This window comes from Wenjunlia tyrosinilytica (genome assembly GCF_014646055.1).
Classification (GTDB): domain Bacteria; phylum Actinomycetota; class Actinomycetes; order Streptomycetales; family Streptomycetaceae; genus Wenjunlia; species Wenjunlia tyrosinilytica.
In genome coordinates this window covers 1-57,671 of the sequence record NZ_BMMS01000028.1, presented here as the reverse complement: position 1 = coordinate 57,671, position 57,671 = coordinate 1, and the positions used below count along the sequence as shown (strand labels likewise).

The 57,671-nt window shown below is 71.6% G+C and carries 43 protein-coding genes and 1 pseudogene (1 of these 44 running past the window's edge); 31 read left to right on the top strand and 13 right to left on the bottom strand.

Translation table 11 applies throughout. The features are described 5' to 3' along the window. From IEY86_RS27260 to IEY86_RS27240, 5 genes are all read right to left on the bottom strand, one after another. A protein-coding gene (locus tag IEY86_RS27260) for a hypothetical protein (protein WP_189134520.1) crosses the window boundary here: on the bottom strand, positions 1 to 711 show its start. It extends 822 nt beyond the left edge of the window; the window shows 711 of its 1,533 coding nt (coding positions 1–711); it begins with the start codon at positions 709 to 711; its stop codon lies beyond the left edge, outside the window. Between the two features lie 22 nt (positions 712 to 733). Next, positions 734 to 1,825, bottom strand: a complete 1,092-nt coding sequence (locus tag IEY86_RS27255) for a GNAT family N-acetyltransferase (RefSeq protein WP_189134519.1) — start codon at positions 1,823 to 1,825, stop codon at positions 734 to 736. Further along, positions 1,822 to 3,045: a glycosyltransferase gene (locus tag IEY86_RS27250; protein WP_229698802.1), complete on the bottom strand. Its 1,224-nt coding sequence runs from the start codon at positions 3,043 to 3,045 to the stop codon at positions 1,822 to 1,824. The genes IEY86_RS27255 and IEY86_RS27250 overlap by 4 nt, the downstream gene beginning before the upstream one ends. Positions 3,046 to 3,056: 11 nt before the next feature. Continuing rightward, positions 3,057 to 4,799, bottom strand: coding sequence for a P-loop NTPase (locus IEY86_RS27245; protein WP_189134518.1), 1,743 nt, complete (start codon positions 4,797 to 4,799; stop codon positions 3,057 to 3,059). A 186-nt stretch (positions 4,800 to 4,985) separates the two neighbouring features. Then, entirely contained in the window at positions 4,986 to 6,137 is a 1,152-nt protein-coding gene (locus tag IEY86_RS27240) for a glycosyltransferase family 4 protein (RefSeq protein ID WP_189134517.1), read from the bottom strand. Positions 6,138 to 6,311: 174 nt separating this feature from the next. Here IEY86_RS27240 and IEY86_RS27235 point away from each other — a divergent pair, with 174 nt between their 5' ends. The 11 genes from IEY86_RS27235 to IEY86_RS27185 all read left to right on the top strand — a co-directional run bounded on the left by IEY86_RS27235 (position 6,312) and on the right by IEY86_RS27185 (position 19,787). Then, a complete protein-coding gene (locus IEY86_RS27235) occupies positions 6,312 to 7,823 on the top strand; it encodes a TerD family protein (protein WP_189134570.1) in 1,512 nt (503 codons plus the stop codon). Then, positions 7,790 to 8,890 (top strand): glycosyltransferase, encoded by a 1,101-nt coding sequence (locus tag IEY86_RS27230; RefSeq protein ID WP_373287104.1) that lies wholly within the window; start codon positions 7,790 to 7,792, stop codon positions 8,888 to 8,890. The genes IEY86_RS27235 and IEY86_RS27230 overlap by 34 nt, the downstream gene beginning before the upstream one ends. A gap of 244 nt (positions 8,891 to 9,134) precedes the next feature. Further along, positions 9,135 to 10,013, top strand: coding sequence for an ABC transporter permease (locus IEY86_RS27225; RefSeq protein ID WP_189134515.1), 879 nt, complete (start codon positions 9,135 to 9,137; stop codon positions 10,011 to 10,013). Continuing rightward, a complete protein-coding gene (locus tag IEY86_RS27220) occupies positions 10,003 to 11,184 on the top strand; it encodes an ABC transporter ATP-binding protein (RefSeq protein ID WP_189134514.1) in 1,182 nt (393 codons plus the stop codon). Before IEY86_RS27225 ends, IEY86_RS27220 begins: the two co-directional genes overlap by 11 nt. Before the next feature lie 11 nt (positions 11,185 to 11,195). Continuing rightward, entirely contained in the window at positions 11,196 to 12,185 is a 990-nt protein-coding gene (locus tag IEY86_RS27215) for a glycosyltransferase (RefSeq protein WP_189134513.1), read from the top strand. Position 12,186: 1 nt separating this feature from the next. Continuing rightward, positions 12,187 to 13,341 carry a glycosyltransferase family 4 protein gene (locus IEY86_RS27210; RefSeq protein ID WP_189134512.1) on the top strand — a complete coding sequence of 385 codons (1,155 nt, stop codon included), beginning with the start codon at positions 12,187 to 12,189 and terminating at the stop codon, positions 13,339 to 13,341. A 203-nt stretch (positions 13,342 to 13,544) separates the two neighbouring features. Continuing rightward, positions 13,545 to 14,858: an ABC transporter substrate-binding protein gene (locus tag IEY86_RS27205; protein ID WP_189134511.1), complete on the top strand. Its 1,314-nt coding sequence runs from the start codon at positions 13,545 to 13,547 to the stop codon at positions 14,856 to 14,858. 96 nt (positions 14,859 to 14,954) lie between these two features. Beyond that, positions 14,955 to 15,896 (top strand): carbohydrate ABC transporter permease, encoded by a 942-nt coding sequence (locus IEY86_RS27200; protein WP_189134510.1) that lies wholly within the window; start codon positions 14,955 to 14,957, stop codon positions 15,894 to 15,896. Then, entirely contained in the window at positions 15,893 to 16,822 is a 930-nt protein-coding gene (locus tag IEY86_RS27195; RefSeq protein WP_229698801.1) for a carbohydrate ABC transporter permease, read from the top strand. Before IEY86_RS27200 ends, IEY86_RS27195 begins: the two co-directional genes overlap by 4 nt. 38 nt (positions 16,823 to 16,860) lie before the next feature. Continuing rightward, positions 16,861 to 18,948: an alpha-galactosidase gene (locus IEY86_RS27190; RefSeq protein ID WP_189134509.1), complete on the top strand. Its 2,088-nt coding sequence runs from the start codon at positions 16,861 to 16,863 to the stop codon at positions 18,946 to 18,948. A 113-nt stretch (positions 18,949 to 19,061) separates the two neighbouring features. Further along, entirely contained in the window at positions 19,062 to 19,787 is a 726-nt protein-coding gene (locus IEY86_RS27185) for a pentapeptide repeat-containing protein (RefSeq protein ID WP_189134508.1), read from the top strand. On the opposite strand, the gene IEY86_RS27180 is transcribed toward IEY86_RS27185, so the two are convergent. Continuing rightward, the gene (locus IEY86_RS27180; RefSeq protein WP_373287101.1) at positions 19,772 to 20,947 is read right to left on the bottom strand and encodes a glycosyltransferase; all 1,176 of its coding nucleotides are present in this window, start codon (positions 20,945 to 20,947) and stop codon (positions 19,772 to 19,774) included. The genes IEY86_RS27185 and IEY86_RS27180 overlap by 16 nt on opposite strands. Before the next feature lie 112 nt (positions 20,948 to 21,059). Between IEY86_RS27180 and IEY86_RS27175 the strand changes: the two genes are divergently transcribed. Beyond that, positions 21,060 to 21,956, top strand: coding sequence for a glutamate racemase (locus IEY86_RS27175; RefSeq protein ID WP_189134506.1), 897 nt, complete (start codon positions 21,060 to 21,062; stop codon positions 21,954 to 21,956). Here IEY86_RS27175 and IEY86_RS27170 read toward each other — a convergent pair. The 3 genes from IEY86_RS27170 to IEY86_RS27160 are packed head-to-tail and all read right to left on the bottom strand — an operon-like array spanning position 21,888 to position 24,955. Continuing rightward, positions 21,888 to 22,931, bottom strand: a complete 1,044-nt coding sequence (locus tag IEY86_RS27170) for a glycosyltransferase family 2 protein (RefSeq protein WP_189134505.1) — start codon at positions 22,929 to 22,931, stop codon at positions 21,888 to 21,890. The genes IEY86_RS27175 and IEY86_RS27170 overlap by 69 nt on opposite strands. After that, positions 22,928 to 24,013: a GNAT family N-acetyltransferase gene (locus IEY86_RS27165; RefSeq protein WP_189134504.1), complete on the bottom strand. Its 1,086-nt coding sequence runs from the start codon at positions 24,011 to 24,013 to the stop codon at positions 22,928 to 22,930. The genes IEY86_RS27170 and IEY86_RS27165 overlap by 4 nt, the downstream gene beginning before the upstream one ends. A 3-nt stretch (positions 24,014 to 24,016) precedes the next feature. Then, a complete protein-coding gene (locus IEY86_RS27160) occupies positions 24,017 to 24,955 on the bottom strand; it encodes a polysaccharide deacetylase family protein (protein WP_189134503.1) in 939 nt (312 codons plus the stop codon). A gap of 164 nt (positions 24,956 to 25,119) precedes the next feature. Between IEY86_RS27160 and IEY86_RS27155 the strand changes: the two genes are divergently transcribed. From IEY86_RS27155 to IEY86_RS27140, 4 genes are all read left to right on the top strand, one after another. Beyond that, positions 25,120 to 25,746 (top strand): hypothetical protein, encoded by a 627-nt coding sequence (locus IEY86_RS27155; RefSeq protein WP_229698800.1) that lies wholly within the window; start codon positions 25,120 to 25,122, stop codon positions 25,744 to 25,746. Between the two features lie 319 nt (positions 25,747 to 26,065). Further along, complete coding sequence (locus tag IEY86_RS27150) at positions 26,066 to 26,842, top strand: polysaccharide deacetylase family protein (protein ID WP_229698799.1); 777 nt, start codon at positions 26,066 to 26,068, stop codon at positions 26,840 to 26,842. After that, the gene (locus IEY86_RS27145) at positions 26,835 to 28,016 is read left to right on the top strand and encodes a glycosyltransferase (RefSeq protein ID WP_229698798.1); all 1,182 of its coding nucleotides are present in this window, start codon (positions 26,835 to 26,837) and stop codon (positions 28,014 to 28,016) included. The genes IEY86_RS27150 and IEY86_RS27145 overlap by 8 nt, the downstream gene beginning before the upstream one ends. Before the next feature lie 34 nt (positions 28,017 to 28,050). Next, complete coding sequence (locus tag IEY86_RS27140) at positions 28,051 to 28,713, top strand: sugar transferase (protein WP_189134501.1); 663 nt, start codon at positions 28,051 to 28,053, stop codon at positions 28,711 to 28,713. A 304-nt stretch (positions 28,714 to 29,017) separates the two neighbouring features. On the opposite strand, the gene IEY86_RS27135 is transcribed toward IEY86_RS27140, so the two are convergent. Continuing rightward, positions 29,018 to 30,085 (bottom strand): O-antigen ligase family protein, encoded by a 1,068-nt coding sequence (locus IEY86_RS27135; RefSeq protein WP_189134566.1) that lies wholly within the window; start codon positions 30,083 to 30,085, stop codon positions 29,018 to 29,020. A 139-nt stretch (positions 30,086 to 30,224) separates the two neighbouring features. Here IEY86_RS27135 and IEY86_RS27130 point away from each other — a divergent pair, with 139 nt between their 5' ends. From IEY86_RS27130 to IEY86_RS27085, 10 genes are all read left to right on the top strand, one after another. Next, positions 30,225 to 30,887, top strand: a complete 663-nt coding sequence (locus IEY86_RS27130; protein ID WP_189134500.1) for an acetyltransferase — start codon at positions 30,225 to 30,227, stop codon at positions 30,885 to 30,887. Between the two features lie 172 nt (positions 30,888 to 31,059). Then, a complete protein-coding gene (locus IEY86_RS27125) occupies positions 31,060 to 31,860 on the top strand; it encodes a TIGR03084 family metal-binding protein (protein ID WP_229698796.1) in 801 nt (266 codons plus the stop codon). Further along, positions 31,857 to 33,548 carry an acyclic terpene utilization AtuA family protein gene (locus tag IEY86_RS27120; RefSeq protein ID WP_189134499.1) on the top strand — a complete coding sequence of 564 codons (1,692 nt, stop codon included), beginning with the start codon at positions 31,857 to 31,859 and terminating at the stop codon, positions 33,546 to 33,548. Before IEY86_RS27125 ends, IEY86_RS27120 begins: the two co-directional genes overlap by 4 nt. Continuing rightward, a complete protein-coding gene (locus tag IEY86_RS27115; RefSeq protein WP_189134498.1) occupies positions 33,545 to 35,146 on the top strand; it encodes an acyl-CoA carboxylase subunit beta in 1,602 nt (533 codons plus the stop codon). The genes IEY86_RS27120 and IEY86_RS27115 overlap by 4 nt, the downstream gene beginning before the upstream one ends. 105 nt (positions 35,147 to 35,251) lie before the next feature. After that, a complete protein-coding gene (locus IEY86_RS27110) occupies positions 35,252 to 37,318 on the top strand; it encodes an acetyl/propionyl/methylcrotonyl-CoA carboxylase subunit alpha (RefSeq protein ID WP_189134564.1) in 2,067 nt (688 codons plus the stop codon). Then, positions 37,315 to 38,493, top strand: coding sequence for an acyl-CoA dehydrogenase family protein (locus IEY86_RS27105; protein WP_189134497.1), 1,179 nt, complete (start codon positions 37,315 to 37,317; stop codon positions 38,491 to 38,493). The genes IEY86_RS27110 and IEY86_RS27105 overlap by 4 nt, the downstream gene beginning before the upstream one ends. Positions 38,494 to 38,564: 71 nt before the next feature. Then, positions 38,565 to 40,184, top strand: coding sequence for a 4-coumarate--CoA ligase family protein (locus IEY86_RS27100; protein ID WP_189134496.1), 1,620 nt, complete (start codon positions 38,565 to 38,567; stop codon positions 40,182 to 40,184). Between the two features lie 106 nt (positions 40,185 to 40,290). Beyond that, on the top strand, positions 40,291 to 41,064 hold the full coding sequence (locus IEY86_RS27095; RefSeq protein WP_189134563.1) for an enoyl-CoA hydratase family protein: 774 nt from the start codon (positions 40,291 to 40,293) through the stop codon (positions 41,062 to 41,064). A gap of 34 nt (positions 41,065 to 41,098) precedes the next feature. Next, positions 41,099 to 41,755, top strand: a complete 657-nt coding sequence (locus tag IEY86_RS27090) for a TetR/AcrR family transcriptional regulator (protein WP_189134495.1) — start codon at positions 41,099 to 41,101, stop codon at positions 41,753 to 41,755. A 99-nt stretch (positions 41,756 to 41,854) separates the two neighbouring features. Next, complete coding sequence (locus tag IEY86_RS27085; RefSeq protein ID WP_189134494.1) at positions 41,855 to 42,343, top strand: NUDIX hydrolase; 489 nt, start codon at positions 41,855 to 41,857, stop codon at positions 42,341 to 42,343. On the opposite strand, the gene IEY86_RS27080 is transcribed toward IEY86_RS27085, so the two are convergent. Next, entirely contained in the window at positions 42,334 to 43,272 is a 939-nt protein-coding gene (locus IEY86_RS27080) for an NAD-dependent epimerase/dehydratase family protein (protein WP_189134493.1), read from the bottom strand. The genes IEY86_RS27085 and IEY86_RS27080 overlap by 10 nt on opposite strands. 202 nt (positions 43,273 to 43,474) lie before the next feature. Between IEY86_RS27080 and IEY86_RS27075 the strand changes: the two genes are divergently transcribed. From IEY86_RS27075 to IEY86_RS27065, 3 genes are all read left to right on the top strand, one after another. Then, entirely contained in the window at positions 43,475 to 44,263 is a 789-nt protein-coding gene (locus IEY86_RS27075) for a 3-hydroxybutyrate dehydrogenase (protein WP_189134492.1), read from the top strand. Between the two features lie 53 nt (positions 44,264 to 44,316). Beyond that, positions 44,317 to 46,398 carry a helix-turn-helix domain-containing protein gene (locus IEY86_RS27070; protein WP_189134491.1) on the top strand — a complete coding sequence of 694 codons (2,082 nt, stop codon included), beginning with the start codon at positions 44,317 to 44,319 and terminating at the stop codon, positions 46,396 to 46,398. 187 nt (positions 46,399 to 46,585) lie between these two features. Continuing rightward, positions 46,586 to 47,242: a hypothetical protein gene (locus tag IEY86_RS27065; RefSeq protein ID WP_189134490.1), complete on the top strand. Its 657-nt coding sequence runs from the start codon at positions 46,586 to 46,588 to the stop codon at positions 47,240 to 47,242. Positions 47,243 to 47,366: 124 nt separating this feature from the next. Here IEY86_RS27065 and IEY86_RS27060 read toward each other — a convergent pair whose 3' ends face one another. Continuing rightward, positions 47,367 to 48,749 carry an MFS transporter gene (locus tag IEY86_RS27060; protein ID WP_189134489.1) on the bottom strand — a complete coding sequence of 461 codons (1,383 nt, stop codon included), beginning with the start codon at positions 48,747 to 48,749 and terminating at the stop codon, positions 47,367 to 47,369. A gap of 897 nt (positions 48,750 to 49,646) precedes the next feature. Between IEY86_RS27060 and IEY86_RS27055 the strand changes: the two genes are divergently transcribed. Both IEY86_RS27055 and IEY86_RS27050 read left to right on the top strand, forming a co-directional pair. Further along, complete coding sequence (locus IEY86_RS27055) at positions 49,647 to 55,934, top strand: hypothetical protein (RefSeq protein ID WP_189134488.1); 6,288 nt, start codon at positions 49,647 to 49,649, stop codon at positions 55,932 to 55,934. Beyond that, entirely contained in the window at positions 55,906 to 56,619 is a 714-nt protein-coding gene (locus tag IEY86_RS27050) for a hypothetical protein (RefSeq protein ID WP_189134487.1), read from the top strand. Before IEY86_RS27055 ends, IEY86_RS27050 begins: the two co-directional genes overlap by 29 nt. 337 nt (positions 56,620 to 56,956) lie before the next feature. Here IEY86_RS27050 and IEY86_RS27045 read toward each other — a convergent pair. Beyond that, positions 56,957 to 57,671, bottom strand: a pseudogene (locus IEY86_RS27045) (IS630 family transposase); the annotation flags it as partial.

The following is a 57,671-nucleotide window of genomic DNA, read 5'->3' as shown; positions in this document are numbered from 1 at the left end:
CGCGAATCCGCCGTGCATCCGGCGCAGCACCCGGGCCGCCCCGTAGGCCATGACGCCCAGCGTCAGCATCATCCACGAGTCCTTGCCGATGCTCGACGGCCAGAACAGCAGCGACGGCAGGAAGAAGACGAACAGCGCGTAGCGGCGGCTGTCGGCGGCGGGGAAGCCGATCTGCACGGCCCGCCAGAACATCACCAGGCCCCAGAACCCCAGCCAGGAGAAGAACAGGAACCCTCCGCTGATGGACGGCCCGACCAGGGTGTAGGCGATCCCGGTGAGGATGATGACGAACCCGGTGCCCTCCACCGGCCGCCCGATGTCCGCCTGGAAGACGCCGTGCCGGAAGAGCGCCGCGAGCACGCGGCCCTTGTCGTCGTACATCGCCGCGTCCGACTGACCGTCGTAGAGCACGAAGGCCATGAGGAAGCGCGGGAAGGCCGCCACGAGCTTGAAGGCCAGGGCGAGCATCAGCAGCCGGTAGGTGCGCGGATCGGGGTCGCGTGCCGCGATCCGGCCGATGAACGGGGCGCTGACGGCCATGAGGAGCGGCAGGATCAGCAGCGCCCCCCACGTGTCGTAGGAGGTGTGCTCCATGCCCCAGACGAAGACGGCGACATAGGCGGTGACCAGGGAGCCCGCCATGAGCGAGGGCCAGGGGATCTCCGGCAGCCGGGGTCTTCGTCCCGTCCGCGCCAGGAACTGCCGCACCATCACAGGACCGCCGTCACAGCCATCAGAAGACCTCGAGGTCGCCGAGGGTGAACCGCCAGCCGTGGACCCGTGGCGGCTCCTGCCCGGCCGGCCGCACGGCGAGCACCATCCCGGCGCGCGGCACCGGCAGATACCCGTGGCGCAGCCCCACCGACGCCGCCTCGCCGCCCTCGGCGAGGTGGGTGGCGACGTGGTCGCAGCCGCCACCGCGGGCCACCGAGGCCAGCAGGCGGGCCGCGGCCTCCCGGTCGCCCGGGCGCACCACCACGTCGGACAGGGTGAGTTCGGTGAGTCCGCCTCGTGCGCGGGGCCGGCAGAAGGCGATCCCGGCGAGCTCTCCCGCGCGCTCCACCGTCACCGCGCGGTAGTCCAGACCGGGGGCCTCGGCGTAGCGCCAGCGCAGGAAGTCCGGGGTCCGCTCGGTGCCCAGGCGGGCGGGCCGGGCGCGCTCGTCCCCCTCGGCCCGCTCGCGCAGCAGTTCCTTGAGCCCGGACGCGGCAGCGACGACCTCCGCGGCGCCCGGCAGGGCGCAACGGGCCCCGGGTGCCGTCGCGCGGGCCGAGGCCGCCCCCGGGCGGGGCGGGCCGCCGCGCAGCCGGGAGAGCTGGCCTCCCAGGCCCGCGGCGAAGGCACCCGGTCTGACGGGGCGGACGGCGATCGGCACGGTGCCCGCCCGCCGCCAGCCCATCCGCAGATAGCCGGGCAGGCTGTTCGCGTTGGGGGTGTTGAAGACCACATCGGTGCCGGAGGCGACCTGTTCGAGCAGATCCAGCGTGAGCGCGCGGAAGATGCCGCGGCCCCGGAAGTCCGGATGGGTGGCGGTGTCCACCGGGCGCACCGCCCGGACCGTCCTGCCGGACAGGGTGAACTCCCAGCGCAGGAAGAGCCGCAGGCCGACCACCCTGCCGTCGGCCACCGCCACCAGACCGGGGCTCGGCCCGAAGACCCCTCGCCGGTGCTTCCAGGAGAAGAACGCCGAGGTGCGCTCCCCGGTGGGGCCGCCCGCCAGCGACGTGCTGAGCAGACCGAGCACCTCGGGCTCGTCGGCGGCCGCCAACTCCCGTATCTCTAACCCCTCGGGCGTCCCCCCGGAGTCCGCCGCGCCCCGGTTCACGCGGTGACCCCCGTGCTCCGCCGCCCCGCCAGAACCTGCTCGTAGACGGCCTCGATGCGGCGCTGCGCGCCCTCGGCGTCGAAGCGCCGCGCGCGCTCCCGGGCGGCCGCCGACATCCGGGCTCGCAGCGCCGGACCGCCGACGAGCCGGCCCAGCGCGACGGACAGCGCCTCGGCGTCTCCCGGCTGCACCAGCAGCCCTTCCACCCCCTGGTCCACGATCTCCGGCATACCGCCGACGCGGGTGACGACCGAGGGCAGTCCGGAGGCCATCGCCTCCATGAGCGCCACCGGCAGCCCCTCCTGGCGCGAGCTGAGGGTGAACACGTCCAGCGCGGGCAGCAACGCGGGGACGTCCGGCCGGGATCCCGCGAAGACCGCGGTGCCGTCGAGCCCCAGCGACGAGGCGTGCCGGCGCAGCCGCTCCTCCAACGGGCCGGAGCCGATGAGCACCAGCGCCGCCTCCGGGTGGTTGCGGCGCATGAGGGCGAAGGCGTCGAGCAGGGTGCGCTGGTCCTTCTTGGCGGTGAGGTTGCCCACCGTGCCGACGACGACGCCCTCGCGGGGCAGCCCAAGGGCCTCACGGGCCTCGGCGCGGGCCTGCGCGCCCCCGGCCGCCCCGCCGAGGTCGGGGCCGTGGTGCACCACGTTCAGCCACTGCCCGGGGTCGACCCGCCGGGGCGGCCGCACGCTCGCGGCCACTGCCCGCGAGACCGCGACCACGGCCGCGTTGCGCCCGTACGTCCAAGAGTTGGCGATCCGGGTCGGCAGGCGGTAGCGCTGCCACATGTTGTGCTCGGTGTGCACCAGCGGCACCGACAGGGGCCCGCGCAGCAGCATCCGGGCCGCGACGGCGGGCACGGGCATGTGCGTGTGCACCAGCCCGTAGCGGCGCTGGGCCATGAGCGAGCGCAGCCGCAGCGGCCACAAAGGGTCCCGGCCGCGCCGGCCGGGAGCGCCGGTCAGCAGGTGCACCGGTATCCCCGCCTTCTCCAGATCCGGCGCCAGGGCGTCCTTCCACGGCAGGACGTAGGCGACCTCCACCTCGAAGCGCTCCCGGTCGACATGGCGCGCGCAGTTGAGCAGCAGGCGCTCCGCGCCCCCGAGGCCGAGCCCCTTGGCGAGCCAGAGCACCCGCACCGGCCTCCCGCCGTCGGTCAGGGGCCTGTCGGTCACAGCCGCTTCGATCCCGGCCGCGTCGGTCACGGGTCCGTCGGTCACAGGTCGGTCGGTCACAGGTCGTCGCCCTCCGCCTTCGGCGCGGTGCCGTCCCGGCCCAGGGCCCAGCTCGGCCCGCCCCGGTCCGGCGGGTCCGCCTCCGCCGTCTGGCGGGGCGGTTGGGCGCGGGAGCGGTCCTGATCGCGCACCAGGCCCGGGCCCATCGCCGGGAAAGGGGTGACGGCGCCCGTGGTGACCGTCTCGGACGGGCGCCGGGTGATCCACGGGGAGCTTCCCGGCGACCCGGGAGAGGCGGTCAGCGCGATACCGGCCACCGGCACACTGGTACGGGCCAGCAACTCGCCGACGCGCCCCGCCTGTTCGGGAGTCACATGGCTGCTGCGCGCGGTCAGCAGGACGGTGTCCGCGTGCCCGACCAGGTCGTAGGAGTCATTGGCGTACAGCAGGGGCGAGCTGTCGACGAGGACCACGTCGGCGTGCTTGCGCGCCTCGTCGAGCACCTCGTCCGCCCGCACCACGAGCGCGGCCGGATAGCCGGAGTGCCTGCCCGCCGTCACCAGGCCCACCCGCTCCACCCGGGTCGGCCTGATCGCCTCCTTCAGGCCCTCCGCGCCGTCCCCGCCGAGGAGTTCGGCCATCCCGGGCCCCGGCTCCACACCCAGGAGCTCATGGGCCCGCGAGCCCCGGAAGTCGCAGTCGAGGACGAGCACCGAGCGGCCCGTCTCCGCGAGCGCGGCCGCCAGTTCCGCGACCGTCGTCGTCCTGCCGTCGCCCGGCCGCGCGGAGACCACCAGCACCACAGGCGCGGTCTGCGGCAGCCTCGGCAGCGAGGAGCGGTCGTCCCGCCGCCCGCCGATGGGAAAGGCCAGCGACGACGGAGCGGTCAGCAGCAGCGCCGCCCGCAGCGCCCGGTACGCCTCCGCCGCCGGAGCCCCCGGACTCGAGGCCACCGCCGGTACGCGCGAGCGGCGGAGCCTGCGCGACATCACGGGTATCTCCCCGATCACCGGGAAGCCGAACGCCTCCTCGGCCTGCGAGCGGCTGCGCAGCCGGGTGTCGAGCCGGTCCAGCATCAGCACCGCGACCAGCCCGAGCGCCAGTCCCAGCGCGGCCGCCAGGGCCAGGCGCGCCGAACGGCTGCTCGGGGCGCTGAGCACACTGCCGCTGCTCGCCGTGCTGTTGATGCCGCCGAACTGCTCGAGCACCGGCGCCCTCGCGGTCTGCCGCAGCTTGGCGATCGTGGAGTACAGGTCGCTGTACTGCCCGTTGAGCGAGTCCAACTGCGCCTTGATCTGCGTACGGCGTGAGCCCAGGGACGCGTTGAGGTCGTCCTGCATCGACGTGATGTCGTCCCCGAGCGACTTGAGCTGCTTGCTGCGCTCGTCGGCGGAGGTCATGGCGCTGTCACGCAGGCTCTTGCGGTAGCCCTGCACCATGGCCTTGGCGAACGCGCCCGCGACCGCCTCGGAGTCGTGCTGGGTCGCCCCCGTCGCCGTTATCGTGATCATGCCCGCCTCGGCGTCGGCCGAGATGTCCACCCTGGGCTTGAGGACCGCCGGGTCCTTGAGCCCCAGCCGCTTGGCGGCGTCCGCCGTGACCTGCTCGCTGGTGGCGAAGGTGCGCACCACGTCCAGCTTGACCGAGTCCTCCGACCCCGGCGCGGGCACCACCGTGAGCGTGGACTGCCACGCGCTCTCGTCCCGCCCCTGGCTCGCGGGCGTCAGCCACCAGCCGACGACCAGCGCGGCCAGCACACAGCCCGCCAGCAGTCGCCAGCGCCGACGAAGGACGCTCAAGTGCTGTGCAGGTTCCACCGGTGGCCCCCCGGGTCTTCCTCGTCGAGCGCCGCGCCGCTCACCGCGTCGCACCGCCCAGCCCGCCCCCACGGACTCGAGTGGTCCGTCCCTTTGCGATGCTTGCCCCGAATGGCGCCGCCGCGCAAGCACTTTGGCGATAACGAGACGTGTTCAGGCGTTCACACGTCACAGGCGGCGTTCCGGTCCGCGGGCCAGCACCCCGCGGTAGAAGGCGATCATCTCCGCGGTGACCTGCTCGAGGGTGTAGTGGCGCAGGAAGTGCTCCCGGGCCGCCGCGGCCCGCTTGTGCGCGGCCTCGCGGTGCGTGAGCGTGTCCAGGAGGGCGTCGTGCAACTCCTCGGGGCGCTCGGAGGGGACGAGCAGCGCGTGCCCCTCCGATCCGACGGTCTCGCGCAGCGCGGGGACGTCCGACGCCACCAGCGGCACCCCCACACCCATGGCCTCCATCGCCGCGCTGCCGAGTCCCTCCCAGCGCGAGGGCACCGCGAACGCGTCGGAGGCGGCCATGAGGTCGTAGACGTCGGAACGCTGGCCGAGGAAGACCACCGAGGGGTCCCCCGCCGCCAGGGAACGCAGCTTAGGCGTCTGGGCGCCCTCGCAGCCGGCGAGCAGAAGGACCGCGTCGTCCACCCGTTCGCGAAGCATCGGCCAGCAGCCCACCAGCACGTCGAGGCCCTTCTGGTACTGCTGCCTGGCCGCCGCCAGCACCACCGGGGTCTGCGCGTCCAGCCCCAGCGCCGCCCGTACGGCCGCCCGGCGCTGCGGGGTCGCCGTCCCCAGCAGCTCGGGGTCCCGGCCGCGCGGGATCACATCGATCCTGTGTGAGGGGACCGCCAGCCGTTTCGCCATCACCGAGGCGACATGGCGGCTGAGCGCGTGGAAGCGGCGCACCCCCACCGCGGTCGCGGCGTCCGCCGCCTGGGCGGCGCGCACCTTCCAGGGCTGAAGTCCCGGGGACGAGAGGTGCTCGGGACCGTACGAGGAGTTGACCAGGCTGGAGACGACGGGCACCCGCGCCGCGTTGGCGGCCGCCCGGCCCAGCAGATCCGCCTCGAACAGCGTGGTGTGAACGATGTCCGGCCGCCGTCGCCTGATCAGCGAGCGCAGCGCCGCCGCCGTGCGCAGCCGGTCCGGCCGGTGGACGCAGAACAGCGCGGCCCCGGCCGCGGCCAGCTGTTCCTGGAGCCCCTCCCTGGGCAGCAGATACGCGATGTCCAGCCGCACCCCGGAGCGCACGAGCAGCGGCGCTGTGGCGGCCAGTGCCTGCTCGGCGCCCCCGGTGCGGCTCACACTGTCGATGACATGCAGAACGTGCATGCTCAAGACCCCCCTCGACACACGCGGAACCGCCCCAGCATTCCAGGTGCCGCCCGCACCCGCTGCCCGAATCGCATCGGCGGCCGGATCCGCTTCGGCGGGGGTCTCCGCTAGTGTTCTGAGTCGGGCGCTGGTACGTGCGCACGAGGCGGTGAACAGGGGACGAGGATGTCGATGCAAAAGGGAACCAACGTTCCGGTTCCGGCTCCGGCGGTGCGGGTGGAGCTGGGCTGGCAGAGCGGGCCGGGAGTCCCGGACGCGGATGCCTCCGCGCTCCTGCTCTCCTCGGGGAAGGTGCGCTCCGACGCCGACTTCGTCTTCTACAACCAGGCCCAGCACTCCTCCGGGGCGGTGCGGCACGAGGGCAAGCGCCCCTCCGGCGCCTCGGTGACCGACTCCCTGCACGTGAACCTGGCGGCGGTGGAGCCGGCCATCGACACGGTGGTGCTCGCCGCCTCGGCCGACGGAGGCACCTTCGGCCAGGTTCCGGGCCTCTACATCCGGGTGCTGGACGCTGCCAACGGGGCCGAGATCGCCCGCTTCGACAGTGCCGACGCGACCGTGGAGACCGCGTTCGTGCTCGGTGAGCTCTACCGCCGCCAGGGCGCGTGGAAGTTCCGCGCCGTCGGCCAGGGGTACAGCACCGGCCTCGCGGGCCTGGCCACGGACTTCGGCATCAGCGTGGACGACGAGCCCGCGAGCGCGCCGGAGCCGCCGCCCGCCCCCTCGTACAACACTGCGCCCCCCTCCCACAACACACCGCCTCCCGCGCCGCAGTACACGCCGCCGCCCGCGCCTTCTTACAACACGCCGCCGCCGGCGCCGCAGTACAACGCACCCCCGGCCCCGGCCCCTTCCCACACCCCGCCGCCGCAGTACACGCCGCCGCCCGCGCCGTCCTACAACGCCCCGCCGCCTCCGCCGCCCGCCCCCTCCTACGGCGGTGCGGCGGGCGCCCCGGTGCACCAGGCGCCCACCCAGGCGATGCCGCCCGTCCAGCCGGGACAGGGACATGTGCCCCCGCCCGCCCCCGCCCCCGGGCAGCCGGTGCAGCTCACCAAGGTCACGCTGACCAAGAACGCCCCCACCGTCTCCCTGACCAAGCAGGGCGCCACCTCGGGCTTCATGAAGGTCAACCTCAACTGGCAGGTCCACAAGCAGTTCAAGGGCTGGATCCGCAAGGGCGGCCGCGCCGCCGCCGCGCACTCCGACCTCGACCTCGACCTGTGCGCGATGTTCGAGCTGGTCAACGGCGAGAAGGGCATCGTCCAGGCGCTGGGCAACTCCTTCGGCTCGCTGCACCAGCCCCCGTTCATCCACCTCGACGGGGACGACCGCACCGGCGCCGTCGACACCGGTGAGAACCTCACCATCAACCTCGACCACAAGGACCTGCTGCGCCGCGTCCTGATCTTCGTCTACATCTACGAGGGCGCCCGAAGCTTCGCCGACCTCCACGCGACCGTCACCCTCTTCCCGCAGCAGGGCGCGCCGATCGACTTCTCCCTCGACGAGTGCACCGTGCCCTCCAACGTCTGCGCCCTGGCCACGATCACCAATGTCAACGGTGAGCTGATCGTCCAGCGCGAGTCCCGCTTCCTGGTGCCCGACCGGGGCATCAGCCCCCAGCGCACCATCGACTACGCCTACGGCTGGGGGATGAACTGGACGCCGGGCCGCAAGTAGGCCGACTCCCAGCGGTCCTGCACCTGGTCACCGACCCGCGGCGCCGCGGCGCGCAGCTGCTCGCCCACGACCTGCACCGCGAGATGTCCGCACGCGCCGGGGCGTCGGCCATCGCCGCCCTCGCGCCGCACCCGGACGGCGCGCTGGACATCCCGGTGCTCGGCCCGAAGCGGTACGCCCGGGCGACCCTGCGCGCGTTGCGCCGGGCCGCCCGGCGCGCGGACGTCGTCGTGGCACACGGCTCCAGCACCCTGCCGGCCTGCGCCGCTGCGCTCCTGGGCGCCCGTACACCGTTCGTCTACGTCAATATCGGCGATCCCCGGCACTGGGCGGGCAGCGGCACCCGAAGGCTGCGGGTGGGCGCCGCGCTGCACCGCGCGGCCGCGGTCGCCGCGATCTCGCCCGGTGCCGTGGGGGTGCTGCGCGAGTGCTTCCGGCTGCCCGAGCGCCGGCTGACGGTCATTCCCAACGCCCGCCGGGCCGACCGCTTCCCGCCCGCGGATCCGGCCGGGCGCCGGGCGGCCCGTGAGGCCCTGGGGCTGCCGCCCGACGGTGCGGTGGCGGCGGTCGTGGGGGCACTGGCGCCGGAGAAGCGGGTGGACCTCGCCGTCGAGGCGGTGGCGCGCAGCGAGGGTGTGCATCTGGCCGTGGCGGGCGCCGGTCCGCTGCGCGAGCGGCTGGAGGCCCTGGCGGCGGAGTCGGCTCCCGGCCGGGTGACCTTCCTGGGGAACGTGGACGAGCCCGGCACGGTCTACCGCGCGGCCGACGTCCTGCTGCTGAGCAGCGACAGCGAAGGTGTGCCGGGTGTGCTGGTGGAGGCGGCACTGGCCGCGGTCCCCGCGGCGGCGACCGACGTCGGCTGGGTCGGCGACGTGGTCGTGGACGGGCGCACCGGGGCGCTGGCCGAGCCCGGGGACGCCGACGCGCTGGCCGCCGCGCTCGAGCGGGTGCTCGCCGACCGGGAGGCACTCGGCGCGGCGGCGCGCGAGCACGCCCTGGAGCGGTTCGAGCTCTCGGTCGTGGCGGACGCCTGGCAGGAGTTGCTGGCCCGGGTCGCCCACCGCTGAGGGCACCGCGGGACCGGGTCCCGGGGGCCGGACGTGCCTCCGGATCGCCCGCCGCTCGGCGCCGCAGCGCCGGAAATGGCACCCTTCACCCGATCGTGGGGTTAGTCGCTCGATCGTGCCACGAGGGCTTGTGCCGTGTGCCACAGTGGTCGCGGGGATCGTTCAAGCCATCGCCCGCAGGACGCGTGGGGACGCGGAATGCGGGAGCGCCCGCAGGGGCGTGTAGGGGGGAGGGGCGGGGAGCATGGCGTTGCCCGCGCAGTCACCGACCGTGTCCGTGGTGCCGGACATCGAGTACGGACCGCCGCCGGAGCTGAGGTTCCGCAGAAGGCTGCGGCTCAGGCGGACCGCCGCGGAGTTATGGGCCGCCCGTGAGCTGGTGCGCGCGCTGGCCGAGCGAGATCTGAGAGCGCGCTACAAACAGGCGGTCCTGGGCTTCGCCTGGGCGGTGATGACACCGCTGCTGTTGATGGTCGTCTTCACGCTGGTCTTCAACAAGGCCGTGAAGATCGACACCAGCCCGACGCCCTACGCGCTGTTCACCTATGTCGGGCTCATCACCTGGCAGTTCTTCAGCAACACCATGAACCAGGGCGCGCTGAGCCTGTCGGCCAATCTCAGCCTGCTCAACAAGGTGTACTGCCCCCGCGAGGTCTTCCCGCTGGCCACGATGCTCGTGGCCGCGGTCGACATGCTCATCGCGCTCGGGGTGATGGGGGTGCTCTTCGCGGTCTTCTGGTTCCCCCCGGCGGGCACCTTCTATCTGGCGCTGCCGCTGCTGCTGATACAGATCGCCTTCACCTACGGAGTGGCGCTCGTCCTTTCGGTGTCGGTGGTGTACCTGAGGGACATCCGCCATCTCCTGCCGATCATCACGCAGATGGGCGTCTTCGCGACCCCGGTCGCCTACCCGCTCGACAAGATCCCGCACCGGCTCCAGGAGGTGTATGTCGGGTTCAACCCCCTGGCCGCCGTCATCGAGGGCTACCGCAAGGCAGTGCTCTACGGGGAGTACCCGGACATGAGGCTGAGCCTGATCGCCGCCGGCGGAGCGCTGGTCGTCCTGGTGGGCGGCTATGTGTTCTTCAAGAAGCTCGAGACGGGAATCGCCGATGTCGCCTGACGGGACGATCCGCACCGAGCACCTGTGGAAGAGGTTCCGCGCGGACCGGCAGCGGATGCTCCTGCGCGACCGCGTGGAGCAGATGGGCCGCAGGCTGCGCGGAGGCGGCCCGGAGGACTGGAGCTGGGCCCTTCGCGACATCGATCTGCACATCGAGCCGGGGGACGCGGTCGGGCTCATCGGCTCCAACGGGTCGGGCAAGTCCACGCTGCTGAAGCTGCTGACCCGCGTGATGTACCCGTACGCGGGCACCGTCGACGTACGGGGCCGCATCGGAGCGCTCATCGAGATCCGCGCCGGAATCCACCCCGATCTGACCGGGCGGGAGAACATCTACCTCTTCGGCGCGCTGCTGGGCCTCAAGCGCCGGGAGGTCGCCGCCCGGTTCGACGCCATCGTGGAGTTCGCCCAGTTGAACACCGCGATCGACCGGCAGGTGAAGTTCTACTCCTCCGGGATGCAGATGAGGCTGGGGTTCGCCGTGGCGGCCTATCTCGAGCCGGAGGTCCTGCTGGTCGACGAGGTGCTCGCCGTGGGCGATGCCGTCTTCCAGCAGAAGTGCCTGGACCGTATGCGCGAGGTGCTGGAGCAGGGCACCACGCTGGTGTTCGTCTCCCACGACCTGGCGGCCGTCGAGTCGGTGTGCAGCAGGGGCATCTGGCTGGAGCAGGGCACCGTCCGTGTCGACGCCGGGATCCGCGAGGCCCTGGGGGCGTACCGGGAGAGCATCGAGGCCAAGACCGAGGCGTCGGCCCGGGTCGGCGAGCCGGTGCAACTGCTCAAGTGCGAGGTGCGCGGCACCGAGCGGGACAGCCCCGCCACCGGCGAGGGCCTGGTGGTGGATCTCGTGCTCGGCGGGGACCACCGCAATCCCGCCATGCTCCACCTCGGGGTGAGCGAGGGCACCGCGAGCCCGGTCTTCTCGCTGCGGCACGAGATCACCACCAAGGACGGCGAGGCGCGCGTTCGCTGCGTCATACCCCGCCTCCCGCTGCCGCGCGGGCGCTACACCCTGTGGGTCGGGGCCTATGGAATGTGGCACATCGAGGGACAGTCCCTCATGGCCTGGCATCCGGCCGGACAATTCGAGGTGTACGGACCGGAGTTGGACCCGCCTCCCCGCGCGGTGGTGCTGGCCGCCCCGGTCTACGTCGAGCACGAGTGGTCCTGAGGGGGCGTGAGATGCCGCACAGCGTGTGCGCCGTGCTGGTCACCCACAACCGCGAGGCGATCCTGCGCAGCACCCTGGAGGCCATCGCCGCCCTCGACCGCCCGGTGGACGAGGTCGTGGTGGTGGACAACGCCTCCGGCGACGGCACCCCCGCCATGCTGGCCGCCCACTTCCCGAAGGTGCGGCATCTGAGGCTGCCGGTCAACACCGGTCCCGCGGGGGGCTACGCGGCCGGGATGCGCGCGGCGGCCGAGGGCGGGCACGCGTGGCTGTGGCTGTTCAACGACGACGACCGGCCCGACCCGGACGCCTTGGACGTGCTCCTGGAGGCGGCGGCCGAGGAGGAGCGGAACAGCGGCGGACGGCCCGCGATGCTGGGCAGTTGGCAGCGAGAGCCCGGCGGGGGAGTGCAGCGGCCGGGCCTGCTCTGGAAGCACCGCCACCGCACCCCGCCGCCCGTCGTGGAGGGCGGTCCGGCCTACCCCGTGGATCTGATGGTCTTCGCGGGAGCGCTGATGGACGCCTCCCTCGTGGCGCAGATCGGTGTGCCGCGCGAGGAGTACTTCATCATGTGGGAGGAGATGGAGTACTGCCTGCGCGCCCGAAGGACGGGGCGGCGCCTGCTGATGGTGCCGCGGCCGCTCACCGAGTCGCTGCACGCGGGCTCCGGGCCGTCGGCGCCGCCCTGGCGCGAGTACTACCAGACGCGCAATCAGCTGGCGATGACGCTGGAGCACCGCTCGTTGCCGGAGCTGTGGTTCTGGGGAGTACGCACGGTCAAGTTCTGCACGGCCACCGCACTGCGCGGGCGGGACCGAAGACGGCAGCGGGTGGCGCTGCGCCTGCGGGGCGCCTGGCATGGGCTGCGCGGGGTGACCGGCATGACGCTCCCGCCGCCGGCGTCGCCCGGGCAGGCCGCGCGACCGGGCCCCGCGCCCGCCAACGGGTCCGGCCCCGCTCCCGCCGGCGGACCGGCCCCCGCCGGCACAGAGGGCGGCTGACGTGCGCGTCGCGATGCTGCTGATGTACCCCGGCCTGCCGTGGCAGGAGGACTGGTGCAAGGCGGCGGCGACCGTGGCCGACGTCGTCGTGATCGCCCCCGTCGCGAGACTGTCCCTGCCACCCCTGCCCGGACTGCCCTTCGCCGGCCGGGACCCGCAGGACCCGCACCGCTACGAGGTGGTCAAGCTCCACTGGCGCCCCTCGCGGCTGCTGGGCCAGGTCGCCCACCGGGTGACCGCCCGGCGGATCCGTGAGGTGCTCGGGCGCGAGGCGGCCGAGTGCGGGCCGCTCGACCTGCTGCACGCGCACACCTACTACGCCGCCGACCACCTGCCGTGGCTCGGCCGGGCGAGCGGCCTGCCCTACGTGGTCACCGAGCACGACCCGGCCTGGTACGGCCATCCGTCCCGGCCGGTCCCGGGCCGTCCGGCGCTTCGTCGCACCGCCCGGCTGTACGAGGGCTCGGCCGCGGTGATCGCGGTCAGCGACTCCCTGCGCGACGCCCTGCGCGCACTCGGGATGCCCGGCCGGGTCCGGGTCGTGCCCAACCCCGTGGACACCGGCGCCCTGCCGCCGCTGCCCGCCCGCTCACGGATCGGCCAGGACCCGGTGCGTATCGTCAGCGCCGGGCGCCTCGCCCCGCAGAAGGGGTACGACGTCCTGCTGGACGCGTTCGCCACCGCCCGGGCCAAGGACTCCAGGCTCCGGCTGCGCATCATCGGGGAGGGCCGGCTCAGGCCCGAATTGCAGGAGAGGATCCGGCGGCTGGGGCTGGTCGGCACGGTGGATCTGCTCGGCCACCTCGACCGGGCGGCGATGCTCCACGAGATGGCGCACGCCGACCTCTTCGCCACCGCCAGCAACGCCGAGAGCTTCTGCGTCGTCGCGCTCGAGGCCCAGTGCTGCGGTCTGCCGCTGGTGGCCACCCGGACCGGGGCGCTGCCCGAGCTCGCCGCGGACGGCGGCGGAGTCACGGTCGCCCCGGAGCACCCCGAGGCGCTGGCGCAGGCCCTTCTGCACGTCGCGGACACCCTGGGCTCCTACGACCGCGCCGCCCTGTCCGAGCGGGGCCGCCGGGGCTATGGCCTGGAGAGCGTGGGGCAGCGCCTGGCGGAGGTCTACCGGACGGTCGGCGCGGACCAGTTCCTGCCTTGACTCCTGTTCGACTTTGATTGCTTGCGAATGGGTCGTTCCGGAAGCGGAAGCGCTGGGACCAGTTGGCCCGCTCGGCCATCTTGCGCGCACGTCGAGAAAAAACCTGGTTGCGCACTCTTGACAGTCACATTTCGTGGCGGTGTTATGTGTTCTCAAATGTTCATTCCTGTTGGCTTCTTGTGAAGCCTTCTGTGGAGGCCAGGATGCCGCACACCACGTACTCGTCGTCCGCGAGCGTCACTCAGGCGATCTCCCGGCGCAGGCTCCTCCAGGGAGTCCTCGCGGCGGGCGCCGCGACGGGCCTCGCCCCGGTCCTGTCCGCGTGCGGCAGTTCCGACAGCGGCTCCTCGACCAAGTCGGTCTCGCTCGGCTCGAACTTCAGCGACGCCGTCCCCAAGAAGGCGCTTCAGGGCATCATGGACTCCTTCGAGAAGGAGTCCGGCCTCTCGGTCAAGATCAACACGGTCGCGCACAACTCCTTCCAGGAGCAGATCAACAACTATCTCCAGGGCAAGCCGCAGGACGTGTTCACCTGGTTCGCCGGGTTCCGGATGCAGTTCTTCGCCGAGCGCGGGCTCGTCGGTGACATATCCGATGTCTGGACCAAGATCGGCGGCAACTACAGCGACGCCATGAAGAAGGCGTCCACCGGCAAGGACGGCAAGCAGTACTTCGTCCCGCTCTACAACTACCCGTGGGCGGTCTTCTACCGGAAGTCCGTCTTCGAGGCCCATGGCTACCAGGCGCCCAAGACCCTCGACGAGTTCAAGTCGCTCGGCAACAGGATGAAGAAGGACGGGCTGACCCCCATCGCCTTCGCCGACAAGGACGGCTGGCCGGCGATGGGCACCTTCGACTACCTGAACATGCGCACCAACGGCTACGACTTCCATGTCAGCCTCATGGCGGGCAAGGAGTCCTGGACCGACCCCAAGGTCAAGAAGGTCTTCGAGACCTGGCGCGAGCTGCTGCCCCTGCACCAGACCGGTTCGCTCTCGCGCACCTGGCAGGAGGCCGCGCAGTCCCTGGCCCAGAAGAAGTCCGGGATGTACGTCATCGGTTCCTTCGTCAGCCAGCAGTTCACCGGCAAGGACGCGGAGGACGTCGACTTCTTCCCCTTCCCCGAGGTGGACTCCACGGTCGGCACCGGCGCCGTCGAGGCCCCCATCGACGGCTTCATGCTCTCGAAGAAGCCCAAGAACCCCGAGGGCGCCAAGAAGCTGCTGGAGTACTTCGCCAAGGCCTCCACCCAGGAGGCGTACCTCAAGAGCGACCCCAACAACGTCGCCGCGAGCAAGGCGGCCGACACCTCCGGCTACAACCCGCTGCAGAAGAAGTGCGCCGACCTCATCTCGGGGGCCGAGAACATCTCGCAGTTCCTCGACCGCGACACCCGCCCCGACTTCGCCTCCACGGTGATGATCCCGTCCCTGCAGACCTTCATCCGCAACCCCAAGGACATCGACGGCCTGCTCGGCAACATCGAGAAGCAGAAGAAGAGCATCTTCACCAGCTGACCGCCGCCAGTCGACCGCCGCCAGACCTCCGCCGGAGCCCGCCTCGCACGGGCTCCGGCGGAACCACGGTCCGCCCCGCCCGAGGAGCCCGCCCTCATGGCCAGCACTGAACTCAAGAAGTCGCCCTCCGCCCCCCGAGGGCGCCCCCGGCGCACCCGCCGCCTCAGCTCCCGCGACCGCGCCGTCCTCGGCCTCATGGTCGGCATACCCGCCCTCGTCCACATCGGCCTCGTCTGGCTTCCCGCGTTCGGCTCGGTCCTGCTCTCCTTCACCCGCTGGGACGGCATCGGCGGGTTCGACACCATCGAATGGGCGGGGTTCGACAACTACCGGCAGATCTTCACCAACTACCCGCCGTTCTGGCCGGCTCTCCAGCACAACGTGATCTGGCTGGTGTTCTTCCTGCTGGTCCCCACGACCTTCGGCCTCTTCCTCGCCGTCCAGCTCGACAAGAACATCAAGGGCAGCCGCCTCTACCAGAGCGCCATCTACCTGCCGGTGATGCTCTCCCTCGCCATCGTCGGCTTCATCTGGCAGCTCGTGTACTCGCCGGAACAGGGCCTGATCAACAACATCCTCGGCCGCACCGGCCAGGGCGACCTCATCGACTGGCTCGGCGACCCCAGCCTCAACCTGTGGGCGGTGCTGGTGGCCGCGAGCTGGCGCCATGTCGGCTACATCATGATCCTCTACCTGGCCGGACTCAAGAGCGTCGACCCCAGCCTGCGCGAGGCGGCCGCCATCGACGGCGCCAGCTCCCGCCAGGCGTTCTGGCATGTCGTCTTCCCGGCACTGAGACCGGTCAACGTCGTTGTCCTCGTCGTCAGCGTCATCGACTCGCTGCGCGCCTTCGACATCGTCTATGTGATCAACAAGGGGACCAACGGGCTCGAGCTGCTGTCCGTCCTCGTCACCAACAACATCGTCGGTGAGGCCAGCCGCATCGGCTACGGCTCCGCGCTCGCCGTGATCCTGCTGGCGATCTCGCTCAGCTTCATCATCCCCTACGTCCGGTCCATCTTCCGGGAGCAGCGATGACCATGACCGCCACACCGAGCGGCACGGTGCCGACCACGGCTCCCCCGACACCCCCCGAGCGGCCCCGCCGCGGCAACCGCCCCGCCAGGATCGCCCTGCACATCTTCCTGGCCTTCACCGCGCTGTCCTTCCTGGCGCCGCTGCTGTGGACGGTCTACACCTCGCTGCGCCCCTACTCGGACACGGCGGAGCACGGCTACTTCTCCCTGCCGCGCAAGCTCGGCTTCGAGAACTACGCCGACGCCTGGAACCAGGCGGAGCTGATGCACTACTACGGCAATACGCTCCTGGTGACCCTGCCGACGCTGCTGTTGGTGCTCTTCCTTTCCTCGTTCGTGGCGTACGCGGTCTCCCGCTACTCGTGGCGGGGCAACATCGCCCTGCTGATCCTGTTCACGGCGGGCAATCTGCTGCCCCCGCAGGCGATGCTCACCCCCCTGTACCGCATGTACAACGAGATCCCGCTGCCCGAGTCGATGAGCGACTCCCTGGTCGTCTACGACTCCTACTGGGGCATCATCGCCATCCATGTCGCCTTCCAGATGGGTTTTTGCACCTTTGTGCTGTCCAACTACATGAAGACGATCCCCCACGAGCTCACCGAGGCGGCCATCGTCGACGGGGCGAGCGTGTTTCGGCAGTACTGGCAGGTCATCCTGCCGCTGTGCCGGCCCCCGCTCGCGGCGCTGGCGACGCTTGAGTTCACCTGGGTCTACAACGACTTCCTGTGGGCGCTGGTGCTCATGCAGACCGGTGACAAGCGGCCCATCACCTCGGCGCTGGGCAATCTGCAGGGCGTGTACTTCACCAACAACAACCTCATCGCGGCGGCCTCCCTGCTCGCCGCCATCCCCACGCTGGTCGTGTACTTCGCCCTCCAACGCCAGTTCATCGGCGGCCTCACCCTCGGCGCCAGCAAGGGCTAGGGGCAGCCGGCCCACATCCCCGACACAGGGACCACGACGTGACCGAAACGATCCACCTGCGCGGCCCGCGCGGCAGCGCCGTCATCGACCCCGCCACGGGCACGGTCCTGCACTGGGGCGCACCGCTGGAGGCCGAGGACCTGCCGGGGCTGCGCACCGCCGTCACCCCGGCGGTGCCCGAGGCCGGGCTGGACGACCCCGTCCCGCTCACCCTCGCCCCCGAGGAGGGCTCCGGCTTCCCCTCCCGTCCCGCCGTCACCGGCAGACGGCCCGACGGCACCGCCTGGTCACCCCGCTTCCACCACGTCGAGCACAGCGCGGACGGCGACGCGCTGACCATCCGCTCGCAGGACCCGGTCGCGGGGCTCCGACTGGAGGTGACCGCCGTGCTGTCGGGCGATGTACTGCGTGTCTCGCTTCGGCTGACCAACACCGGCGACACGCCGTACCTGCTGGACGGGCTCGTCGCCACGCTCCCGCTGCCCGCGCACGCCGACGAGGTGCTGCACTTCACCGGGCGCTGGTGCCGGGAGTGGCAGGAGCAGCGCACTCCCGTCGGCGTCGGCGCCCTGGTGCAGGAGAACCGGCGGGGCCGCACCTCCCACGACAACCCGCCGGGCCTCGTCGTGGGCACGCCCGGATTCGGCGAGCGGCACGGCGAGGTCTGGGGCGCGCACCTGGGATGGAGCGGCAACCACCAGTTCCGGGTCGAACGCCTGGCCACCGGGCAGGTCTTCCTCCAGGCCGGTGAGCTCCTGATGCCCGGCGAGGTGACGCTCGCTCCCGGCGAGTCGTACGAGACGCCGGGGCTGTACGCGGCCTACTCGGGAGACGGACTCGGCTCCATGAGCGCGGCCTTCCACACCTTCCTGCGCTCACGGCCCGCACACCCCGCATCGCCGCGCCCCGTGCTCATCAACACCTGGGAGGCGGTCTACTTCGACCACGACCTCGACCGGCTGCGGAGCCTGGCCGATTCGGCGGCCGAACTGGGCGTGGAGCGGTTCGTGCTGGACGACGGGTGGTTCCTCGGCCGGCGCGACGACAGCGCGGGCCTCGGCGACTGGTACGTCGACCCGGTGATGTACCCCGACGGCCTCACACCGCTGATCGACCATGTGCGCTCACTCGGCATGGAGTTCGGCCTGTGGGTCGAGCCGGAGATGGTCAACCCCGACTCCGACCTGCTGCGTGCCCACCCCGACTGGGCGCTGACCACGGCCGGATACGACCCGCTGACCTTCCGCCGCCAGCTCGTCCTCGACCTCGGCCGCCCCGAGGCCTTCGCCCACATCCTGGAGCGGCTCGACGCGCTGCTGAGCGAGTACGACATCGCCTACCTCAAGTGGGACATGAACCGCGACCTCGTACAGGCGAGCGGCGCGGACGGCACGGCGGGAGTGCGCGCGCAGACCCTCGCGTACTACGCCCTCGTCGACGCCCTGCGCGCCCGGCATCCGGGGGTGGAGATCGAGAGCTGCTCCTCCGGCGGCGCCCGCGCCGACTTCGCGGTCCTGGAGCGCACCCAGCGGATCTGGACCTCGGACTGCAATGACGCCCACGAGCGCCAGTCCATCCAGCGCGGCTTCTCCTACTTCTTCCCGCCCGAGGTCATGGGCGCGCACATCGGGCCGCCCCGTGCCCACACCACCGGACGGGTGCACGACCTCGAATTCCGTGTCGCCACCGCGCTCTTCGGCCACCTCGGCATCGAGTGGGACGTCACCGCGGCCGGGCCGGGGGACCGCGAGGTGATCGCCGGCGCCATCGCCGCCCACCGGCGGCTGCGGCCCCTGCTGCACTCCGGCACCGTCGTGCGGCTGGACGGCCTGTCCCACGGTGCCGTCGCGGCGGACCGCTCCGCGGCCCTGTTCGCGTTCGTCCAGACCGCCGCCGACCGCTGCACGGGCCCCGCGCCCCTGCGCCTGGCCGGACTCGATCCCGAGCGCTCCTACCGGGTCCGCAGGCTGGCGCCGGGCGCGCACGGCCACGGCCCCGCCAAGTCGCTGCCGCTCTGGCTCGCGGAGGGGGCCGTGCTGACCGGCCGCCAACTGGCGGCCCATGGGCTTGCGATGCCGCTGCTCAATCCCGACCATGTCCTGCTGGTGGAGTGCGCCGCCGTGTGAGGAGGCGCCGCCCCGGACGAGAACCCGCACCCGGCCGGCCGCGGGGGCGGGCAGCGGCGGTGCGCACCGGCTCGTGGCGCGCCGCTGTCAGTGGGGCGCGGCACACTTCGCTCATGACCGCTGCGCACGACCCCCTCGAACAGCTCGCCGCCGAGGCGGAGGCCGAGAGCGCCGACTTCTCGGGCCTCGATCTGAGCGACGCGCTCGCCGAGGGCCCCGGCCCCAGGGTGTTCCGCCGATGCGACTTCACCCGGGCCGATCTTCGCGAGGCCGATCTCGCCGAGGCCGTCTTCGAGGAGTGCGCCGCCACGGGCGCCCACTTCCGCGGGGCCCGGCTGGACGGCGCGAGGTTCACCGGGGGCAGTGCCGCCGCGGCCGACTTCCGCGGCGCCGATCTCGCCGACGCCGTCTTCGACGCGGTGGATCTGGCGGGCGCCGAGTTCGGCGAGGCGATGCTCGACGACGCCCGCTTCACCGGCTGCCGGATGACCGGTGTCCGGCTCAGCGGGATCCGCGGGCTCGCCGTCACCCTCACCCTCGAGCGCTGCGCCATGCAGCTCGCCGAGCTGCGGGATGTGAGCCTGCGCGGTGTCCGGCTGACCGGGGTCGACCTCACCGAGGCGGATCTGCGGGGCGCCGATCTGCGGGACGCGGTCTTCGAGGACTGCAAGCTGCGGGAGGCACAGCTGCGCGATGTCCGGTTCGCCGGGGCCGATGTGCGGGGCGCCGATCTCGGAGAGCTCGGCGCCCCGGCCGTGGAGGTCCTCCGGGGCGCCGTCATCAGCCCCGCCCAGGCCGAGCGGATCTGCGCCGCCCTGGGGCTTCACGTCGTGCCGTGAGAGGGCCGCTCCTCGCGCGGCGCCGGGTAGGTGCGGCCCTTCCAGGCCGCGCCGCGCCCCCGGTGGTGCTGCACCGCGGAGTCCACCGTCATCAGCAGGTAGAGCGCGGCGGTGAACGGCAGCAGCGGCGCCGTCCACAGCGGCTGCCGGTAGTAGCGCAGCATCGGCAGGTACGTCCCGGTCATCAGCGCCCAGGCCGCCGCGCCCGCCCCCAGCACGGGCGGGTCACCGGTCGCCGCGCCCACCGCGGTCGCGAACGGCGGCACCAGGTAGACGAGCGCCAGGCCCAGCACCGACCCGGCGAGCACAGCCGGATTGTGCCTCAGCTGCGCGTAGGCACTGCGCGAGACCATCCGCCACAGCTGGGACAGCCGGGGGTACGGGCGGACGCTGTCCACCCGGTCGGCGAGGCCCAGCCAGATGCGGCCGCCGCTGCGCTTGACGGCGTGTGCGAGGGCGACATCGTCGATCACCGCCTGCCTGATGGACTCGGGGGCGCCCGCCCGCTCCAGGGCGTCCCGCCGCACCAGCACACAGCCGCCCGCCGAGGCCGCTGTCCGCCCGCCGGGCCGGTTGACCCGGCGGAAGGGGTAGAGCTGGCCGAAGAAGTAGACGAACGCCGGGACGATCAGCCGCTCCCAGCCGGTCTCGACCCGCAGCCGCGCCATCTGCGAGACGAGGTCGCGGCCGGAGGCGTCGGCGGCGGCGACCAGTTGGGCCAGCGAGTCCGGTCCATGGGCGATGTCCGCGTCCGTGAGCAGCACGAACTCCTCGTCGGCGAGCGCGACGCCGTGCCGGACCGCCCACAGCTTCCCCGTCCAGCCGGGCTCGGGCTCGCCGGGGGAGGCCACCGTCAGCGGCAGCCCGCCGTGCAGCCGCGACAGCTCGGCCGCGACCTGAGCGGTGCCGTCGCCGCTGTTGTCGTCCACGAGGATGACCCTGGCCGACCCCGGGTACCGCTGGGCGAGCAGGGAGGGCAGGCTCGCGGGCAGCACCTCGGCCTCGTCCCGAGCGGGTACCACCACGGCCACGGACGGCCACCGGCGCGGGGCGGTCCGCTCCGGCAGGCGCACGTCCGTGCGCCAGAAGAACCCCTGGAACAGCGTGAGCCACACCCAGGCCAGCAACGACACCACGGCGATCGGCAGCAGCAAGGTCACCCGCCGCAGTCTGCCGCAAACCGACCGGCTCCGGCTGGATTCGCGCACCCGGCACCCGACGGTCACCGGGAGGGGCGGCGCCCGCGCGGAAGGCATCGACTAGGGTTGCGCCGTGAAAATCGCGCTCGTTGACTCAGGCCTGGGTCTGCTGGCGGCCGCTGCGGCGACGCGGCGTCTGCGCCCCGACGCCGATCTCGTCATCTCCGCCGACCCCGACGGCATGCCGTGGGGTCCCCGCACCCCGCACGATGTGACCGCCCACGCGCTCGCCTGCGCCCGGGCGGCCGCGGAGCACCGGCCCGACGCGGTGATCATCGCCTGCAACACCGCCTCGGTGCACGCGCTGGACGCGCTGCGTGCGGAGCTGGAGCCGGATGTGCCGGTCGTCGGCACCGTTCCGGCGATCAAGCCGGCCGCCCTCGGCGGCGGCCCGGTCGCGATCTGGGCCACCCCGGCCACCACCGGCAGTTCCTACCAGCAGGGGCTCATCAGGGACTTCGCGGCGGGCGTCGAGGTCACCGAGGTGGCCTGCCCGGGGCTCGCCGACGCGGTGGAGCGCGCGGACGAGGCCGCCATCGACGAGGCCGTGGCCGTTGCCGCCTCCCGCACACCCGACGACGTACGCGCGGTGGTGCTGGGCTGCACCCACTACGAGCTGCTGGAGGAGCGGATCGCGGCCGCCGTGCGCCGCCCGGGCGGGCCCGAGGTGCGCCTCCACGGCTCCGCCGACGCGGTGGCCGGGCAGGCCCTGCGCCGGATCGGCGCCGGGGCGGGGGAGGGCTCGGGCTCGCTGACCGTTGTCCTCAGCGGCCGCCCCGCGCAGCTTCCGGCGGTCGCTCTCGCCTATCCGGAGGCGCGCCTGCTCGTCCCCGCCCTCGCTCAGGGCGCCGGTCGGGCCCGCGGCGCCGGGGCGCACCCGCAGGCGGGACCGGCGGCGCGGTCAGACCGGTCGGAGCCTGCGCGAGTGCCAGCGGACCCAGGCGCGCGGATAGCTCAGGGTCAGCAGTGAGGTCAGCGGGCGCAGCCGCCCGCACCGGCGCGCCCCCAGCCGCAGCCGCAGCCGCAGCGCGGGGTACTCGGGCAGCCGCCGCAGATCGGTGAGCCCGGCCGCCACCTCGTGCAGTTCCTCCACGGTCATGCCGTCCACCTCCCGCCGCCCCTCGTCCAGGGCGGTGACGGCCTTGCGCACACACCAGCGCGCCACCGCCCGCTTCGCCAGCCCGTCCAGGCGGGCGCTCTCTCGCCCACCGAGGCGGGGGCCCTCCTTCTCCAGGAAGACGTCATAGGCCGCGATGAGCTGGTCGAGGCGGCGGCGCCCGTCGAAGACCGAGTGGTGCATATTCGAGTCGTGGACCCGGTAGAACGCCTGGTCCGCGCGCGGCAGCCAGGCCACATCGGCGCGGGAGGCCAGCCGCAGCCACATGGCGAGGTCCCCCGCGTGCGGCAGCCGCGGGTCGTAGCCGCCCGCCTCATGGCTCAGGGAGGTGCGCATGACCACCTCGGGGGACAGGATCGGGCTGCGGGCGGCCCGGCACACCCGCTCCACCCACTGCCCGCCGGGCACGACGACGGCACGTGAGCCGTCCGCGCGGGCGGACGGCAGCGGTCGGCCGGAGACGAACCGCAGCGCGCGCCCGTAGACGAACCCGACGCCGCTGTTCTCCTCGAGGACGCGGACGGCGCGGCCCAGCGCGCCGGGGGTGAGCAGGTCGTCGGCCGAGACCAGGGCCGTGTAGTCGGTGGTGACGGCGGCCAGCCCCTCGTTGATGGTGACGACGTGGCCCTGATTGGCCTCGTGGCGCAGGCAGCTCACGCGCGGGTCGCGGGCCAGCTCGGCCGTGACCTCGGGCGTGTCGTCGCTCGAGCAGTCGTCGATGACCAGGACCCGGACGTCCAGCCCCTCCTCCGCGAGCGCGGCCTCCACGCACCCCGGCAGATAGCGCGCGTAGTTGTACGCGGGAACGACCACCGTGACGCTGCTCATACTCCCCGACCCCCCATGTGCTGCCCGTCGGGCAGTGCTGTCCGCTGCTTGGCGTGGAACTTGGCCCGCAGCAGTGCGCCCGCCGGGCCGTGCGGGAGAAGGCTGTCGGTGTCGTAGCGGTCCACCGCGCCGAAGCGGTACTTGTACGGTTCACCGCCCCGCAGGAAGTCGAAGACCGCGGCGCCGTGCTCCCTGGCCTCGCCGACGCACCGCGCCACGAGCTGCAGGCCGAGTCGCAGCGGGGCCAGACGGGGCTCCCAGCCCGTCTGGTAGTAGGCGAAGCAGGCGCCCCACCAGAACCCGTAGACCGCGCCCACGGCCGCGCCGTCGTGTTCGGCGAGCAGTGCGCAGGGGCCCCGTTCGCCCGCTCCGGCTCCCCGTGAGGCCGCCTCGATCAGCCGCAGATGGAAGGCGCGCCGCTCGGTGGTGAAGGTGGTGGCCCGGCCGATGGAGTCGGCGCGTAAGCGGTGCAGCCGCAGGACGTCGTCGAGGACGCCGGGGGTCATCTCCTTGGGCGCCACCCAGCGGAAGGACACACCTGCCCGGTCGAGCTTGCGGCCGTAGCGGCGAAGGTTCTGCCGGTGGTCGGCGGAGCCGAGGCGGGCCGGGTCCGCGGTCAGGTCAAGGCGGGGTGCGGCGGTACGGGCCAAGGGGCGTAAGCCCGGGGGCAGCATCGGGGCGGCGCTCTCGTCGACGCTGGGCAGCCACAGGGAGATGCCGCCTGCCCGCCGGGCGAGCCAGCGGCGCACATCGTCGCGGCGGTGCCGCAGAGCCGGGAAGCCGAGGTGGTCGGCCGCCCCCGTGCCCGACCCCAGCAGGGTCAGACACGGCACGGACAGCGGCAGGTTGGGACGGAGCCGGTGGCGTGTCCGCATCAGCGGCGCGACCGCCTCGACCCGCCCGTCCGGGCCGCGCCACACCGCGACCTCGCCCCGCCCCGCGTCCGGATACGACCGCCACCAGGCCAGCATCCAGTCGGGGGTCGTGAAGTACGAGCCGCCGACTGCCAGTTGCCGCCACCCGTCCTCGTGGGCGGCAAGGGTGCCCGGGTCCCGATGGATCTCAGGCTCGGGCGCGGCCATGGGTCACACGCCGCCGCGCAGCCGGTGCACCGCCGGGTGCAGGCCGGACAGGATCGTGTCGAAACGGTCCCTGGAGGTGGTGGAGTTGACCCGCAGCCTGCTGATCCGCAGCCGGTGCTTGGGCCGGGGAGGCGCGAGCCGGTGGTCGAAGAGGAAGGCGGCGGTGTAGTCGAGCTGGTCCAGCAGTTCCTCGGCGTGCTTGATCACAAACCCGTTGGGATAGGCGAACGCGCGCGGAGGAGTGCCGAGCCAGCCGGTCAGCAGCCGGTGCGCCTCGACGATCTCCGTGCGGACCGTCGCGTCGTCGCACTGGTTCAGACACGGATGGCCCAGGCTGTGGTTGCCGATCTCGATTCCGCCCTCGGCCAGCCGGTGCAGGTCCTCCACGGACAGCTGCCGCTGCCGGGGCGCCGGGCGGCGGGCGGAGACCCGCAGCTCCTCCAGGGACCTGCGGCGGTCCGGGTCGGGCATGCGCTTGAGCGCCCTGATCGCCGCGCTGGGCGAGGAGGTCGTCACCAGCCGGGCGGCGCCGCCCTCCTTCACCAGCGCCTGGGCCTCGCTCCACCAGAAGGGGCGGTCGGTGCCGACGAGCTCGGCGATGACGAACGCCAGACCGGGGATGCGGTGCTCGGCCATCAGCGGAAGACCGCGTTCGACCACGCTGTGGTCGCCGTCGTCGAAGGTCACCAGCACACTGTGCGGAGGCAGCGGCTTGCCCAGGACCAGCCAGGCGGCGACCTCCTCGAAGCCGATCGGGTTCGCCAGCCGTCGCAGCCGCTCCAGCTGGGCGGCGAAGCTGCCGGTGTCGTCGATCCCGTGGTAGGCGAGCACGGCCAGCCGACTCGAGGCACGGGCTCGGAAATACGGCTGAACGGGTGAACGGCGCAGTGCGGCGTCGATGCGCCTGCGACGTCCGGGCGTGGCTGCGGTCAGCTCTCGCAAGAGGTCCCCCCTCAGGCGACGGCGTGTGTCAAGGTATCAACGCCGGACGCCCGCGGGCACCCCTTTGCGCACTTGTGCGGTGTATCGGTGGCAGTCGAGGGGTGAATGCGCGCGGAGAGTACGCCTTCCGGACGCGGGCCCCAATCTGCTACTAGGCTGCGAGCATGACGCAGTCCCACGACGACGACGCCGACGACGGCTCACCGCGCGCCGAGGGCTCCGGGCCGGCGGCCGGTGTGCCGCAGGAGGAGTGGACGGGCGAGGGGACCGCGTTCGAAGTGTGGACGGGGCACGCGACGAACCGGGTCCAGTGGCTGCTCGCCGCGGCCGGGGCGGCCTGCCTGGCGCTGGGGATCGACCTGGCCGTCGATTACGGGTGGACCGGCTGGACCGGCGGCCTGGCCCCGCTGGTGATGTCGATCGCGGGCTGTATCGCCGCCGGACTGCTGATGCTCGCCGGGACCGTGGCGTTCGTCCATGTCCGGGTGCGCATCGACCGCGAGGGCCTGGAGGTGCGCTGCGGGCACATCGGCCTGCCGCGCCGCCGGATCGCCTGGGCGGAGGTGGACAGTGTCTCGATCGCCAAGGTCACGCCGAGGCAGTGGGGCGGGTGGGGCTACCGCTGGCGGCCGGACCGGGGCACCGCCGTGGTGGTCCGGCGGGGGCCGGGGGTCGTCCTCGAACTCGGCGGGGGGCACCGCTTCACCGTGACCGTGGACGACGCCGAGGGGGCGGTGCGGGCGATCCAGGCCCGTCTGACTCCCCGTTCCGGAGCGCCGGGCACGGCCTGAAACACACGTGGGCGCCGGCGCCCCTTCCGGGCGGGGACCTGCCATGACGCCCTGAACCGGGCCGTCGGCGGGGCCGTGAACCTTCCCGGCTCACCGTTTTGTGGGGCAATAACAAGACACTTGGTCATCCGTCAACCGGTTCCGGGTTTCCTCCCCTCTTCTCCTCAGTTCTTTCACGAAGTTCGCCTACGGGAGCGACGGGTGGTCCTACAGTTGTTGCCGCGGTGGTGGGGAGCCACCGTTGGGGGGGATAGCCATGGGGTCTCGTACCTCAGGCGCAGTGCTGCGCCGTTTTGGTGGGGACGGACTGCGGACCGGTGTGAAAGCACTTCTGGCCCGTACCGCCTCGGACGCGCCGCCGACCGGCGCGACGCTGCTGATCTACCACAGGGTGGGCGGCGGCTCGAGAGAGGAACTCGACGTCCCCGCGGATCGGTTCGCGGCGCAGCTCGACGCCCTGCCGCCCGGATCGGTGGTGTCCTTGGACACCGCGGTCGGCCGACTGCGGCAGGGCGACTCCACAGCCTCCACCGTGCTCACCTTCGACGACGGCTTCGCCGACGTCCACACCAATGCCTGGCCCGAGCTCAAGGCCCGCGGCCTGCCGTTCACCCTCTACCTCACCAGCGGCTGTGTGGCGGGGCGGATGACCTGGACGGGCTCTACCGCCCGCACCACCGGCGCCCCCGCCCTGACCTGGGACCAGATAGCCGAGATGGCGGGCACGGGCCTGTGCACCGTGGCCAACCACACCCGCAGCCACGCCCGCCCGTCCGGGCTGACCTGCGCCGAACTCGACGCGTGCAGCGACGACATCGAGCGGCACCTCGGCACCCGCCCGCGGCACTTCGCCTACACCTGGGGTGTGCCCGTCCCGCACATGGAACCGGCACTGAGGGAACGTTTCCTGAGCGCCGCCACCGGGCGAGTGGGCCGCAATGCGCCCGGCTGCGACCCGATCCGGCTGCGCCGCGTTCCCGTGCGGCGCACCGACCCGATGGGCTTCTTCGGGGCGAAGCTGGCCGGCGGCCTGTGGCCGGAGCGCGCCTACGGCCGTATCGTCGGCGCGGCGAAAGCGGTGGGCGCGGGTGGCTGAGCTGCGGCATGGCCGGCACCACCTCTTGCGCGGCCCGGGCGGCAGACCCCTGCGCGTCGCCCACCTGACCACCGTCGACATGAGCCTGCATCTCCTGCTCGGTACGGAGCTCGCCGTCGACGTCGAGGCCGGGTTCGACACCTACGGCATCAGCGCGCCCGGCCCCTACACCGAGCGGATCACCGGGCTCGGTGTCACCCATGTGCCGCTGCGCGCCCTCACCCGCGCCTGGAGCCCTCGCGGTGACGCGGCGGCGGCGAGGGAGCTGGCGGCGGCGCTGCGGCGCGTACGCCCGGACGTTCTGCACACGCACAATCCGAAGACCGGAGTGCTCGGCCGGCTGATCGGCCGGGCGCTGCGCGTGCCCGTGGTGGTCAACACCTGCCACGGCCTGTGGGCGCAGCCGCACGACCCTTGGCACAAAAGGCTCCTGGTGCACTCGGCGGAAGGCGCGGCGGCGCGGTGCTCGCACGCGGAGCTGTACCAGAACGCCGAGGACCACCGGACCCTGCGCGCCTTCGCGCCGGCCTGGCGGTCGCGGGTGGTCGGCAACGGCGTCGACCTCGACCGCTTCCGCGCCGACCCGGCCGCCCGCGAGCGTGTGCGGGCCGAACTGGGTGTCGCCGGGGGCGAGCTGCTGGTCGGCGCGGTGGGGCGAAGGGTGGAGGAGAAGGGCGTGCGCGAGTACGCGGCGACCGCCCGCGCCCTCGCGGGCAAGGCCCGTTTCGTCTGGGCCGGGCCGCTCGAGCCCGACAAGGCCGACGCCCACGACGCCTCCGAGGACGGCGTGGACTTCATCGGTGAACGGCGGGACATGCCCGCCCTGTATTCGGCGCTGGACGTCTTCGTCCTGCCCTCGTACCGGGAGGGTTTCTCCCGGTCCGCGATGGAGGCCGCGGCCTGCGGCCTGCCCATGGTGCTCAGCGACATCCGCGGCTGCCGGGAGATCGGCGGCCACGACGAGCACCTCCTGCTGGTGCCGCCCGGCGACCCGGTGGAGCTGACTTCCGCCGTCAGCCGGCTGCTGACCGGCGAACCCCTGCGCAAGCGGCTTGGGGAGGCCGCCGCGCGGCGGGCGCACTCGGAGTTCGACCAACGCACCATCGCTCGGATCTCTATCGACACGTATGCCGTGGTGGCACGGCGAAGATCCCTGGACTGGCAGGGTCTGTGAGCCGTCGGCAGCGGCGGGAAGAGCTGGGGGGACGATGAAAAGAGGCGGTGACTTCGCGGTCGCGCTGACCGCGGGGCTGCTACTGAGCCCGGTCCTGCTCGTGGTGGCCGCACTGGTGCGGATCACCACGGGAGGGACGGCGCTCTTCCGGCAACGACGCACCGGACTCGGGGGCGAGGAGTTCGAGATCCTCAAGTTCCGCACCATGCGCGACCCGCGGTACCCGGGTGAACCCGACGGCCCCCGCATCACCGGCTTCGGCCGGATGCTGCGGACGACGAGCATCGACGAACTGCCGCAGCTGTGGAACGTCCTGCGGGGGGACATGTCCCTCGTCGGGCCGCGTCCCACCCTTCCCGAGCAGGTGGCCCGCTACTCGCCCCGCCAGCGGGGCCGCCTCGCCGTCCGGCCGGGACTGACCGGCTGGGCACAGGTCTGCGGGCGCAACTCGCTCAGCTGGCCGGAGCGCATAGAACTCGATCTGTGGTACATCGAGCGCCGAGGGCTCGCGCTGGACGCCCGCATCATGCTGCGCACGGTGGGGGTGCTGGTGCGCCGCAATGGCATCACCGGCGCGAACGGCGTCAACCCCGGCTTCCCCGCCCCGGCTTCCGCGTCCCGCCCGCGGCCGACGGTGCTGCCCCTGCCGCAGCGTGCTTCGATGAAGGTCGCGGAACCGGCGGAAGAGGCGTCGTGAGCCCGACACGCCGACGACGCGCCGCGCTGACGACGACGACGCGCTGACGACGATGCTCGGACGCCGACGACGCGCCGGCGCTGGCGATGCGTGGACGCCGACGCGTGGACGCCGACGACGCGCTGGCAGAGCCCGCTGAAAGTCCCTGAGCGCGTTGGGAAGGGCCCCCAGCGTGCCGAAAGGCCCCTGGCGAGTAACGGCGTGTCCGGGATCGGATCTTGGGGCGGACAGCCAGGACAGCCAGGACAGCCAGGACAGCCAGGACAGCCAGGACAGCCAGGACAGCCACGACGGCCACGACGGTTCACGGCACGGTGACGGCTCCGTGCTCGGACCCGTCGTGGCCGTCACCGTCGTGCGCGTGCTCGTCCGCCAAGGGCCGGGCGGTGGCCATCCCCGCCAGCAGACCCGCGCCCGCGGTCACCGCGGCGTAGCTCAGGACGTAGTCCACGCTCGCCTGCACCGCGAGACCCGTCAGCGCCGCCGCCGCCGTGAGGACCACCGGCGTCGAGCGGCACGAGCGCCACAGCGCGTACAGCATCCACAGGTACGCGCAGCCGAGCAGCGTCACCCCGGGAACGCCCTGCTCGGCGGCCTCCTGGAGCGCCGCCGAGTGCGCCTTGTCGGTGTCGCCGTCGGCGAGGGCGACCTCGCTCACCTCGCCGAAGCGGTCGGGCCCGATCCCGCGCAGCGGATGGGTCTCTGCCAGGTCGAGCGCGCTGCGCCACAGGTCGACGCGCCGCTGCGTCAACTGCGTGGTGAGCGAGGCCGTGCCGGGCAGCGTGTCCGACGCGACCAGGACCGAGCCGCCGACCGCGAGCACCGCGCACAGGGCGAGTCCCGCCAGGCCCAGCAGCCGCCGGTCCATCCGCGCGGCGGCCAGCGAGCACAGCAGCACGCCGAGGCAGGCCGCCCCGGCGGCCACCGATCCCATGGCCAGGGCCATCCCCGCGGTGGCCGCGGCGAGCAGGCGCAGAGCCAGTCGCAGCGGCCCGGAGCGGGCGGCCCAGGCCGCGCAGCACGCGGCGCCCGCGGCCAGGGTGAGCAGGGCGGCGTTGGCATTGCTGTAGCCCAGCGGCGGCGCTATCGGCTCACCTGACAGGCCCTTGGGAACGGCCACGACGACGACCGCCACGACGGTGGCCGCGAAGGCTGGGGCGGCGACCGGCAGGATCGCGCCCGCAATTCGCCCCGCCGCGTAGCCCGCGGCCACGGCGAGCAGCGCGAGCAGCACCCCCTCGGGGCGGGCAGCCCGCCCGGCGGCGCTGACCAGCGCCCACACTGCGCAGCACACGAGCACAGCGGCTCCGAGAAGATCCGGAACACTGCTCCGCTCACGTGACGACGGCACACTTCCGGCCACCACCGGCATCCGGCCCGACCCCCCGACACGATGCGACTGCAGGGGGAGTGCCACCTACCCCCGCCACCATTCGCGATCCGTGCCTGGCCGAAGGCCCACCGGCGCGGACTTGCGGACACGCTAACGGCTGCGGGGGCAGGATGTGCATATGTCGCGCAGGAATGATGCAGTAGTTGCGGATATTGCCGGGCACGCCGAGGGCGACCTGAAGCGCCCGCTCCTTGTGGCAGGGGCGGGGGGAGTGGGCCGGGAGGCGCTGGACACGGCGCTGGCGACGGGCCTCGAGGTTGCGGCGTTCCTCGACGACAAACGAGCGGGGGAGACGGTACGGGGACTGCCGGTGATCCGCCCGGAGGAGGCGCCCCGGGAGGGCCGGTACCTGATCGGCATCGCGGACCCGCAGGCACGGCTGCGGCTGATGGGTGTGCTGGAGGGTCTGGGGCTGGTGCCCGTGAGTCTGGTGCACCCCCGGGCGATCGTCGCCCCGCACACCGAGATCGCCGAAGGCTGCCTGGTGCAGGGCGGGGCGTACATCTCCAGCGATGTGACCCTGGGCTCCCACAGTCAGGTCCACTACAACGCGACGGTGGGCCACGACACCGTCCTCGGTGAACGCGTGACGGTGTATCCGGGTGGCAATGTCTCGGGCTCGGTCAGTCTGCACGACGGCGCGACGGTGGGCAGCAACGCCGTGATCCTCCAGGGCCTGACCGTGGGTGAAGGCGCCTTTGTGGGGGCCGGCGCCGTGGCGACCCGCGACGTCCCCCCACGAGCCGTGGTGATCGGCTCCCCGGCCCGCCCGATCTCGTGAACGGGCGCGCGTGGTCGGGCTCGCGCGCGCCTTCCAACTCGGGGTGGGCGGTGCCCGGACCAAAAATCATGCAAGCGTGCTTGATTGTTTCTTCGAGCGGTGCCAGGCTGTCCTGCGACCGGCGCGGGCCACTGACGACGCGTCACTCTCCCATCGCGAAGGGGGCCAGGCCGTGGCGGATTCCGCAGCGGTGTTCGAGGTGCTCGACGATCTCATCGACGAGAGTGCCGAGCTCGACGGCCTCGTCCGCGCGCTGCCTCCCGAGCGGTGGGCCGAGCAGACCCCCGCCCCCGGCTGGACCGTCGCGCATCAGATCGCGCACCTCCTGTGGACCGACGAGGTCGCCCTGCTCTCGGCCACCGACGCCGAACGCTTCGCCAAGCTCACCGAGGCCGCGCTCGCCAACCCCGACTCCTACGTCGACGAGGGCGCGGAAGAGGGCGCACGGCTGGAGACCGCCGAACTCCTCGCGCGGTGGCGCGCGGCGCGCGCGGCACTGCAGGAGGCGCTGCGGGCGCTCCCGCCCGGTACCCGGCTGCCCTGGTACGGCCCGCCGATGAGCGTGGCCTCGATGGCCACCGCACGGCTGATGGAGACCTGGGCGCACGGCCAGGACGTCGCCGACACCCTCGCGGTGACCCGTCAGCCGTCGCGCAGACTGCGCCAGATCGCCCGGATCGGCTTCCGGACCAGGGACTACGCCTACCTCGTGCGCGGACTCACCCCTCCCGCCGAGCAGTTCCGGCTGGAGCTGACCGCACCGGACGGGGCCCTGTGGACCTTCGGACCCGAGGACGCCGCCCAGCGCGTCACCGGCCCCGCCCAGGACTTCTGCCTCCTGGTGACACAGCGCAGGAACCGCGCCGACCTCGCGGTGCGAGCCGAGGGCGCCGACGCCGACCGGTGGCTGGACATCGCCCAGGCCTTCGCGGGCCCCGCCGGCGCCGGGCGCGAGCCGGGAGCCCACGCATGAGCCGGCCGCGGCCGCTGCGGATCGGCAATGCCTCCGGCTTCTACGGCGACCGGTTCGACGCCTTCCGCGAGATGCTCACCGGCGGTCCGCTGGACGTCCTCACCGGTGACTACCTCGCCGAGCTGACCATGCTCATCCTGGCCAAGGACCGCGCCAAGGACCCGTCCCGCGGCTACGCCAGGACCTTTCTGCGCCAGATGGAGGAGTGCCTCGCCCTCGCCCATGAACGCGGGGTCAAAATCGTGGCCAACGCCGGCGGCCTCGCCCCCGCGGCCCTCGCCGGGCATCTGCGGGAACTCGCCGAGCGTGTCGGCGTCCCGGTCCGCGTCGCCCACGTCGAGGGCGACGACCTGCTCGCCCGCGGCTGGGAGGGCGGGGTGCTGGCCGCCAACGCCTACCTCGGCGGCTGGGGCATCGCGCGGGCCCTGCGCTCCGGGGCGGACGTCGTCGTCACCGGCCGGGTGGCGGACGCCGCACTGGTCAGCGGTCCCGCCGCCGCCCACTTCGGCTGGGCGCGCGACGACTGGGACCGGCTCGCCGGAGCCGTCGTGGCCGGCCATGTCCTCGAGTGCGGCGCCCAGGCCACGGGCGGCAACTACTCCTTCTTCACCGAGCACGACATCCGTCGCCCGGGCTTCCCGCTCGCCGAGGTCCACGAGGACGGCACGGCCGTCATCACCAAGCACCCCGGCACCGGCGGCGCCGTCACCGTCGGCACCGTCACCGCCCAACTGCTCTACGAGACCGGCCCCGTGCGCTACGCCGGCCCCGACACCACCGCCCGCCTCGACACGCTGCGCCTCGACGAGGACGGACCGGACCGGGTGCGGATCTCGGGCGTGCGCGGCGAGGCCCCGCCGCCCACCCTCAAGGTCGGCCTCAACCGCGTGGCGGGCTGGCGCAACGAGGTGGTGTTCGTCCTCACCGGCCTGGACATCGAGGCCAAGGCGGCGCTCCTGCGCGAGCAGATGGACACCGCCCTCGCCAAGCGGCGGCCGAAGCACCTGCGCTGGACCCTGGCCCGCACCGACCGGCCCGACGCGGATGCCGAGGAGGAGGCCGCCGCCCTGCTGCGGCTCGTGGTGCGCGACACCGACCCCGACGCCGTGGGACGGGCGGTCAGCGGCGCCGCCGTGGAACTGGGACTCGCCAGCGTCCCGGGCTTCCATCTCACCGCGCCCCCGGGCAACGGCTCGCCGTACGGCGTTTTCGAGGCCGCCTTCGTGGACGCGAAGGAGGTGCCGCACACGGTGGTGCTCCCCGACGGGGTCCGCGTGGACGTGCCCCCCGCGCCCGCCACGGCAGACATCCTCCCCGTCGAGGAACCGGCGCTTCCCGAGCCCGCGCCGCCGGGGCCGACCCGGCGGGCACCGCTGGGAGCGGTGGCCGGGGCCCGCAGCGGGGACAAGGGCGGCAGCGCCAACATCGGGGTGTGGGCACGCGACGACGACGGCTGGCGCTGGCTCGTCCACACCCTCACCGCCGAGCGCCTTCGGCGGCTCCTGCCGGAGACCGCCGAACTCCCCGTGACCCGCCATGTCCTGCCGAACCTGCGCGCCGTCAACTTCGTCGTGGAGGGACTGCTCGGCGAGGGCGTCGCCGCCCGGGCCCGGTTCGATCCGCAGGCCAAGGCCGTCGGCGAGTGGCTGCGCTCCCGTCTCCTCGACATCCCGGAGGTACTGCTGTGACGGTGCTGGACTCCGCCCTGGACACCACGGGCGCGGACTACGCCGCCAACCGCGAGAGCGCGCTCGCCGGGCTCGCCGAGATCGACGCCGAGCACACCAGGGCGGTCGGCGGCGGAGGGCCCAAGTACGTGGAGCGGCACCGGCGGCGCGGCAAGCTGCTGGTCCGCGAGCGGGTCGAGCTCCTCGTCGACCCCGACTCCCCGTTCCTCGAGCTCTCCCCGCTCGCCGCGTGGGGCAGCGACTACCCGGTGGGCGCGGCGATGGTCACCGGCATCGGCGTGGTCGAGGGCGTCGAGTGCCTGATCACGGCCAACGACCCGACCGTGCGCGGGGGCGCCAGCAACCCGTGGACGCTGAAGAAGGCGCTGCGCGCCAATGAGATCGCGCTGCGCAACCGCCTCCCGGTCGTCAATCTCGTGGAGTCCGGCGGCGCAGACCTGCCCAGCCAGAAGGAGATCTTCATCCCCGGCGGGGCCGTCTTCCGCGACCTCACCCGGCTGTCCGCCGCCGGCATCCCCACGGTCTCCGTCGTCTTCGGCAACTCCACGGCGGGCGGCGCCTATGTGCCCGGGATGTCCGACCACGTGATCATGGTCGACGAGCGGTCCAAGGTCTTCCTCGGCGGGCCGCCGCTGGTGAAGATGGCCACCGGCGAGGAGTCCGACGACGAATCGCTCGGCGGGGCGCGCATGCACGCGCGCACCTCCGGACTCGCCGACTACTTCGCCGTGGACGAGCCGGACGCGCTGCGGCAGGCGCGGCAGGTGGTCGCCCGCCTCGACTGGCGCAAGCAGGGGCCGCCGCCGTCGGCCCCGGTCGAGCCGCCGAAGTACGACGAGGACGAACTGCTGGGGATCGTGCCGAGCGATCTGAAGGTGCCGTTCGATCCCCGTGAGGTCCTCGCCCGGGTGGTGGACGGCTCGGACTTCGACGAGTTCAAGCCGCTGTACGGACCGAGCCTGGTAACCGGGTGGGCCCGTGTGCACGGCTACCCCGTCGGGGTGCTGGCCAACGCCCAGGGGGTGCTGTTCAGCGCCGAGTCGCAGAAGGCCGCGCAGTTCATCCAGCTCGCGAACCAGCGCGACATCCCGCTGCTGTTCCTGCACAACACCACCGGCTACATGGTCGGCAAGGAGTACGAGCAGGGCGGCATCATCAAACACGGCGCCATGATGATCAACGCTGTTTCCAACAGCCGGGTCCCCCACATCTCCGTGCTCGTCGGCGCCTCCTACGGCGCCGGGCACTACGGCATGTGCGGACGGGCCTACGACCCGCGGTTCCTGTTCGCCTGGCCCAGCGCCAAGTCCGCGGTCATGGGGCCGCAGCAGCTCGCCGGGGTGCTGTCGATCGTGGCCAGGCAGTCGGCCGCGGCCAAGGGGCAGCCCTACGACGAGGAGGCCGACGCCGCGATCCGCGCCGCGGTCGAGCAGCAGATCGAGGCGGAGTCCCTGCCGATGTTCCTGTCCGGGCGGCTGTACGACGACGGGGTGATCGACCCGCGCGACACCAGGACCGTGCTCGGGCTGTGCCTGTCGGCGGTGCACAGCGCGCCCGTCCAGGGCGTGCACGGCGGCTTCGGCGTCTTCCGGATGTGACGGGAACCGACGATGACTGACACGACTGACACGACTGACACGACGACCGGCACGACCGCGGGCACGGCGACCGACACGACCGCGGGCACGACGCGGGCCGGTCGCGTGATCACCTCGGTGCTGGTGGCGAACCGCGGCGAGATCGCCCGCAGGGTCTTCCGCACCTGCCGTGAGCTCGGCGTCCGCACCGTCGCGGTGTACTCCGACGCCGACGCCTCCGCGCCGCACGTCCATGAGGCCGACGCGGCGGTACGGCTGCCGGGCGCGGCCCCCGCCGACACCTATCTGCGCGGTGAGGCGCTCGTGCGCGCCGCGCGGGCGGCGGGCGCGGACGCGGTCCACCCCGGGTACGGTTTCCTGTCCGAGAACGCGGGGTTCGCCCGAGCGGTCCTCGACGCCGGGCTGGTCTGGATCGGCCCGCCGCCGGAGGCGATAGCCGCCATGGGCTCCAAGACCGAGGCCAAAAGCCTCATGGCGGCGGCCGGGGTGCCGGTGCTCGGCCCGGTCGATCCCGCGAGCGCCACCGAGGCCGACCTCCCCCTGCTGGTGAAGGCGGCGGCCGGAGGCGGCGGCCGCGGTATGCGCGTCGTACGGCGGCTGGACGATCTGCCCGGCGAACTCGCCGCCGCCGAGGCGGAGGCCGTCTCCGCCTTCGGCGACGCGGAGGTCTTCCTGGAGCCGTACCTGGAGACGGCCCGCCATGTCGAGGTGCAGATCCTGGCCGACGCGCACGGCACGGTCTGGGCGCTGGGGGAGCGGGACTGCTCGCTCCAGCGCCGCCACCAGAAGGTCGTCGAGGAGTCACCGGCCCCCGGTCTGCCGGAGGCGGTACGCACCCGGCTGCACGACGCGGCCGTCGCCGCCGCCCGTGCGATCGGCTACACCGGCGCCGGGACGGCGGAGTTCCTCGTCGCCGACGACGGCCGCTTCCACTTCCTGGAGATGAACACCCGCCTCCAGGTCGAGCACCCGGTCACCGAGTGCGTCACCGGCCTGGACCTCGTGCGGCTGCAACTGCTCGCCGCCGAGGGCGGGCGGCTGCCCGAGGCCCCGCCCGCCCCCCGCGGCTGGGCCATCGAGGCGCGCCTGTACGCCGAGGACCCCGCCCGCGAGTGGCAGCCGCAGACCGGCACCCTCCACTGCCTCGACGTCCCCGGTGTCACCGCCCGTTTCCAACCGGGGACGGCGGACTCCGGAGTGCGCCTCGACGCCGGGGTCGAGGACGGCAGCACCGTCGGTGTGCACTACGACCCCATGCTGGCCAAGGTGATCGCCTGGGCGCCCAGCCGTGAGGCGGCGGCCCGCAGACTCGCCGACGCCCTCGCCCGCTCGCGTGTCCACGGCCTCACCACGAACCGGGACCTGCTGGTGCGGGTGCTGCGCCATCCGCGGTTCCTCGCCGGCCTGGTGGACACCGCGTTCCTGACGCGCCACCACGCGGACGTGACGGCGAATGGATCTGTCGACAAGGAGACAGAATCGCTGTCGGCGCTCGCCGCGGCCCTCGCCGACGCGGCCGCCAACCGCGCCGCCGCGCCCGTGCTGTCGGGGCTGCCCGGCGGATGGCGCAATGTCGCCTCGCAGCCGCAGACCAAGCGGTACACCGCCCTGGCCACCGGCACCGAGCACGAGGTCGCCTACCGCCTCACCCGCGAGGGGCTGCGCTGCGACGCCCACCCCGGTGTGCGGCTGCTCGAAGCCGCCCCCGGCCGCGTCGTGCTGGAGGACTGCGGGGTGCGGCGCGCCTTCGACGTCGCCCGCTACGGCGCCCTCACACACGTCGACTCACCCCTGGGCGCCATCGCCCTGACCGCTCGTCCCCGCTTCCCCGATCCGGTCGTCCGGACCGCCCCCGGCTCCCTGCTCGCCCCCATGCCCGGGACGGTCGTGCGCCTCGGCGCCGCCCCCGGCGACACCGTCGAGGCGGGAGCGCCCCTGGTGTGGCTCGAGGCGATGAAGATGGAGCACCGCGTCACCGCCCCCGCGCACGGCGTCCTCGCCGAACTGCGGGTGAGCGAAGGTCAGCAGGTCGACGTCGGAACCGTGCTCGCCGTTGTCACGCCCGGCGCCGCCCCAGGTCACGCCGCCCCCGGCGCCGCCACCCCCACCCACGTCACTCCCACCCACGTCACCCCCGACCACGTCACTCCCACCCACGAGGAGTCTCCATGACCGCCGCGACCTTCGACAGCACGTTCGTCGAGAGCGAGGAACGACAGGCTCTGCGACAGGCCGTGGCCGCCCTCGGCCGCCGCTACGGGCTCGAGTACTTCATCCGCACCACCCGCGCCGGGGAGCACACCCATGAGCTGTGGCAGGAGGCCGGGAAGCTCGGCTACCTCGGCGTCAACCTCCCCGAGGAGTACGGCGGCGGGGGCGGCGGCATCGCCGAGCTGTCCATCGTCCTCGAGGAACTGGGCGCGGCGGGCAGCCCCCTGTTGATGCTCGTGGTCTCACCGGCCATCTGCGGCACCGTCATCGCCCGCTTCGGCACCGACGAACAGCGCCGGCGCTGGCTGCCCGGCATCGCCGACGGCTCCGCCCGGATGGCCTTCGGCATCACCGAGCCGGAGGCCGGCTCCAACTCCCACCGGCTCGCCACCGTCGGCCGCCGCGACGGCACCGACTGGCTGGTCAGCGGCCGCAAGGTGTTCATCTCCGGCGTCGACGCGGCCGACGCCACCTTGATCGTGGGACGCACCGAGGACGCCAGGACCGGCAGGCTCAAGCCCGCGCTGTTCATCGTCCCCAGGGACACCCCCGGCTTCGAGTACCGGCCGATCGAGATGGAACTGACCTCCCCGGAAAAGCAGTTCCAGCTCTTCCTCGACGATGTCAGGCTTCCCGCCGACGCCCTCGTCGGCGACGAGGACGCCGGGCTCCTCCAGCTCTTCGCCGGACTCAACCCCGAACGCATCATGACCGCCGCGTTCTCCATCGGCATGGGCCGCTGCGCCCTCGACCGGGCCGTCGACTACGCCCGCACCCGCGAGGTCTGGAAGACCGCGATCGGCGCCCACCAGGGCCTGGCCCATCCGCTGGCGCAGGCCCGTATCGAGATCGAGTTGTCCCGGCTGATGATGCAGAAGGCGGCGTTCCTCTACGACTCCGGGGACGACTTGGGCGCGGGCGAGGCCGCCAACATGGCCAAGTTCGCCGCCGCCGAGGCCGCCGCCAAGGCCGTGGACCAGGCGGTGCACACCCTCGGGGGCAACGGCCTCACCACCGAGTACGGCCTCGGCGCCCTCCTGACCGCCTCCCGGGTAGCCCGGATCGCCCCGGTCAGCCGGGAGATGATCCTCAACTTCGTGGCCCAGCACACCCTGGGTCTGCCCAAGTCGTACTGAACGGTGGCACGCTGACACCCCGGCTCCTGAGCCCCGACCCCCGGTACCACCCGACCCGGAGGGCAGAATCCATGGTGTTCCACAGCGAGTACAGCCACGTCCCCGTCATCGACCGGCCCATCCACGACGTCGTCCTCGGCGACGCCGCCTCCTACGGCGACAGCCCCGCCCTGATCGACGGCCTCACCGGCGAGACCGTCACCTATGCCCAACTCGACCATGACCACCGGCGCGTCGCCGCGGCGCTGGCCGAGTCCGGGCTGCGCAAGGGCGACGTCCTCGCGCTGTTCAGCCCCAACACCGTGCTGTTCCCCGTGGTGTTCTACGGCGCCACCAGAGCCGGAGCCACCGTCACCACGATCAGCTCCCTCGCCACCGCCGAGGACCTGTCCGGCCAACTGCGCGACAGCGGCGCCCGCTGGATCGTGACCGTCTCCGCGTTCCTGCCGACCGTCACCGCCGCGGTGGAGACCCTCGCCGCGGAGGCCGGCGACGGGCAGGAGCCGCGGGTCCGGGAGGTGATCGTGTGCGACCGGGCCGAGGGACACCGCGGCGTCCAGGACCTGATCGCCTCCACCGCCCCCGAGCCGCACATCGCCTTCGACCCCGGCGAGGACGTCGCCGTCCTGCCCTACTCCTCGGGGACCACCGGCACTCCCAAGGGGGTGATGCTCACCCACCGCAGCGTCGCCACCAACCTCGCCCAGGTCGACCCCCTCCACCACGAGCCGCCGGGGGTGCGCACCCTCGCCGTCATACCGTTCTTCCACGTCTACGGGCTCACCGCGTTGATGAACGCCCCGCTGCGCCACGGCTGCACCGTCGTCGTGCTGCCGCGCTTCGAACTCGCGCAGTTCCTCGGAGCGATCGCCGAACACCGGGTCAACGGCCTGTTCGTGGCGCCGCCCATCGTGCTGGCCCTGGCCAAGCACCCCGTCGTGGACCGGTACGACCTGTCCTCGGTGAAGTGGGTGGTGTGCTCCGCGGCCCCGCTGGACGCCGATCTCGCCGAGGCGTGCGCACGCCGACTGGACGTACCCACGATCCGCCAGGCGTACGGCATGACGGAGCTGTCGCCGGGCGCGTTCGTCGTACCCGCCGACGAACTCTCCCCGCCGCCCGGCACGGTCGGCAAGATGATCCCCAACACCGAGCTGCGGGTGGTCTCGGTCGACGACCCGGACAAGGAGCTCGGCGCCGGCGAGTCCGGCGAACTGCTCATACGCGGACCGCAGGTGATGAAGGGCTACCTCGGGCGGCCCGAGGCCACCGACGCCATGGTCGACGCCGACGGCTGGCTGCACACCGGCGACATCGGCCACCTCGACGAGCGCGGCTACCTGTTCGTCGTGGACCGGGTCAAGGAGCTCATCAAGCACAAGGGCTACCAGGTGGCCCCGGCCGAGCTCGAGGCCGTACTGCTCACCCATGAGGCGGTGGCCGACGCTGCCGTGATCGGCGTGTACGACGAGGACGGCAACGAGATCCCCAAGGCGTTCGTCGTCACCCGGCCCGGTATGGAACTGACCGAGGACGACATCGTGGGTTACGTGGCCGCGAAGGTCGCCCCCTACAAGAAGGTGCGCGCCGTCGAGTTCATCGACACCGTGCCCAAGGCCGCCTCCGGCAAGATCCTGCGCCGCGAACTGCGGGCAAGGGAGGCGCTCTCCCGGGAGCGGAGCAGACCGTGACCGCGTGAACCGCCATGAACGACCGGGCACCGGCCGGGAGCACCGAGCGAACGACACCGCGGCCGGGAGCCCCGGCCCGACCACCGAGAACGAGGAGACGGCAGGCGTGAGCGAGCAGGCACTGGTACGGCGGGCCGACGAGCGGGGCATCGCCGCGCTCGTCCTCGACTCGCCGCACAACCGCAACGCGCTGTCCACGCGCCTGATGGACGAGTTGCGGGACGCGCTGGCGGACTGCGCCGAGGACCCGCGGGTGCGAGCGGTCGTCCTCACGCACACCGGAGTCGTCTTCTGCGCCGGTGCCGACCTGTCCGAGGCCACCGGCGACGATCCCGCGGCGGGGCCCGCCCGCATGGTCGAGATGCTGCGGAGCATCGTCGAGCTGCCCAAACCCGTCGTCGCCCGCGTGGACGGGCATGTGCGCGCGGGCGGCCTCGGTCTGGTCGGGGCCTGCGACATCGCCGTCGCGGGCCCCGCCGCCTCGTTCGCGTTCACCGAGGCGCGGCTGGGGCTGGCTCCCGCGGTCATCTCGGCACCGCTCCTGCCCCGCCTCGATCCCCGGGCGGCGGCCCGCTACTACCTGACCGCGGAGCGCTTCGACGCCGCCGAGGCGGCGAGAATCGGTCTGGTCAGCGAGGCGGCGGACGATCCGGACGCCGCCCTCACCCCCATCCTGGACGGACTGAGGCAGGCCGCTCCCCAGGGCCTCGCCGAGTCCAAGCGCCTGGTCACCGCCGAGGTGCTGCGAGCCTTCGACCGCGACGCGCGGTCCCTTGCCGAGCAGTCCGCCAGACTGTTCTCCTCCGAGCAGGCACAGGAGGGCATGCGCGCCTTCCTGGAGCGGCGGCCCCCCGTCTGGGCGACGGACAACGCTCGCTAAGCTGCTGACCAGCACCGACGGGAAGGACACCGCCGTGACGACCCAGGCGGAACCCGGGACCGGGCAGGACCGCGGCACCGGCCATGACCGCAGCCCCAAGCAGGACCGCAGCCGTGCCACCCGCCGAAGGCTCCTCGAGGCCGCCGTCGAGTGCCTGGCCGAACTCGGCTGGACCGGCAGCACCGTCTCCGTCGTGGCCGAGCGCGCGGGGGTCTCGCGCGGCGCGGCGCAGCACCACTTCCCCACCCGCGAGGACCTGTTCACCGCCGCCGTCGAGTACGTCGCCGCCGAGCGGCTGGCCGCCCTGCGCGCCCACGCCGGGCAGCTGCCCCCGCACGGCGAGGGACGCACCGAAGCCGTCGTGGAGATGCTGGTCCAGCTCTGCACCGGGCCCCTGTTCCGCGCCGCCCTGCACCTGTGGGTGGCGGCCGCGAGCGAGGAGCAACTGCGCCCGCGGATCACCGACCTCGAGGCCCGGGTGGGCCGGGAGGCCCACCGGGCCGCCATCGAGTTCCTGGGCGTGGACGAGAGCGCCGAAGGGGTGCGCGAGTGCGTCCAGGCCACCCTTGACATGGTCCGCGGCCTGGGGCTGGCCGACTTCCTCAGTGACGACAGCGCCCGCCGCGCCCACGTCGTACGGCACTGGGCGCGCATCCTCGACGCCGAGCTGAGGCAGCACGCCGCCGGATAGGTACGCGACGCGGCCGGACGGGGTCGGGGCGGGCGGGTCCGGGCCGACGGGGTTCGAGCCGGACGGGTCCCGGGGACCGGGCCGGATAGGGTTCTGGGTATGCCGATGCCCGATTTCCTGCGCGAACTCCGTTCCCACGTCGGGAACCGACTGCTCTTCCTGCCCGGCGTGGTGGCCGTCGTCCTCGACGACGGGGGCCGTGTGCTCCTCGGACAGCGTGCCGACAACGGCAGATGGGCGCTCATCAGCGGAATCGCCGAGCCCGGCGAGCAGCCCGCGCAGACCGCCGTGCGCGAGGTGTACGAGGAGACGGCCGTGCACGCGGTGCCCGAGCGCCTCATCGGGGTCTACACCACCCCCGTCGTGGAGTACCCCAACGGCGACCGCTCCCAGTACCTGGACATCGTCTTCCGCTGCCGGGCGGTCGGCGGGCAGGCGAGGGTCAACGACGACGAATCCCTCGAGGTCGGCTGGTTCGCCCTCGATGAGCTCCCCGAGCTGCACCCGCGCCAGCGGGCCGCCCTCGACCACGCGCTGACCGACGGGCCCGCCTGGTTCGAGGCCCCCACCGTCCCCGCTCAGCCCTGAACGCCCTCCCGGAACCACTCCACCGTCCTGGCCAGCCCCTCACGCAGCGGGACCGGCTCGACATCGGGGAACAGCGAGCGCAGCCGCGAGTTGTCCGCCTGGGAGTGCGGGACGTCCCCCGCCCGCGGGCCGGTGCGCTCCACGGCGATCGGGGCGCCGACCAGTGACTCCAGTTCGCCCAGCAGCTCGCGCAGCGAAGTGCGGGTGCCGAACGCCAGGTTGACCGGCTCGGGGTGGGCGACGCCGCGCAGCACCGCGTCCGCCAGGACCCGGCAGACGGTGCCCACGTAGGTGAAGTCGCGGGTCTGGCTCCCGTCCCCGTGCAGGACCACCGGGCGCCCCGCGACAGCGGCGTCCACGAACGCCGGGATCACGGCGGCGTAGGCGTGCCCGGCGGGCTGGAGGGGCCCGAAGACGTTGAAGAAGCGGAACGGCAGCACCCGCAGCCCGTAGCAGTGGTGGTACGCCACCAGGTAGGACTCGGTCGCCTGCTTGCTGACCGCGTAGGGGCTCAGCGGAGCGGTCCGCAGGCCCTCGTGCTTGGGCAGCACGGGATTCGCCCCGTACACCGACGACGAGGACGCGGCCACGACATGCGGGCCGCCCGCCCGCCGGGCCGCCTCCAGCACCTGCAGCGTCCCCGTGGCATTGGCGTGGTGGCTGCCCAGCGGATCGCGCACCGAACGCGGCACCGACGGCAGCGCCGCCAGATGCACCACGGCGTCCGCGCCCGTGAACGCCTCGTCCAGCAGCCCCGGATCGAGCACGGTGCCCTCGTGGAACTCGACGTCCAGCCCTTCGAGATTGGCCTTGCCGCCGGTGGACAGGTCGTCCACCACGGACACCCGCGAGACCTCCGGGCGCGAGAGCAACTCCCGCGCCAGATTCCCGCCGATGAACCCCGCCCCGCCGGTGATCGCCACACGCATGACCGGATCCCCCCTCGGATCGTTCCCCCGGACGCATTCCCCGTCCGGAGAGTAACGTCCGGCTCGCACGCCGGTACCCGAATCGGCACGTTTCACGGCATGCGGAGCGGACCGGTCATGTGTCCTGCCGCCACCCTCACGCGACCAAGTGTGTCGCGGCGCCACATCGGCCGTCGTCCCGAGCTTCCTTAAGGTCTCGACCATGACGACCAGCCTGCCCCGCACCGTCGCCGTGGACCTCGGCGGACGCACCGCACTCGTCACCGGCGCGGCCGGCGGCATCGGCCGCGCGTGCGCCCTGCGGCTGGCCGCCGCCGGGGCCAAGGTCCGCGCGGTGGACCGCGACGCCGAAGCGCTCGCCGATCTCGCCGAGGGCCTGCCGGCCCTGCCGGGCTCCCTGGAACCGCTCGTCCTCGACCTCACCGACCTCGACGCGGCGGAGAGCTGCGCCGCGGGCACCGACATCCTCGTCAACAACGCCGGGATCCAACTGGTTCGGCCCATCGAGCAGTTTCCGCCGGAGGTCTTCTCCACCGTGCTGCGGATCATGGTGGAGGCACCGTTCCGCCTGGTGCGCGGCGCCCTGCCGCACATGTACGGGCAGGGGTGGGGCCGCGTGGTCAACATCTCCTCCGTGCACGGCCTGCGGGCCTCGCCCTACAAGTCGGCCTATGTCACGGCCAAGCACGGCCTCGAAGGGCTGTCGAAGGTGATCGCGCTGGAGGGCGCCGAGCACGGGGTCACCTCCAACTGCGTGAGCCCCGGCTATGTGCGGACCCCGCTCGTGGAGCGGCAGATCGCGGACCAGGCGGCCGCGCACGGCATCGCGCCCGAACGTGTGCTCACCGACGTCATGCTCGCGGACTCGGCGCTCAAGAGGCTGGTCGAGCCCGCCGAGGTGGCCGAGGCCGTCGCCTACCTGTGCGCGCCGGAGTCGTCGTTCGTCACCGGGGCCTCCCTGGCGATGGACGGCGGCTGGACCGCCCACTGACCACCCCCTGCCAACCTGTGGCGCCACCGAACCCGAAACGGTATCCCTGGTCCATGCACGACGATCAGCCCGACGATCTGCCCGAGGACCGTCACGAGGAGCATCACGAGGACCGGCCCGAAGGCCGAGCCGGCGACCGGTCCGAGGACCGAGCCGCCGAGGGAGTCGAGGACCGGACCCCGGACCGGCCCGGTCGGCCCGCCGGGCCGGAGCCGACCGGAGAGGCCGCCTACCTCGAGCTGCTGGTCCGCGGCGCCGCCGCCGAGGAGTACGAACTGCCGCTGCGGCGGGCCAGGGCGGCGGGGGCCGCCCCCGAGCACGTCGCCGCCCTGGAGCGGGCCAGGCTCAGCGCGCTTCGGGTGCGCAACGAGATCGAGGGCCGCCGCAGGCGGGAGACCGAGCTGACCGCGCTGTTCGAGACGGCCAACGACCTCGCGGGGCTGCGCGACCTCGACTCGGTCCTGCAGGCCATCGTCCACCGGGCCAGATCCCTGCTGGGCACCGATGTCGCCTACCTCAGCCTCAACGACACCGCGGCCGGCGACACCTACATGCGGGTCACGGCCGGCTCGGTCTCCGCCCGCTTCCAGCGGGTCAGGCTGGGCATGGGTGAGGGGCTGGGCGGCCTCGTCGCGCAGACCGCCCTGCCGTACGTGACCGAGAGCTACTTCGAGGACGCACGCTTCCAGCACACCCGCCCCATCGACAGCGCCGTCCACGACGAGGGTCTGGTGGCCATCCTGGGTGTCCCGCTGGTGCTCGGCCGCGACGTCATCGGCGTGCTCTTCGCCGCCGACCGCCGGGCCAGGGTCTTCGAACGCGAGCAGATCTCCCTGCTGTCCTCCCTGGCCACCCACGCGGCCATCGCAATCGACACGGCGAACCTGCTCCAGGAGACCCGCTCCGCCCTCGCCGAGCTCGGGGCGGCGAACGAGATCATCCGCAACCACAGCGCCGCGATCGAACGCGCCTCGGAGGTCCACGACCGGCTTACCGAGGTCGTCCTGCGCGGCGGCGGGGTGCGCGAGGTTGCCTCGGCGCTGTCCGAGGTGCTCTCCGGCGACGTACGGGTGGTGCAGCAGCCGGACCGGCCGCTGGAGGAGGCGGTATCCCGCTCCCGCGAGGACGGGCACGCGGTGCGGCACGGCGACTTCTGGGTGGCGGCGGTCGCCGCCGGGGGAGAGCCCCTGGGCGCCCTCGTCCTCGGCGGCCACCCGGACCTCGATCCCATCGACCAGCGCACCCTGGAGCGCGCCGCCATGGTCACCTCCCTGCTCCTGCTCTCGCGCCGCTCGGCGGTCGAGGCCGAGCAGCGGGTGCGCGGCGAACTCCTCGACGACCTGCTCGACGCCCCCGACCGCGACCCGCGGTTGATGAGGGAGCGCGCCGCCCGCCTCGGCGCCGACCTCGACGCCCCGTACACCCTGCTGACCGCCCGTATCGACCGGCCCACGGGCGCGGAGGACGCGGCCGACCGGCAGCGCCTGTGGTCCGCCGCGTCCCATCTCGCCGCCGTCGGGCACGGACTGGCCTCCGCCCGCGACGGAGGAACGGTCCTGCTGCTGCCCGCCGAGGAGGTCTCGGCGTCCGCGACCGCGCGCCGGGTGGCCAAGGAACTCGGCGCCGCGGTCAACGCCCCCGTCACTGTGGGCTCCTCCGCACCCGTCGACGCCCCGGCGGCGGGCCGCCGGGCGCTCGCCGCCGCCCATGCCGAGGCGCGCCGCTGCCTGGAGACCCTGCGGGTGCTCGGCCGCCGCGGGGAGGCCGCCGCCCCGGCGGACTTCGGCTTCCTCGGTCTGCTGCTCGCCGACACCAGGGACGTGGAGGGCTTCGTCCGGCGTACCATCGGCCCCGTCCTCGACTACGACGCCCGGCGCGGCACTGAGCTGGAGCGGACCCTGCGTGCCTACTTCGCCTCGGGCATGAGCCCGGTCAGGACCAAGGACGAGCTCCATGTGCACGTGAACACGGTCGCGCAGCGCGTCGAGCGCATAGGGCGGCTGCTCGGTGGCGACTGGCAGTGCCCCGAGCGGGCGCTGGAGATCCAGCTGGCGCTGCGGCTGAGGCGCCTGTCCACGTGTGAGGGCTCCATGGCCGCTCGTCCCGCCGGGTCCGCGCCGACGTCCGGGGACTGACCCCTGTTCGGCGGTACGCCCCCGCGTCGCGGGTATGACCAGCGGCCGATCATCCCATCGCGGGAATGCGGAGACTGTGCGCCTTTCGAGTGCATTGCCATGGGTGCGCCGCACACTTGCCGCGGCATGGCTCGTTCACTCAGGACGCCAGGAGAGTCGGACGCGTTCGGAAGGACGAGCAACCAGTATGAAGATGACCTCGCGCGGAGCGTTTGCGGCCATGGCGGTCTGCGCCGCCGCAGCGGTGGCCGCGGTCGCCCCCGCAGCCGGTGCGCACGCCCAGGACCAGGCCTCCGCCCCCGGCGCCGGCCGGAGCAGCGGCTCCCTCGACGTGGCGAGCCAGTCGGTGCGCCAGAGGGTCCCCCTGATGGTGCCCCTGAACACGATGGAGACGGCGCTGCCGGTGGACTCACCCGCCGTGGAGGGATCGGTGCCCGCCGTGCCGGTCGCCCCTCCCGGCCCGGCGAACTACCAGAACGGGCAGATGCTTCCGCACCCCCTGCTGCCCTCGCTCGCCACGAACGGTGACGGCCCGGCGGCCACCGTCGCGGCGCCGGTGCCGGGTGTGTCCCCGGACGGCCGCAAGAACGTCGCCCAGGTCGGCACCCCGGAGGTGCCGCTGCACGCCAGCGGCCCCGAGGCCGACGTCGTCGCGCCCGCCGGGGACCCGATCCCGGACATGTTCGGGATGTCGGGCTTCCCGATGCCGAACGTGAGCCTGACCTCGCCCCGGATGGACGGGCAGCCCCAGGCGCAGGTCGGAGTCGCGCCGACGCAGCAGCAGTCCCGTCTGCCGGTCGCCGGGATCCTCGGCGACGCCGGGGGCATGCTGATGATGCCGTAGCCCGGTGCGCGGACACCGAGGGAGCCCCGCACCGCCCCGGGAAGGGGTGGTGCGGGGCTCCCAAGGGCCCTGACACACCTGACACAGAGGTTCCTGACGGAGGGGAGGAGGCGGGAGCAGGGGCTCAGCGGACGGTGACCGCCGCGTCCGCCGCCGTCGCCGCCCCGCCCTCCGGCGTACTCGCCTCGACGTCGTTGAGGTCCCGTTCGCGGGTCTCCTTCCCGGCGAGGACCGCCACGACGGTGACCACCGCCGCCAGCGCCACGTAGAGCGAGATGGGGGAGGAGCCTCCGGAGGAGGACAGCAGCGCCGTGGCGATCAGCGGGGCCGGGGCACCCGCCGCGACCGAGGCGAACTGCGCGCCGATCGACGCCCCCGAGTACCGCATCCGGGTGGCGAACATCTCCGAGAAGAACGCCGCCTGGGGCGCGTACATCGCGCCGTGGAAGAACAGGCCCACCGTCACCGCGGCAATCAGCGCGCCGAAGTCCCTGGTGTCGATCAGCCAGAAGAACGGGTACGCCCACAGGCCCACACCCACCGCGCCCAGCAGGTACACCGGCCGGCGCCCGACCCGGTCCGACACCGCGCCCCACACCGGGATCACCGCGAAGTGGACGGCGGAGGCGATCAGCACGGCGTTGAGCGCGGTCTGCTTCTCCAGGCCCGCGTGGTCGGTGGCGTAGACGAGGATGAACGCCGTCAGCACGTAGTAGGAGATGTTCTCCGCCATGCGCGCCCCCATGGCGACCAGCACATCGCGCCAGTGGTTGCGCAGCACCGCGATCAGCGGCATGCGCTCGACTGCCCCATCGGCCCTGCGTGCCTCGGCCTGCGCCAGCGCCGCCTTGAAGACAGGTGACTCGTCGACCGACAGCCGGATCCACAGACCCACCACGACCAGGACGCCCGAGAGCAGGAACGGCACCCGCCAGCCCCAGGACTCGAAGGCGGCGTCGGACTGGACGGCGGTCAGGAACGACAGCACACCGGTGGCGAGCAACTGCCCTGCCGGAGCGCCCGTCTGCGGCCAGGAGGCCCAGAAACCCCGGCGGCGGGCATCGCCGTGCTCGGAGACGAGCAGTACCGCGCCGCCCCACTCACCGCCGAGCGCGAAGCCCTGCACCAGGCGCAGTGTGGTCAGCAGAACCGGCGCCGCCGCGCCGACCGTGGCGTGCGTGGGCAGGCAGCCGATGAGGAAGGTCGCCCCGCCCATGAGGAGCAGGCTCAGCACGAGGAGCCTCTTGCGGCCGAGGCGGTCGCCGTAGTGGCCGAAGACCAGGGCGCCCACGGGTCTCGCGGCGAAGCCCACCGCGTAGGTCAGGAACGACAGCAGGGTGCCGGTGAGGGGGTCGGAGCCGGGAAAGAACAGCTTGTTGAACACCAGTGCGGCGGCGGCGCCGTACAGGAAGAAGTCGTACCACTCGACGGTGGTGCCGATGAGGCTGGCGGCGACGATGCGCTTGAGGCTGGCGGGGGCTGGTGGAGCGGCTGCGGGCGACGACATCGGCACCACTTCCTGGGGTGTGACGGGGACGTGTTCGTGTCGCCATACCGTAGGAATCCGCAGGTCAGGGGCACATGTAGTGGGACACCATAGTTCTGCGTGTGGAGGTGCGTGCGGCCACCATGCTGGCTCGTGGAAAGGCGGTTCAGGGGATCGATGGTGGTCCAAACGAGTGCCGCCCGGGACGCGTAGTTCAGGGTGATTTGACGGTGCGGTGCTGACTCCCGTGCTGGTTTAGTGCTGACTAAAAGCCCACGTCATCACCCGTCCTCACCTGTCCCGTGCTGACTTGGTGCTGACTACGCTCCGTTGAACTCGGGCATCTGGGATTGATCGACTCGGAGTCGTTGCGTGGCGGTGACCGGACTGAGAGACCGAGTCCGGCCCTTTCGCTCAGCCGCCGGGGACATGGGCAAGGCCCTGCGCTTGGCGCGGTGCGCGTTCGCCCCAGCAGATTCTTGGTCTGCTGGTGGTACACGGCTTGCATGGCGCTGACCAGCGCGAATGTGACGGCCGATGTGGATCTGGCGGTCTCTGGCCCGCATATGGTCCGGATCTTGGTTGTGGGTTGAGCGAGACTCGACTGGGTTGGGTAGGGCCAACGGCACTGTTCACAGTCGCAGAGTCTGGAGGGTTTGGCGAGGCGGTTTCTGATGGGCCGGCTCCTATTTGTCTGCGCCCGCAACGCCCATACCGCGGCCGTTGACACCCGGCGAGGGGAGCTGCGAGCGCTGTCTTGAATCCGCGTCGATCGTTTCGGACACGATGCGTCGGTGGATGCGTTGCCGGAATCAGGGAGACATGAGTAGCGTGTGCAGGCTTGTGCCGTCTTGGTCTGTGGTGATGTGAGGGAACCCTTGCCCGATTCCGTCGCTTTGAGGTCTGCCGGGAGTGGGCATGCCTGACACCGATCTTCTGCGTGCGAGCCGTGACGGCGATCAGTTCCACTATCACTGGGCGGCTCGGCAGGCGCTGAAGCTGTTGCTCCCTGGTGCAGATTTGACTGCGATCTCCATCGAGGGCGTGTCGCAGGATGACACGGCGGGGCGCGACGGTGAAGACGTCATTGACATCGCCGAGTACTACGGCGCGACCGGACTTCGCGAAGCGAACCGCGTGGTGTATCGCCAGCTGAAGCATTCGACTGCGCGGGCCACCGAGGAGTGGACCGTGTCGGGACTTGGCGGCACCGTCAGCGGGTTTGCAGAGAAGTACCGACGAATCAAGCTGGAGTCGCCGGGACTTGAGCGGAAGGTCATCTTCGAGTTCCTATCCAACCGGCCGGTCCGCGACTCCGTTCTGCGTGCGATCAGGGTTCTGGCAGTGGGCGGTGAGCTCGGCGACTACGCTCACGAGGTCAAATTTCTCAAACAATATGCGGGGTTCTCGGACGACGGAGACGGCGAAGCCGGTTTCTTCAATCAGCTGCAAGTGGATCCCACAGCGCCAGGCTTGCTGCGACTCGAAGGGCTGTTCCGGCTGGATCTAGCCGGATTTCTGCCCGGCGCTCCCGATGTGCAGCCCCTTCTGCTGAAAGAGATGATCGCGCGACGCGCGACCTCGCTGGAGACGAATCACGTCGTCGACCGCTCCACTGTGCTTACTGCTCTCGGGGTCCCACCAGAGCGCCTTCTGCCTGCCCCCAACCTCATCGACCTGCCCGGACGCGTCATTGCGACTCCGCAGACTCGTGCGATCGTCGATGACATCGTGCGGCTCGCCCCGCGGCCTGTCATTGTCCACGCGGCCGGCGGTGTCGGGAAATCTGTACTTACCACGCAGATTGAACGGAACTTGCCGGCGGGCTCCATCACTCTCGTCTACGACTGCTTCGGGAACGGGAGTTACCGTCGCTCCAGCTCGCCCCGCCACCAGCATCAACAAGGCTTGGTCCAGCTGGCTAATGAGCTTGCTGCGCATGCCCTTTGCGATCCGTTGATTCCGGCTGGTACGGCCCAGCCGACCGATTACGCGAAGGCATTCGTGGTGAGAGTCCGGGGCGCGGCAGAAGCCATCGCGGCCTCCACCCCGAGAGCGCTCTTGGTTCTCGTAGTGGACGCGGCCGACAATGCGGCTCTCATCGCGAGAGATGGTGGTGAGCGCGCCTTCGTCGCAGACCTGTTGCGGGAGGCACTACCGGACAACGTGCGACTCGTCATGCTGTGCCGCACCGAACGCGTCGATCTGCTGGAACCGCCGCCTGGTGTCCACAGAATCGAGCTCGCGGGATTCGGCGTCGCCGAATCCAGGCAGCATTTGGCGTCGGTGTTCGGAGTGGTCACGGAGGCACAGGCGGCCGAGTTCCACCGTCGTACCGGCGGCAACCCCCGGGTCCAGGCGTTCGTTCTCAGCACGACGTCGGACCTCGAGTCCTGTCTCGCCTCTCTCGGGGAGGCGAGACATCCCGACGTCTCCTTGCTCGACGAACTCCTGCAGGGCTTGGTGGACCAGTGTAAGGACGCCAACCATCATCTGAGTGCGGAGATCGACCGACTGTGCGAGGCCATGGCCGCACTCCGGCCGAGGATCCCCGTAGGCGTTCTGGCCGAGCTGTGCGGCGTGCCGGCCTCGGTCATCCACAGCTTCGCAGCGGATCTCCGCCGCCCTCTGCTCGTCGATGGTGACGCCCTGCAGTTCCGTGACGAACCGACCGAGACTTGGTTTCGAACGAGGTATCGTCCGACCGGCCAGTCCCTGATTGACTTCATTGACCGCCTGACGCCGCTCGCCGCAGGCGAACCGTATGTGGCAGCTTCTTTGCCGCAACTGCTGTGGGAGGCCGGTCAGGTCGACACCCTGGTTGAGCTGGCGATGACCGACGGCGCCCTCCCCGAGGGGGACGATCTGGAACAACGGGAGATCGCTCAGCAGCGGGCTCAGTTCGCCCTCAAGGCCACGCTACGCGTGGGCAAGGAATGGGAGGCGGCCCGGCTTGCAATCAAGGCTGGAAGCCTGGCCGCCGGGCACTCTCGTCGGCTTCATCTGCTGAGGAGCAATACCGATCTGGCGGGCGCGTTCCTGGACGCCAGCACGGTCGAAGACATAGTGGCGAACCGCAGCCTTGCCGCGGACTGGCCAGGTTCCAACCTTCACTTCGAAGGCGCCTTGCTCTCGTTCGCCGCAGGCCAGACCGACTTCGCCCGCAGTCGACTGCGCAGCGCGGCGGAATGGCTCAAGGCATGGGTGCGGCGGCCTGACGACGACGATCCGCACCGACACCACGTCACCGCGGCGGACATTGCTGAAGTCGCCTTCGGGCTACTCAACACCGACGGTGTGGAGGCGTGCGCCGAGTACTTGGCCCGATGGCGCCCCAATCGAGTTGGCTTCGAAGCTGGAGCGATCATCACTACCCGGTTAGCCGACTCGGGCCGTACCGAGGAACTGGAGGCCCTCGGCCACGCGGCCACGCGCTTGAAGTACCTCCAGTTCGCCGTCGCCTATGCCGCCTGGCAGGCCAACCTCGTGTGCCAGGCACCGCTTGCGCGGCGCCTGGTGAGAATGCTGAAGCGCCAACGCAGACCCGTCTCCTTTCGCCGACATCCGGGTGTCCCGGAGGAGAACAAGGCACTTCCGGCGGTCGGTTGGATCATCGCCATGGGGCTGCGCCACGGCGTGCTGTCGGACGCGGAGGCCGAACGGATCCTGCGTCTCAATCTCCCTGACGACCTGGGCCGGGGTGCCGGAAGCCGCTACGGCCTTAACACCGACACACTTGCCCTCCTGTGCGGCTTCGCACTGCTTTCGAAGATCCGGAGGCAGCCCTTTGACGCAGACATGCTTGCGGGCGACGACGTCCTGGAAGCGCGGCAACATCCTCATACGTACTCGCGCACACTGAACGACCACGAGCAGAGCGTCGTGCCCCTCGGTGCCTGGGCGAGCCTCTGGACCGACTGCCTAGTCGGAGCCTCCGGCGACACAGAAGTCCCGTTCCGGGATCTCGTGGCCTCCATGCCGGGACAGCATGGTGGACATGAGGTGCCGTACTTCCTCTATCGAGGAGTCGCACGACTCGGTGTCCGGATTCTCGCCTTCGGCTCGTCCGACGTGACGCGTCAGCTCCTGCTCGACTGGTACCGGGCCACGCAGAGGAACATTGCAGACGAAGTCCTGATTGACGCCGTCCGCGCAGCGGCCCCCGTCGATGAATTGCAGCACATCGCTGTCGAACTCGCGGAGTCCGTCGCTGCGTCGCTCGACACCACACAGGACAGTGCTGAGTACAAGGCGGAGCAGATGGTGAAACTCGCTCGCGCAGTCCAGCGATTTGACATACGCGAGGCTCACGCCTACTTCACCAGGGCGATCGATCTGACCGACCGCGTGGGCGACGACGTACATGTGCTGTGGGGGAGCGTCCTCACCGTCGCTCGCCGAGCCTCCGAGGGCAATCACGACGACGATCGCCGCGCATATCGCGTTGCACAGCTTGCCGAGAGCATTCAGCCCTATCTCGGGGACGGAATGGATCACGCCGCGGTCCTGAGCGTCATGGGCCGCTTGAACCCGACGACCGCGACAGTCGTCGCCTCCCGTTGGCGTGACCGTCGGTTGTGTTCTGAGGGTCCGTTCATTCAGGCACTTCTCGACGAGGAAGCGGGCCCGCTTGCTCCCTCCGCGGTCACTGCTCTGGCGACGGTGCCGTTCGACGAGTACCGAGTCGGCGCCCTCCAGCTCGTTGAACGAGCCCTTCGCGAGGCTCCCGACGACGGCGAACGCATCGCCGGGATTCTGGGAGAGTTCCTGCGGGCACGTCGTTTCAGCAGCGAGTCCTTCGAACGCCTTGACCACGCCACCAGCGAATTGGGCATCGACCTCTCCGGCACGTTGTTCGCCGTCCGGTCCCGCAACATCGCGTTCTCAGCGTCGTCCGGCTACAGCTCTCCCCGGTGGACGCGGGGTGACGAGGACGAAGGGCGGATGGCGCGTACGCGACAGTTGGAGGCTGCCCTAGCAGCGTGTGATCTCTCCACCCCGGAGGGCTGGGAGAAGGCTCGCCAACTGGTTCGCGGATCGGGCCACTTGCTGCGTATGGAGCAGGTCATCGACCACGCGGTCAGGGTCCCCCTGCGCAAACTCGACGACATGCTCATCGCATTCCAGTCCAACCCCCACCTCAGCACCTTCGACTACACACATCTGGTCCAGAGGCTGGAAGAGCTGCCCTTGCTGCCCCTGGCCGCCCGCCAGCAACTACGTCACCTCGCTGACACGGTCACCACGCGGTTCAGCCGGGAACTGACCACAAAGGGCTACGAGCCGATCAAACTACAAGGGCTCGCCGGTCTGGCCGGCACACCTGATGCGGATCTGCTCGGAACGGCACTCCGGGAACTCGGATCGCAGCCTGCTGCGTTCCTCCCCGAGGAGTGCTACTACCTGGCGGCCCGGCTCGCTCCACGGCTCACCGGCGTACAGGCGCAGGTCGTCCTGGACGACTGCGGGACCATGCTGGCGGGCCTCGCCCCCGAGGATTCGGCCGAGGGGATGTTCGCCGATCTTCCCGCCAAACCAGCAGCGGCTGCAGAATGCTTCGCAGGCTATCTATGGGCGGTTCTCGGTGACCCCGAGCACGGCGCTAGATGGCGGGCGGCGCACTGCGTCCGACTCCTCGCCGAACTCGGTTGCAAAGAAGAACTCGACGCGCTGCAGCGCTTCGCGCTGGGCACTCTTGACGTCACCCCGTTCCACGATGCCCGTCTGCCTTTCTACGACCGACACGCCCTCCAATGGCTGCTCTTCGCCCTTGCACGCGCCGCTCAGAACACGGCAACGCATCAAGGACTGATCGAATTCGAGCCGTTGCTGCGTAAGGTCGTCTTCGATGATGAACCGCATGTCGTGATGCAGGAAAGCGCGAAAGCGATCTGCCTCGCCCTGGCCTCTTCCGGCTACGGAAGTCTGACAGCAGACGAACTCGACATCGTGCGCAGCATCAACAGACCGAGATATGTTGTCAGCCAGTCATGGGCTGAATGCAGGGCAAGGGAACCGAGTGACGCGGATGAGGGATCCCTCGCACTTGAGCCGAGCGGTTTCCGGTTCGACTGGGACTTCAAAGACCGCTGGTGCAAACCGCTAGGGGAGGCTTTCGGGATCTCAGAGGAGACGGTCCTGCGACTCGTCGGGCACACCATCACGGCCACCTGGCAGCTCGCCTGTCGTGGCGTACATGAGGACGACCCGCGCTACGCGCTCAAGTTGTACAGGGAAGGAAGCACCTTCGCCCACCATACGACCTGGCCGGACGCCGACGATCTAGACTTTTATCTCTCCACCCACGCCGTGTGGACTGTCGCCGGGGAACTGCTGAAGACGCATCCCGTGTACCAGGACAGCGAGGCGGACACAGACCTGTTCACCGACTGGCTCGGTGACTTCCTACTCACGCGCGAAGACGGCAGATGGCTTGCCGACCGGCGAGACCCCTCGCCCCAAAGCGTCTTCCAGGGACCATACGACTCACCAAGACCCGACTGGATCTGGCGGTTGAACAGCCAGCACTTCAGTGAGCGTCTCCTGGCGAGCGACGGGTGGGTCACGGTCTGGGAGAGCTCCGACGACACGAGCTATGAGGCCGCGCAACAAGTCCTGATCCGCAGCGCTCTGGTCACTCCCGAAAAGGCCAGGGCGCTCGCGCTCGCCCTGCAGACCGCCCCTTCGTACATGGCATACCGCATCCCGGACGCCGACGACAGTGAGTACCAGTTCGATACCCAAGGCTTCCAACTGACGGGATGGATTGCCGTCCCGGACGGCCGCGAAGGCCAGGACAACAGAGACCCGCTAGCCGGCGGGGTCCGGTACCCGCCGTACCGGCCCGTTGAGGAATTCATCGGTCTGCTTGGGCTGGAACCGGACGCAGACATGCGCGAATGGACCCGTGCCGACGGCCTCGCCCTCCGCAGCACTGTCTGGGACGACACAGCCGCGACCAGCTCGGACCGAGTAACAGGAACTGAGGGACAGCGGCTGGAAATCCGGCGCGATGCCCTCCAGCAAATCCTTTCCCTGACCGGACGCAGCATGATCGTTGAAGTGATGATCGACCGCACTCATAAAGACCACAATGAGCCCTACTCGGTGAGGTACGACCCAGACGATGACGAATCCCTCCCCCCACGCGAAAGGTCCTACAAGATTTACCTCTTCGATGACTCCGGAAGATGCGGAGAGCTTTGAGCGCACCCTCGAACTGGGCAAAGAGATCGCAGCTAGCCTCCCGGACCACGATGTACTGGGCCGATGGATGGCCCACCACATCGGCGACTTGATCATCCGCGCCGAGACAGCCTCTGAGGCGGAAGCTGACGACGTACGGCGTGAAACGGCGACCGCTGTGCTCGCGCTTTGGAACCACCGGGCGGCACTCCCCATCTCCAGACCGCCGCTCGACACGTTCGAGCCCGTCTTCACCGCTCTGGAACGGCTGAGCGAGCCTCAAGATCCGTGGGACTTCTACCGGATGTTCCAGCGGGGGAGTGAACCCAGCGAGGACGACATGGCAGCAGCGCCGCTGCTTCGGATCGCATTGAACCTTGAGGAGATCGTCCGCCGCGTCGTACGTACGATCGTCACAGTCGCTGCACGGGAAGCCGCCGACAGTGAGGCGAAGTGGCTGAGGCTCTCTGACCATGTCGAAGACGACGAGCAGCGAGCCGCGCGGGATGCGATCCTCGAGTTGGCACGGACCCTCGAAACGTACGCCGGTGATGCTGACGGTCAACCAGCAGCGGGGGATACCGGGCTCTCGAAGTTGATCAATGACCTCCTGCGTGCCGAGGCTCAGCTCGCAGAAGCCCGGGGAGCACTTGAGGACCGTCTGCCCGGGAATCGGTCAGAGAGCGAGTCCGGTGGTCCTGTGTGAGGGCGGGGGAGATCTGTTGCTGCTGATTGACCTCGGCAGTTCATGACGGCCTCGTGCAATTGGCGGACTGTTTCGGCGTGTTGTGCTGAGGGGGCAGCGCGAGCATGCCTCCTCGATCGGTGGGGTGCCGTCGTCGCCTTCCTGAACGTCTCGGCGCCAACGATCATGTCCAGGTTTCGGGAGCATTCAGCTGGATGCCCAGACATGGGTCAAGCTTGTTGGCGTGCAGGCCGGTTGGAGAGCACTTCCACAACAACCTCGCCTTGATCGCCCTGCCCCGTCCCCGGACTGAGGTCGAATTGATCCTTGACGGACTTGGTTACTGAGGTTTTCGGGTTCATGTCGGGTGTGGGGTGAGGGTCAAGCCGGTCCCGGCGAGGCAGCCGTCGATGAGTTCGGGGTGGGCGCTGGATATGGCTCAGGCTCCGGCGAAGAGTGCGCTCTAGCTGGTCGGGGTCGGTGAAGGCGGTGTTGGCCAGCGGCCCGCGCCGCAGGAGTGACCAGATGCCCTCCACCGGATTGAGGTCCGGTGCATAACTGGGCAGTTGGACGAGGGTTAACCAGTCGTGATCGGCGGCGTACTGCCGCATCCCGGCAGCCAGATGAGTGTTCAAATTGTCCCAGATAAGAACAATCGGGGTGCCGAGCTGTAGATGAGCACGAACCGCAAGGTCACGGTAGTCGGTCCAGGCAAAGCTCTTGCGCGCGCCCTTGAACGGCATGTGGAACCGCGGACGGTAGATAAGCCGCGACGGTTCGCCGGGCCGGTAACAGCACATCGCCGCGATGGAAATACGCCGCCGGGACCGGCCGCGGACCCTGACGACGGGCGTGCGCCCGCGCCGTCCCCAAGTGCGAGCCCGCGGCGGCGTCATCGCGAACCCGGCTTCGTCCTCGAAGACGATGTGGGCCCCGAGCGCCGCCGCGGTGCTTCCACCTGCGGCCACACGTCCTTCTTCCACAACTGCACGCGCGCTCATCGCGCTCCAGAGCTCGGCGGGCCGGACACTGCCAGGACCACCCATGCCGGTGCAGCAGCCGCCACACCCCCG

Coding starts and splice junctions, on each gene's coding strand:
- IEY86_RS27240 (WP_189134517.1), bottom strand. CDS start 6,137: ATGCACGTTCTGCATGTCATCGACAGTGTGAGCCGCACCGGGGGCGCC.
- IEY86_RS27235 (WP_189134570.1), top strand. CDS start 6,312: ATGCAAAAGGGAACCAACGTTCCGGTTCCGGCTCCGGCGGTGCGGGTG.
- IEY86_RS27225 (WP_189134515.1), top strand. CDS start 9,135: ATGGCGTTGCCCGCGCAGTCACCGACCGTGTCCGTGGTGCCGGACATC.
- IEY86_RS27220 (WP_189134514.1), top strand. CDS start 10,003: ATGTCGCCTGACGGGACGATCCGCACCGAGCACCTGTGGAAGAGGTTC.
- IEY86_RS27215 (WP_189134513.1), top strand. CDS start 11,196: ATGCCGCACAGCGTGTGCGCCGTGCTGGTCACCCACAACCGCGAGGCG.
- IEY86_RS27205 (WP_189134511.1), top strand. CDS start 13,545: ATGCCGCACACCACGTACTCGTCGTCCGCGAGCGTCACTCAGGCGATC.
- IEY86_RS27200 (WP_189134510.1), top strand. CDS start 14,955: ATGGCCAGCACTGAACTCAAGAAGTCGCCCTCCGCCCCCCGAGGGCGC.
- IEY86_RS27195 (WP_229698801.1), top strand. CDS start 15,893: ATGACCATGACCGCCACACCGAGCGGCACGGTGCCGACCACGGCTCCC.
- IEY86_RS27185 (WP_189134508.1), top strand. CDS start 19,062: ATGACCGCTGCGCACGACCCCCTCGAACAGCTCGCCGCCGAGGCGGAG.
- IEY86_RS27170 (WP_189134505.1), bottom strand. CDS start 22,931: ATGAGCAGCGTCACGGTGGTCGTTCCCGCGTACAACTACGCGCGCTAT.
- IEY86_RS27165 (WP_189134504.1), bottom strand. CDS start 24,013: ATGGCCGCGCCCGAGCCTGAGATCCATCGGGACCCGGGCACCCTTGCC.
- IEY86_RS27155 (WP_229698800.1), top strand. CDS start 25,120: ATGACGCAGTCCCACGACGACGACGCCGACGACGGCTCACCGCGCGCC.
- IEY86_RS27140 (WP_189134501.1), top strand. CDS start 28,051: ATGAAAAGAGGCGGTGACTTCGCGGTCGCGCTGACCGCGGGGCTGCTA.
- IEY86_RS27135 (WP_189134566.1), bottom strand. CDS start 30,085: ATGCCGGTGGTGGCCGGAAGTGTGCCGTCGTCACGTGAGCGGAGCAGT.
- IEY86_RS27130 (WP_189134500.1), top strand. CDS start 30,225: ATGTCGCGCAGGAATGATGCAGTAGTTGCGGATATTGCCGGGCACGCC.
- IEY86_RS27120 (WP_189134499.1), top strand. CDS start 31,857: ATGAGCCGGCCGCGGCCGCTGCGGATCGGCAATGCCTCCGGCTTCTAC.
- IEY86_RS27105 (WP_189134497.1), top strand. CDS start 37,315: ATGACCGCCGCGACCTTCGACAGCACGTTCGTCGAGAGCGAGGAACGA.
- IEY86_RS27100 (WP_189134496.1), top strand. CDS start 38,565: ATGGTGTTCCACAGCGAGTACAGCCACGTCCCCGTCATCGACCGGCCC.
- IEY86_RS27085 (WP_189134494.1), top strand. CDS start 41,855: ATGCCGATGCCCGATTTCCTGCGCGAACTCCGTTCCCACGTCGGGAAC.
- IEY86_RS27080 (WP_189134493.1), bottom strand. CDS start 43,272: ATGCGTGTGGCGATCACCGGCGGGGCGGGGTTCATCGGCGGGAATCTG.
- IEY86_RS27075 (WP_189134492.1), top strand. CDS start 43,475: ATGACGACCAGCCTGCCCCGCACCGTCGCCGTGGACCTCGGCGGACGC.
- IEY86_RS27070 (WP_189134491.1), top strand. CDS start 44,317: ATGCACGACGATCAGCCCGACGATCTGCCCGAGGACCGTCACGAGGAG.
- IEY86_RS27065 (WP_189134490.1), top strand. CDS start 46,586: ATGAAGATGACCTCGCGCGGAGCGTTTGCGGCCATGGCGGTCTGCGCC.
- IEY86_RS27060 (WP_189134489.1), bottom strand. CDS start 48,749: ATGTCGTCGCCCGCAGCCGCTCCACCAGCCCCCGCCAGCCTCAAGCGC.
- IEY86_RS27055 (WP_189134488.1), top strand. CDS start 49,647: ATGCCTGACACCGATCTTCTGCGTGCGAGCCGTGACGGCGATCAGTTC.
- IEY86_RS27050 (WP_189134487.1), top strand. CDS start 55,906: ATGACTCCGGAAGATGCGGAGAGCTTTGAGCGCACCCTCGAACTGGGC.